This window comes from Tropicimonas sediminicola, from assembly GCF_900188335.1.
GTDB classification, from domain to species: domain Bacteria; phylum Pseudomonadota; class Alphaproteobacteria; order Rhodobacterales; family Rhodobacteraceae; genus Tropicimonas; species Tropicimonas sediminicola.
Genome location: NZ_FZOY01000013.1, coordinates 1 through 56,954, shown reverse-complemented (window position 1 = coordinate 56,954; position 56,954 = coordinate 1). Strand labels below are relative to the sequence as shown.

At 65.9% G+C, this 56,954-nt stretch carries 51 protein-coding genes, 1 tRNA gene and 1 pseudogene (1 of these 53 running past the window's edge); 18 read left to right on the top strand and 35 right to left on the bottom strand.

Features of this window, described 5'->3' with window-relative positions; translation table 11 throughout:
• The 3 genes from CHB86_RS22615 to CHB86_RS22605 all read left to right on the top strand — a co-directional run.
• On the top strand, positions 1-155 hold the 3' portion of the coding sequence (locus CHB86_RS22615) for a YqaA family protein (RefSeq protein ID WP_089235392.1). It extends 424 nt beyond the left edge of the window; only the last 155 of its 579 coding nucleotides appear in the window; the start codon falls outside the window, past its left edge; it ends in the stop codon at positions 153-155.
• Positions 152-613 carry a disulfide bond formation protein B gene (locus tag CHB86_RS22610; RefSeq protein ID WP_089235391.1) on the top strand — a complete coding sequence of 154 codons (462 nt, stop codon included), beginning with the start codon at positions 152-154 and terminating at the stop codon, positions 611-613. The genes CHB86_RS22615 and CHB86_RS22610 overlap by 4 nt, the downstream gene beginning before the upstream one ends.
• A gap of 108 nt (positions 614-721) precedes the next feature.
• Entirely contained in the window at positions 722-2,020 is a 1,299-nt protein-coding gene (locus tag CHB86_RS22605) for a hypothetical protein (RefSeq protein WP_089235390.1), read from the top strand.
• A gap of 13 nt (positions 2,021-2,033) precedes the next feature.
• Here CHB86_RS22605 and CHB86_RS22600 read toward each other — a convergent pair whose 3' ends face one another.
• On the bottom strand, positions 2,034-2,297 hold the full coding sequence (locus CHB86_RS22600; RefSeq protein ID WP_089235389.1) for an usg protein: 264 nt from the start codon (positions 2,295-2,297) through the stop codon (positions 2,034-2,036).
• A 194-nt stretch (positions 2,298-2,491) separates the two neighbouring features.
• Here CHB86_RS22600 and gyrA point away from each other — a divergent pair, with 194 nt between their 5' ends.
• The 6 genes from gyrA to gluQRS all read left to right on the top strand — a co-directional run bounded on the left by gyrA (position 2,492) and on the right by gluQRS (position 9,340).
• Entirely contained in the window at positions 2,492-5,251 is a 2,760-nt protein-coding gene (gene gyrA / locus CHB86_RS22595) for a DNA gyrase subunit A (RefSeq protein WP_089235388.1), read from the top strand.
• A gap of 274 nt (positions 5,252-5,525) precedes the next feature.
• Complete coding sequence (locus CHB86_RS22590; RefSeq protein ID WP_089235387.1) at positions 5,526-6,107, top strand: hypothetical protein; 582 nt, start codon at positions 5,526-5,528, stop codon at positions 6,105-6,107.
• Positions 6,108-6,212: 105 nt separating this feature from the next.
• Positions 6,213-7,586, top strand: a complete 1,374-nt coding sequence (gene trmFO, locus CHB86_RS22585) for a methylenetetrahydrofolate--tRNA-(uracil(54)-C(5))-methyltransferase (FADH(2)-oxidizing) TrmFO (RefSeq protein WP_089235386.1) — start codon at positions 6,213-6,215, stop codon at positions 7,584-7,586.
• Positions 7,583-7,771, top strand: a complete 189-nt coding sequence (locus CHB86_RS22580) for a hypothetical protein (RefSeq protein ID WP_089235385.1) — start codon at positions 7,583-7,585, stop codon at positions 7,769-7,771. Before trmFO ends, CHB86_RS22580 begins: the two co-directional genes overlap by 4 nt.
• A 73-nt stretch (positions 7,772-7,844) precedes the next feature.
• Positions 7,845-8,492 (top strand): Crp/Fnr family transcriptional regulator, encoded by a 648-nt coding sequence (locus tag CHB86_RS22575; RefSeq protein WP_089235384.1) that lies wholly within the window; start codon positions 7,845-7,847, stop codon positions 8,490-8,492.
• Complete coding sequence (gluQRS, locus tag CHB86_RS22570) at positions 8,489-9,340, top strand: tRNA glutamyl-Q(34) synthetase GluQRS (RefSeq protein ID WP_089235383.1); 852 nt, start codon at positions 8,489-8,491, stop codon at positions 9,338-9,340. Before CHB86_RS22575 ends, gluQRS begins: the two co-directional genes overlap by 4 nt.
• A gap of 33 nt (positions 9,341-9,373) precedes the next feature.
• Here the strand turns inward: gluQRS and hisI are convergent, their stop codons facing one another.
• On the bottom strand, positions 9,374-9,733 hold the full coding sequence (hisI, locus tag CHB86_RS22565) for a phosphoribosyl-AMP cyclohydrolase (RefSeq protein WP_089235382.1): 360 nt from the start codon (positions 9,731-9,733) through the stop codon (positions 9,374-9,376).
• 67 nt (positions 9,734-9,800) lie between these two features.
• On the opposite strand from hisI, the gene CHB86_RS22560 reads away from it, so the two are divergent.
• From CHB86_RS22560 to ubiV, 4 genes are all read left to right on the top strand, one after another.
• Positions 9,801-10,247, top strand: a complete 447-nt coding sequence (locus CHB86_RS22560; protein WP_089235381.1) for an iron-sulfur cluster assembly scaffold protein — start codon at positions 9,801-9,803, stop codon at positions 10,245-10,247.
• A 234-nt stretch (positions 10,248-10,481) separates the two neighbouring features.
• Positions 10,482-11,000 (top strand): ubiquinone anaerobic biosynthesis accessory factor UbiT, encoded by a 519-nt coding sequence (gene ubiT / locus CHB86_RS22555; protein WP_089235380.1) that lies wholly within the window; start codon positions 10,482-10,484, stop codon positions 10,998-11,000.
• A 4-nt stretch (positions 11,001-11,004) separates the two neighbouring features.
• Positions 11,005-12,003 carry a ubiquinone anaerobic biosynthesis protein UbiU gene (gene ubiU, locus CHB86_RS22550; RefSeq protein WP_089235379.1) on the top strand — a complete coding sequence of 333 codons (999 nt, stop codon included), beginning with the start codon at positions 11,005-11,007 and terminating at the stop codon, positions 12,001-12,003.
• A 4-nt stretch (positions 12,004-12,007) separates the two neighbouring features.
• The gene (gene ubiV, locus CHB86_RS22545) at positions 12,008-12,931 is read left to right on the top strand and encodes a ubiquinone anaerobic biosynthesis protein UbiV (protein WP_089235378.1); all 924 of its coding nucleotides are present in this window, start codon (positions 12,008-12,010) and stop codon (positions 12,929-12,931) included.
• A 302-nt stretch (positions 12,932-13,233) separates the two neighbouring features.
• Here the strand turns inward: ubiV and CHB86_RS22540 are convergent, their stop codons facing one another.
• Positions 13,234-14,061: an aminoglycoside phosphotransferase family protein gene (locus tag CHB86_RS22540; protein WP_176442991.1), complete on the bottom strand. Its 828-nt coding sequence runs from the start codon at positions 14,059-14,061 to the stop codon at positions 13,234-13,236.
• A 168-nt stretch (positions 14,062-14,229) separates the two neighbouring features.
• Positions 14,230-15,684: an IMP dehydrogenase gene (guaB, locus tag CHB86_RS22535; RefSeq protein WP_089235376.1), complete on the bottom strand. Its 1,455-nt coding sequence runs from the start codon at positions 15,682-15,684 to the stop codon at positions 14,230-14,232.
• 409 nt (positions 15,685-16,093) lie between these two features.
• Between guaB and CHB86_RS22530 the strand changes: the two genes are divergently transcribed.
• Together CHB86_RS22530 and CHB86_RS22525 are read left to right on the top strand one after the other, a co-directional pair.
• Entirely contained in the window at positions 16,094-16,936 is an 843-nt protein-coding gene (locus CHB86_RS22530; RefSeq protein WP_089235375.1) for a fumarylacetoacetate hydrolase family protein, read from the top strand.
• Positions 16,933-18,111 carry a pyridoxal phosphate-dependent aminotransferase gene (locus tag CHB86_RS22525; RefSeq protein ID WP_089235374.1) on the top strand — a complete coding sequence of 393 codons (1,179 nt, stop codon included), beginning with the start codon at positions 16,933-16,935 and terminating at the stop codon, positions 18,109-18,111. Before CHB86_RS22530 ends, CHB86_RS22525 begins: the two co-directional genes overlap by 4 nt.
• Before the next feature lie 69 nt (positions 18,112-18,180).
• Here CHB86_RS22525 and CHB86_RS22520 read toward each other — a convergent pair whose 3' ends face one another.
• Both CHB86_RS22520 and CHB86_RS22515 read right to left on the bottom strand, forming a co-directional pair.
• Positions 18,181-19,851, bottom strand: coding sequence for a putative transporter (locus tag CHB86_RS22520; protein WP_089235373.1), 1,671 nt, complete (start codon positions 19,849-19,851; stop codon positions 18,181-18,183).
• Between the two features lie 331 nt (positions 19,852-20,182).
• Positions 20,183-21,505, bottom strand: coding sequence for an ATP-binding protein (locus tag CHB86_RS22515; protein WP_089235372.1), 1,323 nt, complete (start codon positions 21,503-21,505; stop codon positions 20,183-20,185).
• Between the two features lie 42 nt (positions 21,506-21,547).
• Here CHB86_RS22515 and CHB86_RS22510 point away from each other — a divergent pair, with 42 nt between their 5' ends.
• Both CHB86_RS22510 and CHB86_RS22505 read left to right on the top strand, forming a co-directional pair.
• Positions 21,548-22,444: an MBL fold metallo-hydrolase gene (locus CHB86_RS22510; RefSeq protein ID WP_089235371.1), complete on the top strand. Its 897-nt coding sequence runs from the start codon at positions 21,548-21,550 to the stop codon at positions 22,442-22,444.
• Between the two features lie 80 nt (positions 22,445-22,524).
• Positions 22,525-22,599, top strand: a tRNA-Asn gene (locus tag CHB86_RS22505).
• 180 nt (positions 22,600-22,779) lie between these two features.
• Here the strand turns inward: CHB86_RS22505 and CHB86_RS22500 are convergent.
• The 24 genes from CHB86_RS22500 to CHB86_RS22390 form a co-directional block, all read right to left on the bottom strand.
• On the bottom strand, positions 22,780-23,010 hold the full coding sequence (locus tag CHB86_RS22500) for a hypothetical protein (RefSeq protein ID WP_089235370.1): 231 nt from the start codon (positions 23,008-23,010) through the stop codon (positions 22,780-22,782).
• Between the two features lie 431 nt (positions 23,011-23,441).
• A complete protein-coding gene (locus CHB86_RS22495; RefSeq protein ID WP_089235369.1) occupies positions 23,442-24,491 on the bottom strand; it encodes a phage portal protein in 1,050 nt (349 codons plus the stop codon).
• Positions 24,491-25,033, bottom strand: coding sequence for a hypothetical protein (locus tag CHB86_RS22490; protein ID WP_089235368.1), 543 nt, complete (start codon positions 25,031-25,033; stop codon positions 24,491-24,493). The genes CHB86_RS22495 and CHB86_RS22490 overlap by 1 nt, the downstream gene beginning before the upstream one ends.
• Complete coding sequence (locus CHB86_RS22485) at positions 25,033-25,605, bottom strand: HK97 family phage prohead protease (RefSeq protein ID WP_089235367.1); 573 nt, start codon at positions 25,603-25,605, stop codon at positions 25,033-25,035. Before CHB86_RS22485 ends, CHB86_RS22490 begins: the two co-directional genes overlap by 1 nt.
• 1 nt (position 25,606) lies before the next feature.
• Complete coding sequence (locus CHB86_RS22480; RefSeq protein WP_089235366.1) at positions 25,607-26,905, bottom strand: phage major capsid protein; 1,299 nt, start codon at positions 26,903-26,905, stop codon at positions 25,607-25,609.
• Positions 26,898-27,236: an HNH endonuclease gene (locus tag CHB86_RS22475; protein ID WP_089235365.1), complete on the bottom strand. Its 339-nt coding sequence runs from the start codon at positions 27,234-27,236 to the stop codon at positions 26,898-26,900. The genes CHB86_RS22480 and CHB86_RS22475 overlap by 8 nt, the downstream gene beginning before the upstream one ends.
• Positions 27,227-28,993, bottom strand: a complete 1,767-nt coding sequence (locus CHB86_RS22470; protein WP_245838295.1) for a terminase large subunit domain-containing protein — start codon at positions 28,991-28,993, stop codon at positions 27,227-27,229. The genes CHB86_RS22475 and CHB86_RS22470 overlap by 10 nt, the downstream gene beginning before the upstream one ends.
• 1 nt (position 28,994) lies before the next feature.
• A complete protein-coding gene (locus CHB86_RS22465) occupies positions 28,995-30,407 on the bottom strand; it encodes an AAA family ATPase (protein WP_176442990.1) in 1,413 nt (470 codons plus the stop codon).
• A complete protein-coding gene (locus CHB86_RS24790) occupies positions 30,407-30,625 on the bottom strand; it encodes a hypothetical protein (protein ID WP_176442989.1) in 219 nt (72 codons plus the stop codon). Before CHB86_RS24790 ends, CHB86_RS22465 begins: the two co-directional genes overlap by 1 nt.
• Positions 30,626-30,744: 119 nt before the next feature.
• A complete protein-coding gene (locus tag CHB86_RS22460) occupies positions 30,745-30,933 on the bottom strand; it encodes a helix-turn-helix transcriptional regulator (RefSeq protein WP_089235362.1) in 189 nt (62 codons plus the stop codon).
• 86 nt (positions 30,934-31,019) lie between these two features.
• A complete protein-coding gene (locus tag CHB86_RS22455) occupies positions 31,020-31,682 on the bottom strand; it encodes a hypothetical protein (RefSeq protein ID WP_089235361.1) in 663 nt (220 codons plus the stop codon).
• Complete coding sequence (locus CHB86_RS22450; protein WP_089235360.1) at positions 31,679-32,935, bottom strand: tyrosine-type recombinase/integrase; 1,257 nt, start codon at positions 32,933-32,935, stop codon at positions 31,679-31,681. Before CHB86_RS22450 ends, CHB86_RS22455 begins: the two co-directional genes overlap by 4 nt.
• 813 nt (positions 32,936-33,748) lie before the next feature.
• On the bottom strand, positions 33,749-35,467 hold the full coding sequence (locus CHB86_RS22440) for a dihydroxy-acid dehydratase (protein ID WP_089235359.1): 1,719 nt from the start codon (positions 35,465-35,467) through the stop codon (positions 33,749-33,751).
• Positions 35,468-35,476: 9 nt separating this feature from the next.
• Positions 35,477-36,925, bottom strand: coding sequence for an NAD-dependent succinate-semialdehyde dehydrogenase (locus CHB86_RS22435; RefSeq protein ID WP_089235358.1), 1,449 nt, complete (start codon positions 36,923-36,925; stop codon positions 35,477-35,479).
• An 11-nt stretch (positions 36,926-36,936) separates the two neighbouring features.
• Positions 36,937-38,832 (bottom strand): thiamine pyrophosphate-dependent enzyme, encoded by a 1,896-nt coding sequence (locus tag CHB86_RS22430; protein WP_217898363.1) that lies wholly within the window; start codon positions 38,830-38,832, stop codon positions 36,937-36,939.
• The gene (locus CHB86_RS22425) at positions 38,807-40,339 is read right to left on the bottom strand and encodes a tripartite tricarboxylate transporter permease (protein ID WP_089235357.1); all 1,533 of its coding nucleotides are present in this window, start codon (positions 40,337-40,339) and stop codon (positions 38,807-38,809) included. The genes CHB86_RS22430 and CHB86_RS22425 overlap by 26 nt, the downstream gene beginning before the upstream one ends.
• A gap of 56 nt (positions 40,340-40,395) precedes the next feature.
• The gene (locus tag CHB86_RS22420; protein WP_089235356.1) at positions 40,396-40,911 is read right to left on the bottom strand and encodes a tripartite tricarboxylate transporter TctB family protein; all 516 of its coding nucleotides are present in this window, start codon (positions 40,909-40,911) and stop codon (positions 40,396-40,398) included.
• A gap of 3 nt (positions 40,912-40,914) precedes the next feature.
• A complete protein-coding gene (locus CHB86_RS22415) occupies positions 40,915-41,886 on the bottom strand; it encodes a Bug family tripartite tricarboxylate transporter substrate binding protein (protein ID WP_089235355.1) in 972 nt (323 codons plus the stop codon).
• 118 nt (positions 41,887-42,004) lie between these two features.
• The gene (locus CHB86_RS22410) at positions 42,005-42,937 is read right to left on the bottom strand and encodes a sugar phosphate isomerase/epimerase family protein (protein ID WP_089235354.1); all 933 of its coding nucleotides are present in this window, start codon (positions 42,935-42,937) and stop codon (positions 42,005-42,007) included.
• Positions 42,938-43,023: 86 nt separating this feature from the next.
• Entirely contained in the window at positions 43,024-44,043 is a 1,020-nt protein-coding gene (locus CHB86_RS25260; RefSeq protein WP_217898362.1) for a xanthine dehydrogenase family protein molybdopterin-binding subunit, read from the bottom strand.
• Entirely contained in the window at positions 44,040-45,917 is a 1,878-nt protein-coding gene (locus CHB86_RS25255; RefSeq protein WP_176442988.1) for a molybdopterin-dependent oxidoreductase, read from the bottom strand. Before CHB86_RS25255 ends, CHB86_RS25260 begins: the two co-directional genes overlap by 4 nt.
• The gene (locus CHB86_RS22400; RefSeq protein ID WP_089235353.1) at positions 45,910-46,827 is read right to left on the bottom strand and encodes an FAD binding domain-containing protein; all 918 of its coding nucleotides are present in this window, start codon (positions 46,825-46,827) and stop codon (positions 45,910-45,912) included. The genes CHB86_RS25255 and CHB86_RS22400 overlap by 8 nt, the downstream gene beginning before the upstream one ends.
• Positions 46,828-46,859: 32 nt before the next feature.
• Positions 46,860-48,023 carry a zinc-dependent alcohol dehydrogenase gene (locus CHB86_RS22395; RefSeq protein WP_089235352.1) on the bottom strand — a complete coding sequence of 388 codons (1,164 nt, stop codon included), beginning with the start codon at positions 48,021-48,023 and terminating at the stop codon, positions 46,860-46,862.
• A gap of 72 nt (positions 48,024-48,095) precedes the next feature.
• The gene (locus CHB86_RS22390; RefSeq protein ID WP_176442987.1) at positions 48,096-48,959 is read right to left on the bottom strand and encodes an IclR family transcriptional regulator; all 864 of its coding nucleotides are present in this window, start codon (positions 48,957-48,959) and stop codon (positions 48,096-48,098) included.
• Positions 48,960-49,121: 162 nt separating this feature from the next.
• Here CHB86_RS22390 and CHB86_RS22385 point away from each other — a divergent pair, with 162 nt between their 5' ends.
• Entirely contained in the window at positions 49,122-49,565 is a 444-nt protein-coding gene (locus CHB86_RS22385) for a BLUF domain-containing protein (protein WP_176442986.1), read from the top strand.
• A 37-nt stretch (positions 49,566-49,602) separates the two neighbouring features.
• On the opposite strand, the gene CHB86_RS22380 is transcribed toward CHB86_RS22385, so the two are convergent.
• From CHB86_RS22380 to CHB86_RS24775, 5 genes and pseudogenes are all read right to left on the bottom strand, one after another.
• Positions 49,603-50,907, bottom strand: a complete 1,305-nt coding sequence (locus tag CHB86_RS22380; protein ID WP_089235349.1) for a carbohydrate porin — start codon at positions 50,905-50,907, stop codon at positions 49,603-49,605.
• Positions 50,904-51,593 (bottom strand): hypothetical protein, encoded by a 690-nt coding sequence (locus CHB86_RS22375; protein WP_089235348.1) that lies wholly within the window; start codon positions 51,591-51,593, stop codon positions 50,904-50,906. The genes CHB86_RS22380 and CHB86_RS22375 overlap by 4 nt, the downstream gene beginning before the upstream one ends.
• 38 nt (positions 51,594-51,631) lie before the next feature.
• On the bottom strand, positions 51,632-53,164 hold the full coding sequence (locus tag CHB86_RS22370; RefSeq protein WP_089235347.1) for a hypothetical protein: 1,533 nt from the start codon (positions 53,162-53,164) through the stop codon (positions 51,632-51,634).
• Between the two features lie 92 nt (positions 53,165-53,256).
• Positions 53,257-54,267 carry a helix-turn-helix transcriptional regulator gene (locus CHB86_RS22365; RefSeq protein WP_176442985.1) on the bottom strand — a complete coding sequence of 337 codons (1,011 nt, stop codon included), beginning with the start codon at positions 54,265-54,267 and terminating at the stop codon, positions 53,257-53,259.
• Between the two features lie 429 nt (positions 54,268-54,696).
• Positions 54,697-56,954 (bottom strand): annotated as a pseudogene (locus CHB86_RS24775) (hypothetical protein); the annotation flags it as partial.

Below are 56,954 nucleotides of genomic sequence, written 5' to 3'. Positions count from 1 at the left end.
TCCTCGCCCGTGGCGGACGCTTCTTCCTGGTGGCCGGGCTGCTGTGGAAATACGGACCGCCGATCCGCGAGTTCATCGAAAAGCGCCTCGGGCTGATGCTCACGCTCTTCGTCGCGATGCTCCTCGGCGGCGTTTACCTGGTAAAATACCTGTGACCCGAAACACGCTCCTCCTCCTGGCGCTGCTCGGCTCCCTCGGCAGCCTCGCCGGCGCCTTCTTCTTCCAGCATGTCATGGCGATCCTGCCCTGCCATCTGTGCATCCTGCAACGCTGGCCGCATGTGGTCATGGCGGCGCTGGCGGCTTTGGCGCTGGTCTTGCCGCACCGGCTGCTGGCGTATCTCGGGGCGCTGGTCGCTACCGTGAGCCTTGGGCTTGCGGTGTATCACAGCGGCGTGGAACGCAAGCTCTGGGCCGGGCCGTCCGACTGCACCGGCGGGCAGGATCTGTCCGACCTCGCGGGGTCGGACCTGCTGAGCACCGATTTCACCGTCGGCATCGTGCGCTGCGACGAGATCTCCTATTCGATCCTCGGGCTCTCTTTCGCCAACATGAACGTGCTGCTTTCGCTGGGGCTGATTGTCGTGTGGCTGCTCGCCGCGCGCCGCAGCTGAGCCCCGTCCCTGACATCGAGTTGACCCTCCCCCACGCGGGGCGATAGAACCCGCCCGGCTTCGGGGCATCGCAGAATGCCGTCCGTCGGGAGGGCAAGGCAGGCAGAGATGGAAGAACGTCTACGCAAGAAGGGCAAACGCGGCGAAGCGAAGCGCAACGGGATGAATCGGCAGGCGCTCGAGGAAGCCCTCAAGCTGCCGTCCGACACCCCTGCCCGGATCGACCGGATCCACCGCCGGCTGGAGCGCAAGCTCAAGGCCTATCCGCGCCACAGGCCCCGTCTGCGTCCGAAACTGATGCTGGAGATCATGGAGGCGGAGGAGCTGTCGCCCGGGCTGCGCGACGTTCTCGACCGGTTTCTCGTCTCGCTGGTGTTCCGCAACGCGCCCGAGATCTTCGACGAGCCCGACCTCAATTCCATGCGCCTGCGCGCGCTCGATCCCGACGGCGACCGCGCCCGCGCGAAAGATCCCGTCGGCGCCTACCTGAACAGCCGTCCGGAGGAAATCCGCACGCTCTATCTCGGCTCCTTGCACTACGCGATGCGTAACGTGCCCGAAGCCTACGATGCCTTCGACCGGAGCCGCCGCGCCCAACTCGCGATCGGCCGCTTCCCGCATATGCACACCGGGCTCGCGATGGCCCGAACGCTGGACGAACTGGTAACGCTCGGCACCGCGGCCGATGCGCCGCTGCGGTCTCCGGTCACCTTCGACAGCGACCGCAGCTTTGCCGAGGACAAGCCGCTGTTCCTTGTCGGTGTCGACCAGAAGTATTTCGACCTCTTTTCCGAGGGTCTGATCGCCTCGGCCAACGGCCGGGTGAACCTGCACTTCCACATCGCCAACCCGACCGACAGCCCGCGCCCCACTGCCGGGAACATTCGCTACTCCTTTGAGACCGCGCCGCATGACACGGCCTATTACGCCTCCATGCGCTTCCTCAGGATGTCCGAGATCCTGCGCCACCACGGCGCCCCGCGGATCACGGCGATCGATGCGGACAAGGTGTTCACCACCGACCCGGCGGATTACAGCGCCTATCTCGAGGGAAAGGACATGGGCCTCACCGTGTTCTACGAATACCCCTCGCAGCTGTTCTGGAACCATTGCAACGCGCAGGTCGTCACCATGTGCGACACGCCGGCGGCGGAGAACTTCATGGCGGTCTTCTCCCGCCTGTTCGACGCGCTCTTCGATCCGCAGGGCCAGAACTGGTGGATCGACCAGGCGCTGCTGGCCCATGCGGTCCACGTAACCAAGGCCACCGGCCATGGCGCGCATATCGTCAACAACCGGTCCGCCTCCGACGTCGGGGCGATTGCCGGTCTGGAGCAGGTCAAGGGCGTGGCCGAGCACAAGAGCAAGGGCCAGGACGCACAGGTAGCGCTGGACGAAGCCGGCTAGGCCCGCCGCCGGATCACTGAAGGTAGAATTCGCCCTTCACATTGCGCCATTCGCCGGGGGCGATCTCCTTGCGGTGCACGAAGCGCACCGAGTGGAGCGGCCCTTCGATCTCCTCCTGCCAGAACTCGATGAAGCGGAACAGACGTGGGTGGTCCGGCGCCAGGTCGTAATCCTGCCAGATGAAGGAATTCAGCACGTTCTGGTAGTCGGGCATACGATAGAACATCTCGGCGGTGGTCAGCCCGTAGCCCGCCAACATGAGTTCGGTCTCGCGCATTCTCGGCGTCTCCATTGCATTGCCTGTGCAGGCAATGATGCACCCTTCGATATCTTCTCCAAAGAAAACAATCTGTTGGCACTCTGGCGGCCCGGCTGACAGGGGTTTTTCGCCACCGGCATTGCACCTGATCTCGCGGATCGGCTAAGATGCGCCAACTAGATATAGCGGTGCGCACAAATCGCAGGCAGAGAATGACCGACACTCCGGAACCCCCTGAAAACGAAGAAGAAGATCGCCCCGAGCGTCCCGCGTACGAAGGGCCGACGATTTCGATCGCCGACGAGATGAAGACGTCCTACCTCGATTACGCGATGAGCGTGATCGTGAGCCGGGCGATTCCGGATCTGCGCGACGGCCTGAAGCCGGTGCACCGGCGCATCCTCTACGCGATGCACGAGACCGGCAACACGCATGACAAGCCCTACCGCAAGTCGGCGCGCCCGGTCGGCGACACGATGGGTAAGTACCACCCCCACGGCGACAGCGCGATCTATGACGCGCTGGTGCGGATGGCGCAGGACTTCTCGATGTCCCTGCCCCTGCTCGACGGCCAGGGCAACTTCGGCTCGATGGACGGCGATAACGCGGCGGCCATGCGCTATACCGAGGTGCGGATGGACAAGCCGGCGGCCTTCCTGCTGGCCGACATCGAGAAGGACACCGTCGACTTCCAGGACAACTACGACGGCAAGGACAAGGAACCGGTGGTCCTGCCGGCGCGGTTCCCGAACATGCTGGTCAACGGCGCCGGCGGTATCGCCGTGGGCATGGCGACCAACATCCCGCCGCACAACCTCGGCGAGGTGATCGATGCGACCCTGGCGCTGATCGAAAGCCCGGACCTCTCGACCGAAGAGCTGATCGAGTACATCCCGGGTCCGGACTTCCCCACCGGCGGCATCATGCTGGGCCGCTCCGGGGCGCGGAAGGCCTATCTCGAAGGCCGCGGCTCGGTGATCCTGCGGGCCAAGACCCGGGTGGAGGAGATCCGCAAGGACCGTTACGCCATCGTGCTCGACGAGATCCCCTACCAGGTCAACAAATCCTCCATGATCGAGAAGATCGCCGAGATGGTCCGCGACAAGAAGATCGAGGGCATCGCCCATGTCGCAGACGAATCCGACCGCGTCGGCGTTCGGGTGGTGATCGAGCTGAAGCGCGACGCGACCCCCGACGTGGTGCTCAACCAGCTGTTCCGCTTCACGCCCATGCAGACGACCTTCGGCTGCAACATGCTGGCGCTCAACGGCGGCCGGCCGGAGCAGCTGACCCTGCGCCAGTTCCTGACCGCCTTCCTCGACTTCCGCGAGGAGGTCGTCGCGCGGCGGACGGCCTACGAGCTGCGCAAGGCGCGGGAGCGGAGCCACATTCTCTGCGGTCTCGCGGTCGCGGTCTCCAACGTTGACGAGGTGGTCGCCACGATCCGTTCCTCCGCCGATCCGGCCGAGGCCCGCGAGAAGCTGATGACCCGCCGCTGGCCGGCCGAAGACATCGCCGACTACATCCGGCTGATCGACGACCCGACGCATACGATGAACGACGACGGGACCTACAACCTCAGCGAGATCCAGGCCCGCGCGATCCTCGAACTGCGGCTGCAGCGCCTGACCGCGATGGGTGTGAAGGAAGTCACCGACGAACTCGAGGATCTGGCAAAGAAGATCGTCGACTACCTCGCTATCCTCCGCTCGCGCGAGCGGATCATGGGCATCATCGCCGACGAGCTGCGCGAAGTGCGCGAGCAGTTTGCCGTGCCGCGTCGCACCGAGATCGTCGACTGGGCCGGTGACATGGAGGACGAGGACCTCATCGAGCGCGAGGACATGGTGGTGACAGTCACCCAGTCCGGCTATATCAAGCGCACCCCGCTCAGCGAGTTCCGCGCCCAGCGTCGCGGTGGCAAGGGGCTGTCTGGTGGCGGGCTCAAGGATGACGACGTGGTGACGACGCTCTTCGTCGCAAACACCCACACGCAGCTCCTGTTCTTTACCACCGACGGCATCGCCTACAAGATCAAGACCTGGCGCCTGCCCGCCGGCGGGCGCAACGCCCGCGGCAAGGCGATCGTCAACATCCTTCCGATCCCGACGGGCGTCTCCGTGGCCGCGATCATGCCGGTCGACCGCGACGAGAGCGACTGGGACGATCTGCAGATCGTGTTCGCCACCTCGGCCGGCACGGTGCGCCGCAACAAGCTCTCGGACTTCACCAACGTCATGCGCAACGGCAAGATCGCGATGAAGTTCGAGGACGAGCACGCCGACACCCGGCTGATCAACGCGCGCATCTGTTCCGAGGATGACGACGTGATGCTGGTCACCCGGCTCGGCCGCGCGATCCGCTTCCCGACCACCGACGTGCGGGTGTTCAATTCGCGCAGCTCGGTCGGCGTTCGCGGCATCCGGCTCGCCAAGGACGACGAGGTCGTCTCGATGTCGGTCATCCGCCATTTCGAGGCCAATCCGGAAGAGCGTGCGGCCTACCTCAAGCAACGCCGGCTGGTGGCCGGTGCTCCGGACGACGCGGAGCCGGACGAGGAGGAAAGCGCCGTCGAGGGCGGCCAGCTCTCGCCCGAGCGCTATGCCGAGATGTCGGCGGCGGAGGACCTGATCCTGACCATCACCGCCAATGGTGCCGGTAAGACCAGCTCCAGCCACGACTACCCGGTGCGCGGCCGTGGCGGCCAGGGCGTGGCGGCGATGGACCGCGCCATGCGCGGCGGCCCGCTGGTGGCGTGCTTCCCCGTGGAAGCCGACGACCAGATCATGCTCGCGACCTCCACCGGCCAGTCGATCCGCTGCCCGGTGGACGGCATTTCCTTCCGATCCCGCGGCGCCGGCGGCGTTCGCGTGTTCCACACGGCGGCCGATGAAAAGGTCGTTTCCGTGGCTCGCATCGCCGAACAGGGCGAGGACGACGAGTTGCCCGAAGCGGGCGACACGGCCGAGTGAATCAGGCGCTTCGGGGGCGCAATTGTGCCCCCGAAGCTGCCGCTTGGTTGATTTTTTCTTAAAATCAGGGCGTTCCGGCGCCACACTCCGACCATCGGGAAGCAATCCCTCCCGATGATCGACCACATTCATTCACGCGAATTACCCATTTTTGTCCCTCACCGCGCCGCAGTTCGGAACAATTCTGCGACCAGACAAGAATTGTCGCCAGGGGATGCAGGTTAGTAGGCAAGCGCGTGGTTTGCCCCGGGCGGCGAAAAGCAGGAAACCAATTATGCGCGATGTGACGAGGGAACGCCTGGTGCTGAGTTCCGCAGGCCAGAACCTCCTGCGAATCCTGATCGCCTCCTACTTTCTCGCCGGCGCAGTCGGAATGATTCCGGGCACCGATCTTGCCCCCATGTTCATCCGGGTGGTGCCGCAGCCCTTCGCCGGGGCCGCGAGCGGCTTCCTCGTCTTCATGCTCGCCTATATGGTGATGATCGGTGTCTGGCTGCGCGGTGCCGCGCTCACCTTGGGAATCCTCACCTTCTGGTCGAGTTACCTGCGGATGCTGGACCTCGGCGTGGCCGATGAGCTTGGCACCTTCTGGCGCGATCTCGCCCTGATCGCCGCGCTGATGCTGACCTATGTCGAAACGGACGCCCGCGCCCTGGCGAAACGCACACCTGTCCGCAAGAAGATCGTTCCCCGCAAGATCGTGCCCCGGAAGGCGGACGCCCTCGATGCCACGGTACGGCCTCTCTCGGGCAAGCGCCGGCCGTCCTCCAAGCGGGCCTCGTCGCGCGAACCGGTATCGGTGGAAGAGATGGAGACCATCTTCCGAGAGGAATTCGAACTCGCGCGCTCCAACTGATCGCACATCGTCCGATACCACCGTCGCTCCTTTCCCGAGGATGCGGCGGTCATGTTATGCGTGAGGCGCCTTTCCAAACCCGGCGGAAGCCCTTAAATCGCGCCCATGACACGCGCAATTCATATCGTCGGGGGCGGCATGGCCGGCTCCGAAGCCGCCTGGCAGGCCGCCAACATGGGCGTTCCCGTGGTGCTGCACGAGATGCGGCCCAAGGTCGGCACCTTCGCCCACCGCACCGGCAATCTTGCCGAGATGGTCTGCTCCAATTCCTTCCGCTCGGATGACGACGAGAACAACGCCGTCGGCCTGCTCCACTGGGAAATGCGGGCCGCAGGCGGACTGATCATGACCACCGCCGATGCCCACGCCCTGCCCGCCGGCGGCGCGCTTGCCGTCGACCGCGATCCGTTCTCCGAGGCCGTGACGGAAAAGCTCCGGGCACATCCGCTGGTCACGGTGGTCGAGGGCGAGATCACCGCCCTGCCCGGTCCCGAGGATGGCCCCTGGATCATCGCCACCGGCCCGCTGACCTCCGGAGCGCTGGCCGAGGCGATCGCCGCCGAGACCGGCCAGGACAGCCTCGCCTTCTTCGACGCCATCGCTCCCATCGTCTATTTTGACTCCGTCGACATGGACGTGGCCTGGATGCAGTCGCGCTACGACAAGGGCGACACCGAGGAAGAACGCACCGCCTATCTCAACTGCCCGATGAACCGCGAGCAGTACGAGGCCTTCATCGACGCGCTGCTGGCCGCCGAGAAGACCGAGTTCAAGCCGGGCGAGACGGCAGGCTATTTCGACGGCTGCCTGCCGATCGAAGTGATGGCGGAGCGCGGTCGCGAAACCCTGCGCCACGGGCCGATGAAGCCAGTCGGGCTGACCAACCGCCACAAGCCGGAGGAAAAGGCCTACGCCGTCGTCCAGCTGCGCCGCGACAACGCGCTCGGAACGCTCTACAACATCGTCGGCTTCCAGACCAAGATGAAGTACGGCTCGCAAACCTCTGTGTTCCGGATGATTCCGGGGCTGGAGAACGCCCGTTTCGCGCGTCTTGGCGGGATCCACCGCAATACGTTCATCAACTCTCCCACGCTGCTCGACGACCAGATGCGGCTGCGTGCAAAGCCGCACATCCGCTTCGCCGGCCAGATCACCGGCGTCGAGGGCTACGTGGAGAGCGCCGCGATGGGCCTTCTGGCCGGCCGGATGGCCGCCGCCGAGGTGCTGGGCCGGCCTCTGCCGCCGGTGCCCGTCGACACTGCGATGGGTGCCCTGCTTACCCACATCACCGGCGGTGCGGAGGCCAAGACCTTCCAGCCGATGAACGTCAACTTCGGGCTCTTCCGCCCGGTGGATGCAAAGGGCGGCCGAAAGGGGCGCAAGGTGCGCTACAAACTCTACACCGACCGGGCCAAGGCGGCCTGGGCCGGTTGGCTGGGCATCCCGGCGCCCGAACTGGCCGTTGCGGAGGCACCATGAACTACGTCCTCGCAATACTGCTGCCGCCACTGTCGATCATGATCGCGGGCCGGCCGATCCTCGGCATCGTCATCTTTTTCATCTGGGTGCCGGCGCTCCTTTTCTCGGGCGGTCTCACCCACCCGATGTTCATCATTCTGGCATGGCTGCTGATTCACCAGGGCAACATCCGCCGCGGTAACTGACGGACCGGCCCTGCAAACCTGTTTGCTGCGCTGCGATTGATCGCTACCGTCCCCCAGGCGACGGGAGGAACCCATGGAAATCGCGGAAATCTTTGGCTGGGCCGGTTCGGCGGCCACGCTGGCAGCCTATTCGATGAAGACGATGCTCCCGCTCCGGCTGGCGGCGATTGCATCGAACGTCCTTTTCATCTGCTACTCGACCATGCTCGGCCTCTGGCCGATGCTGTTTCTCGACCTGATCCTGCTGCCGTTCAATCTCTGGCGGACCTTCCAGATCCTGTCGATGCGCAAGCGGGTCGAATCCGTGCGCAGCGACGATCCGCCCGATTTCTCCGTCCTGACGTCGCACAGCCGCCCCCGGCCGTTCGACGCGGATGAGACGATCTTCTCCATCGGCGACAAGCCCGATGCGCTTTACTACATCGAGTCCGGCGAGGTTTTGCTCGAAGAGCTCGGGATAACTCTTTCATCCGGAGATGTTTTCGGCGAGATCGCCTTTTTCACCGATGCCAAGGCCCGAACGGCGACGGCACGCTGCGTGGTGCCGGGGCGGATCCACGTCGTCGATGAATCCACCTTCCTGCGGCTCCACTTTCAGGATCCGGCGTTCGGCATGGCGATCATGAAAATCATCACCCGGCGGCTGATCCAGACCGTCGAGCGAAACCCGGAAGTCTTTCGCCACCAGTTCGGGAGTGATCCTGTCGGGGCGCAGGTGTGAGAACCCGGTTCGCGCCGTCTCCCACGGGGCCGTTGCACCTCGGTCACGCCTATTCCGCCATGCTGGCGTCGGACCTGGCCGCGTCGGCGGGCGGCACTTTCCTGTTGCGCATCGAGGATATCGACCAGGGTCGGGCCCGGCCGCAATGGGAGGCGCAGATCTACGAGGATCTGCATTGGCTCGGGCTCGAGTGGCCGGAGCCGGTGATGCGGCAATCCGAGCGTCTGGCGGAGTATCGCGCGGCCCTGGAACTGCTTTGGCGGCGTGGCCTGCTTTATCCCTGCACCTGCCGCCGGCGTGACATTCTCGAGGCCGCCAGTGCGCCGCAGGAAGGCGGCGAGCCGGTCTATGGTCCGGACGGGATCGTTTATCCGGGCACCTGCCGTGGCGTCCCTCGCACCGGCGCTCTGCCTGCGGATGCCTTGCGGCTGGATATGCGAAGAGCGCTGCAAGGCATTGATACGATTGAGTTCACGGAGATCGGCGCGGGGCCGGACGGTGAATCCGGACGGATCAGCCTGTCGCCCGAGGCCCTGGTGACCGGTGTCGGCGATATCGTCGTCGCCCGGCGCGACATGGGCACGTCGTACCACCTTTCCGTGGTGGTCGACGATGCGGCGCAGTCCATCACGCACGTCGTGCGCGGTCGGGACCTGTTCGAGGCGACGTCGATTCATGTGGTATTGCAGAGGCTTCTCGGGCTTCCGACGCCGCTCTACCATCACCACAAGTTGATCCGGGACGCGGATGGCAAACGGCTCGCCAAACGCGACGACGCCCGCGCCATCGCAACCTATCGCGCCGAGGGCCTCACGCCGGACGACATCCGTGCGATGGTGGGGCTGTAGGCGCGCTCGCCTCCCGTCAAATTCCTCGTAAAATCAGACCATTGGAGAGAGGATTTCGACCTCGTCCCCATTGCGGACCGCCGTGTAGAAGCAACTCCGCCGCATCGTGTGGCAGGCCGGCCCGCTCTGGCGCACGATCACCAACAGGCAATCCCGGTCGCAATCGACACGCAGTTCGACCAGTTCCTGCACATGGCCGGAGGTCTCGCCCTTGACCCAGAAGGATTTCCGGGATCGAGACCAATAGGTTACGCGTCCGGTTTCGAGCGTCTTCGCAACCGCCTCGGCATTCATCCAGGCCATCATCAGCACCTCGCCGGTACCTTCCTGCTGGGCAATGGCGGGGATCAGCCCCTGTGCGTCAAAGCGCAGGCTCTGCGTATCGAAGGCCATGGGATGCTCCTTTGCAATTTGCCCCATGCGGAGTATGTACTCAAAGAGGCGCCACGGAGGACAGGGAATGGCCAGCGACAAAGACCTCGTCAAGCTCTATTCCGGGCGCATTCTGGCGCTTGCAGCGGACATCCCGCATGTCGGGCGTCTGGACGCACCCTCTGCGACCGCACGGCGGCGCTCCCCGCTCTGTGGGTCGACCGTCACCGTGGACCTCCGCATCGAGAACGGGCGCATCGTCGACTTCGCCCAGGACGTGAAGGCCTGCGCGCTTGGCCAGGCCGCGGCGTCGGTGCTTGGCGCCCACGTCATCGGGCGCAGCCGCGAGGAGATCGACCGCGGCCGGGACCAGCTCGCCGCCATGCTCCGGGAGAATGGCCCGGTCCCCGACGCGCCGTTCGACGATCTCGAAGTGCTTCTGCCGGCACGCGAGTTCACCAACCGGCATGCCTCCATCCTGCTGGCCTTCGAGGCAACGGCAGAGGCGTTGGCCGCGGCGGTCGAGGCCGCCTGACACCGTGCCGTACGCGCGACGATTTGCCTTCGTTCATCCCTGATCCTGCGCCCATCTTCGGGTTGTCCCGGTCCCCCGGCCGGGTCTAGACCTCTGGTCATCGGCCGCCGCCCGGCCCGATCACTCACGCTGCGCCGCTGCCCGCGGTGTCCCCATTCGCCCTGAATGCCGACACTTCGCCACGGTGTGCCAGACCGGGCGACCGCCCCAGGAAACCGGGTGGAAAGACGCGTCATGAGCGATCCAAGAGAAACCTTCGCGGCCTTGTGGGGCCGGTTTGCCGACCTGCCGGTCCCGCTGCTGCCCCTGCAACCTGTGCTTTACCGGATCGTCCGACGGATCGCCGCGCGGCATCCGGAACTGTTCGACCGCCTCGGCCCGCACCAGCGCACAAATTTCATCATCGATCTCACGGACCTGCCGCTCGCGCTGCACCTGCGGCCGAACCCGCGGGCGCTGGTTTTCCGGGCTGTGCGCAAGGATCGGCTGCCGAGGCATGACGCCCATATCGCGGGCGACGTGCTGACGCTTCTGCGGATGCTGGATGCCGAGGTCGACGGCGACGCGATCTTCTTTTCCCGCGAGCTGGAGATCACCGGCGACACCGAGGCCATCGTGACCCTGCGCAACGCGCTCGACGACGTCGAGGGCTCGATCGCCGAGGACGTCGCCGCGATGTTCGGCGCCGCCGGCCGCATGGCGCTTCGCCGGATGCGAGACATGGCCCACGGGCCACAACTTGAGAGTGTATGACGACATGACAGCAGGTGAACTCGTCTGCCCCGCCGGGACCCCCGCCGCGTTGCGGACGGCGGTCGATGCGGGAGCGGATTCGATCTATTGCGGATTTCAGAACGCGACCAATGCGCGGAACTTTCCCGGCCTGAATTTCACGCCGCAAGAGCTTGGCAAGTCGGTTGAATATGCGCATTCCAAGGGCGCGCGCATTCTGCTCGCGCTCAACACCTATCCGCCGGCGGGCAAGTTCGGCCTGTGGCGCGAGGCGGCCGACCTGGGCGCCGACCTCGGGGTGGATGCCTTTATCGTGGCCGACATGGGCGTTGCCGCCTACATCGCCAAGACCCATCCCGACATCCGCCTCCACCTCTCGGTCCAGGCGGCCGCCGCCAGCCCCGACGCGATCTGCTACTACGTGCGGGAATTCGGCGTGAAACGCGTGGTTCTGCCGCGCATTCTGACGATCCCCGAGATCCGCGAGATCAAGGCCGAGATTCCCTGCGAGATCGAGACCTTCATCTTCGGCAACCATGGGCTGATGGTCGAAGGACGCTGCTCGCTGACAAACTACGCGACCGGGCTTTCCACCAACATGGACGGTGTCTGCTCGCCCGCCCATCTTGTCGAGTACCGGCGGGACGCCGACGATGGCATGTCGACCCGCCTTGGCCCCTTCACCATCGACCGCTTCGGACCGCAGGAGAGCGCCGGCTATCCGACGATCTGCAAGGGCCGTTATGTCAACTCGGAGCATCCGGATGGCTACTACGCCTTCGAGGAACCGATCAGCCTGAACCTGTCGCGCCTGTTGCCGGCCCTGATGGACGCCGGAGTCGATGCATTCAAGATCGAAGGCCGGCAGCGCAGCCGCGCCTATGTGAAGAAGGTCGTGGCGGCCTTCCGGGCCGCGGTCGACGATGTCCGGGCCGGGCGTGAGCCCGCCCTTGCCGATCTGGCTGCCCTGACCGAGGGCCAGAAACAGACCGAAGGCGCCTTCCAGACCAAGAAATGGCGGTGAAACCATGACCCCGAGACTGACGATCGGACCGATCCAGTATTTCTGGAGCGAGGAACGCAAGCTCGATTTCTATGCCCGGATCGCCGACGAGGCGCCGGTGGACACGGTCTACCTCGGCGAGGTGATCTGCTCCAAGCGGCAACCCTTTTTCGACCAGCACATCGACGTGGTCGCCGAGCGGCTGACCCGGGCCGGCAAACGTGTCGTGCTCTGCGGGCTGGCAGAGGTGATGCTGAAGCGCGAACGCAAGGCCTGCGCCGATCTGGTGCAACAGGGCGAGTTCGAGATCGAGATCAACAATGCCGCGGGCCTCTTCCACCTCGAGCCGGGCCGGCATCACCGCATCGGGCCGTTCATGAACGTCTACAACGCCGAGACGATGGCCCACATGGCGGCCCGCGGCGCGACCCATGTGACCGTACCGGTGGAGCTGCCGGCTGCATCGGTGGAACTGATGGCCGCGGAGGCCGGCAAGCTTGGCGTCGGGCTCGAAGTGCAGGTCTTCGGCCGGGCGGGGCTTGCCACTTCGGCGCGGTGCTACCATGCGCGGGCCTTCGGACGGACCAAGGACAATTGCCAGTTCGTCTGTGGCGACCATGCGGACGGGCTGCCGCTCGACACCCGCAACGGGGAGTCCTTCCTGCGCGTGAACGGAATCCAGACCCTGTCGCATTCCTATGTCAACCTCGCCGGGGAGGTGCCGGCGATGGCGGAGATGGGCGTAAGCGATCTGCGCCTGATGCCGCAGGATACGGACATGGTCGCGGTGGCGAACGTGTTCGATGCGCTCAGACATGGCGCCATCGAGGCGGCCGAGGCTGATGCGAGGTTCGGGGCGATCGTCATGGAAGCCCCCTTCTCAAACGGCTTCTGGCACGGCGAGGCCGGCCATCGCCGGATCGAGGCCGGGGCCCGCGCGCTCGCCTGAACCGGTCACCCTCCGACGAGCGGTGCGACGCCGATTTTTCGTACGAAAGATCGTTGGCCCGGTGGAGCGACGGATCGTCAAGAGAAGGGGCGGCCAAAACTGGCCGCCCTTCTTCGTGCTGAACTGGGATGCTTCGTGAAGGTGTCTGGTCACCCCAGGCGATAGTTCGGGCTCTCGCGCGTCATCTGGACATCGTGGACATGGCTCCTGTTGAGCCTCATGCACCTTTTTTTCCTGAACGAAATGGCATTCTTGCTTCAGTTGCCACGGTCCCCCGCACTCCACCGGGCCGCTGTCTATCCTCAACCGGGAACCGGAAGTTGCAAGCTGTCAAAGGCCTGAAAGATGGCCATGTCGGTTTCGGAAATGGACCCTCGGGTGAAATGATACGCCAGTGACATTGCGACATGCACAAAGCCGAATTGAAGGATCCGTGTCCTGTCCAGGTTTGCGCCCCTTGCCAGAAGCTCGGCCAGTTCCAGAATTCTCTCGGGTTTGGCTGCCCGCGCTTCTTCGCCAACCGGGCCGCGAAAGACGACGCTGAACTCGTAGCAAGGGTCCGCGACGACGCCCTTGGGATCAATGACGACCCAGCCACGGTCTGACCAGAGGATGTTGTCATGGTTCAGATCGCCGTGCATCAGGCACATTTCTTCCGTGGTTCGCAGCAAGGCCTGCCACATGGTCTGCGCCCGCCCGAAAGCATCGCGGTAGGGTTCCGGAAAACCGGAAATCTCCGCTTTGGGGAGTGCGCCGCCAAAGTGATCCTTCAGCTCAATGAAACCATCAGCTTTCGAAAGCCGCAGCTTCAACGACAGCTCGGAAATGACCTTCGCCGCCATTTGGTCCTGCCCACACGGCGCTTTCTCCCGCAACGACGGCCCCGGCAGCCACTCCAACAACATGGCGTTGCCGGTCCGATCGATGAGTTTCACAGCGCCGTTGCCATCCCAGAGGCTCAGGATTTCGGCGCCGATCATGTCCCCGACCTTTGCGCCCCTGTCCGTCAGCACTTTCAGCACCGCCGGTCCTCCGGCCGTGTTCACGCGCCAAAGATGTGCCCGTGGCGTCTCGGCCAATGGCACAGGGTCCTTCGCCCCGAAAACTGACAGGTATCGGTCCGGGATCATGCTCATCCTCTAAGTGGCATTCGTCGAAAGGGCGGCGATCCGAGCCGATGTCTGCTCCGTCCGGTCTCTGACCTGACGGACACACGTACACCAGTCCAAGAACACCCCTCGTGTCATACAAAGGATATGCACGTTGCGGGGTCTAAATGGCCCCGACCCACAATCCACTCACCCCAAACGATAATTCGGGCTCTCGCGCGTGATCTGGACATCGTGGACGTGGCTTTCCTTCAGCCCTGCCCCGGTGATCCGGACGAACTCGCACTTCCCGCGCATCTCATCGATCGTGGCCTTGCCGGTATAGCCCATGGCCGCCCGCAGACCGCCAACAAGCTGGTGGATCACGGCGCCGGCAGCGCCCTTGTAGGCGACCTGCCCTTCGATTCCCTCGGGCACCAGCTTGTCCGAGGCCGCGTCCTTCTGGAAATACCGGTCGGCCGATCCCCGCGCCATGGCGCCGAGCGAGCCCATGCCGCGGTAGGCCTTGAACGACCGTCCCTGGTAGAGGATCACCTCGCCCGGGCTTTCATCCGTGCCGGCCAGCATCGAGCCGACCATGGCGCAGGAGGCGCCGGCGGCGATGGCCTTGGCGAAATCGCCGGAGAACTTGATGCCGCCATCGGCGATCACGGGTACGTCCTGCGCGGCCGCTGCGGCGGCGCAATCGACGATCGCGGTGAGCTGCGGCACGCCGACCCCGGCGACCATCCGCGTGGTACAGATCGAGCCCGGCCCGATGCCGACCTTGATCGCGTCGGCCCCGGCGTCGATCAGCGCCCGGGTGGCTTCGCCCGTTGCCACGTTGCCGGCGACAATCTGGACCTCGTTGGAAAGCTTCTTGGCCCGCTCCACGGCGCGCGCCACGCCCTCGGAATGGCCGTGCGCGGTGTCGATGACGATCATGTCGACGCCGGCGTCGACCAGCGCCTCGCTGCGCTCGAACCCGGCGTCGCCCACGGTCGAGGCCGCGGCGACCCGGAGGCGGCCGAGCGCGTCCTTGCAGGCCTGCGGGTTGAGCACTGCCTGTTCAATGTCCTTGAGCGTCAGCAGGCCGGTGAGCTTGCCGTTCTTGTCGGTCACGAGGAGTTTCTCGATCCGCCGCTCGCGCATCATCGCCCGCGCCTCGGCCAGGTCGGCGGGCTCGGTGAGGATCGCCAGCTTCTCCTTCGTCATCATCGCCTTGACCGGCGTCGCGTCGTCGTTGGCGAAACGCATGTCGCGGTTGGTGACGATGCCGACGACGAGGCCCCTTTCGTCGACCACCGGGAAGCCGGTGATGTTGTAGCGATCCTGCAGCGCCTTGGCGTCGGCCAGCGTCTGGTCCGGGGTGAGGGTCACCGGGTTGTAGACCACGCCGCTCTCGAAGCGCTTGACCCGTCGCACCTGCCGCGCCTGTTCCTCGACGCCGAGGTTCCGGTGCAGCACCCCGATCCCGCCGGCCTGCGCCATGGCGATCGCCATGCGGGCCTCGGTCACGGTGTCCATCGCCGAGCTCAGCAGCGGGATGTTCATCCGGATCGACCGCGTTGCGCGGGTCGAGGTGTCTGCCTGGGCCGGCAGCACCCGGCTTTCGGCGGGAACAAGCAGCACGTCGTCGAAGGTCAGCGCCTCACGAATTTCCATCACGATCTCCTGGCGGGGGGTCTGTGCGCGTACCCTCCCGACGGCACCGATTGGGCACTGTCGGCGGCGAAGGTCAGCGCGCTGGACCGATATTGTCTTGCGGCATGGGGGTGGATCTGAGCGCACGCGTTCCTGCCGGTCAGGCCGGCGGACCGGCCCGGGGCGACGGTAAGACCGTCTGGTCGAGGGCTGACCATGAGTGTCGCCATCGTGGAACGCTTTGCCTTTTCACCAGCGGGATATGGTCGCTTCGCATAAGGGATCGGCGCGGGTGATACAAGCCATACGTCGTACCACGGCCCTGCCCCTGTGATCCGGCTTGCGACCGGGCGGCGAATGCGGTTCCCTGCCCGCAAAGGGCACCCGCCGGACCTGGCCATTCGGGTGCGTTGGCAACAGGGAGAAGACCATGAAACTCTGCCGCATACGGACCGCGGATGGCATCGTGCCGGCCGCCGTCGACGCCGAAGGCCGCCTGCGCAGCCTCGAGGGCCATATCGGCGATTTCACCTGCGACAGCATTGCCTATGGCGGGCTCGCGCCGCTCGAGGCTCTGGAACTGGCCGATCTCCCGCTGCTCGACGAAACCGACTACGCCCCGATTCTCGCGGATATCCGGAGGATCTTCGGCATCGGGCTGAATTATTCCGACCACGCGAAGGAATCCGGCCTGCCCATCCCCGAGCAGCCGATCCTGTTCATGAAGATGTGCCCGGCCTCCGGCGCGAACGATGCTGTCGTCATCCCGAAGGGTTCCGAGAAGACCGACTGGGAGGTCGAACTCGGCGTGGTGATCGGCCGGCGTGCGCAGCATGTCAGCGTGGAGAAGGCGCTGGACTGCGTGGCGGGGTATTGCGTGGTCAACGACGTCTCCGAACGCGCCTTCCAGATCGAGATGGGCGGCCAGTGGGTCAAGGGAAAGTCCTGCGACAGCTTCGCTCCGGTCGGCCCCTGGCTGGTGACCCCGGAAGAAGTGCCGGACCCGCAGGCGCTGGACCTGTTTCTCGATCTCAACGGCGAGCGGGTCCAGACCGGGAGCACTTCCAAGATGATCTTCTCGGTGGCCGAGATCATCTCCCATCTCAGCCGCTTCCTGACGCTCGAGCCGGGTGATCTGATCTCCACCGGCACACCGCCGGGCGTCGGCATGGGGATGAAACCGCCGCGCTACCTGCAACCGGGCGACGAGATGCGCCTTGGCGTGCAGGGGCTGGGCGAGCAGCGCCAGCTGGCGCGGGCGTGGGAAGCATGAGCGCCGTCCTTCAGACCATCGCCGGGTTCGACCGTATCGGCGAGGAGAACGCCTTTGCCGTCCTGGCCCGGGCTGGTGCGCTCGCGGCCGGCGGGATGGACGTGATCAACCTCGGCATCGGCCAGCCGGATTTCCCGACCCCGCCGAACATCGTCGAGGCCGCGATCAAGGCGCTGCGTGACGGCCATCACGGCTACACCCCCGCCACCGGCCTGCCGGCCCTGCGCGAGGCGGTGGCGGCAGATCTCGACCGGCGGCTCGGCGCGCAGGTCGACCCGGACCGCGTGCTGGTGGTGCCGGGCGGCAAGGTGACGATGTTCGCGGCGATCCTGATGTTCGGCGAACCCGGTGCGGAGATCCTCTACCCGGACCCTGGCTTTCCGATCTACCGCTCGATGATCGAGTTCACCGGCGCCACGCCGGTGCCGGTGCCGATCCGCGAGGAGAACGGCTTTGCGGTTTCGGCCGAGGAGACGCTCTCGCTGATCACGTCCCGCACGCGGCTCCTGATCCTCAATTCCCCAGCCAACCCCTGCGGTGGCGTGACCCCGCGCGGCGAGATCGAGACGCTCGTCGCCGGGCTGGCCGAGCATCCCCATGTCGCCGTGATGTCGGACGAGATCTACGACCAGCTGCTCTACGATGGCGAGGAACACGTCAGCCTGCTGACCTTCCCCGAGATCCGCGACCGGCTGATCCTGCTGAACGGCTGGTCCAAGACCTATGCCATGACCGGCTGGCGGCTCGGGTATTCGGTCTGGCCCGACGGGCTTTACGACAAGGCGCGCAAGCTGGCGGTCAATGCCTGGTCCTGCGTGAACGCCCCGGCGCAATACGCCGCGATCGAGGCGCTGACCGGCCCGCAGGACGCGGTGGCCGCCATGGTCGCGGAGTTCGATGCGCGGAGGAGGCTCGTCGTCGAGGGGCTGAACGCCCTGCCCGGCGTCACCTGCGCCACGCCCAAGGGGGCATTCTACGCCTTTCCGAATATCCGCGAGACCGGCTGGAAGGCAAAGCCGCTGGCCTCGGAATTGCTGGAAAAGGCGGGCGTGGCGACGATCGGCGGCCCGGACTTCGGGATCCTGGGCGAAGGTTATATCCGCCTGAGCTACGCCAACAGCCGGGAGAATATCTCCCGTGCGCTCGACCGCATGGAAGAGTTCCTGGCGGGTTAGGCGCCGACGCCGGGGACAGGATTTTTCGTACGAAAAATCGCGGGCGCGTATCGCGCGCCCGTCCCCGGCCTAGAGCAACAACAGGACGATGAGCTGGGGCGCAAAGATCCTCAGGCCCATGACCAGCGGATAAACCGTCGCATAGGCGATGGACGACGCAGGCGAGGAACTCTGCGCGTTGGCGAAAGCGAGGGCCGGCGGGTCGGTCATCGAGCCCGACAGCACGCCGCACAGCGTCAGGTAGTTGAAGTTGAAGACCAGCCGCGCCACGAATCCGACCACGACCAGCGGGATCAGCGTGATCAGCACCCCGTAGCCGACCCAGGCCACGCCGTCGCCGTTCAGCAGCGTATCGAGAAACTGGTCCCCCGCCTTCAGGCCGACCACCGCGAGGAACAGGATGATCCCGAACTCGCGCATCGCGTGGTTTGCGACCGGCGGCATGAACCACATGAACGGGCCCCAATGGCCCAGCCGGCCGAGCAGGATCGCGACGACCAGCGGCCCGCCGGCCAGCCCGAGTTTCAGAGGCGCCGGCAGGCCGGGCACCGCAAGCGGGATACTTCCCAGCAGCACGCCGAGCGCGAGACCCACGAAGAGCCCCGGGAAGTCCACCTCGTCGAGGCGCTTCGACTGGTCCCCCAGCACGCCCCGCACGTCCTGTACCGTCTCCTTGCTGCCTACCACGGTGACGATATCGCCGAACTCCAGCGTGGTGTCGGCCTGCACGGGCAGCTCCAGCCCGGCTCGCAGGATGCGCGAGACGGTCACCCCGTGGGCTTCCTCCAGCCCGAGCGAGCGCAGCCGGTGCCCGACGACCTTGCGATCCGTCACCACGACGCGCGCCCATGCCATCTGGGTGCCCTTGGTGGTCAGTTCCGCGTCGGTCTCCTCGCCGAGGATCAGCCGCATCGCCTCGAGGCGCTCCGGCGTGCCCACGAGGTGCAGCATGTCGCCGACCCGGACCCGCGTCTCGCGGCGCGGCAGGATCAGCTCGCCCCCCGACTTCATCCGGGAGGCAACGACACCTTGATCGTAGAGCCCGGGCACTGCGCGAAGCTCCAGCCCGTCGAGGTTCGGGTTGCGGATCACAACGTTGATCGAGGGCAGCGCGCTCGCTCCCTTGCGCCGCTCGGCGTCATAGGCAGCGGCCTCCGCATCGACGTCCACCCGGGTAACGAAGCGTACCAGCAGCATGGTCAGCAGGATGCCGAGGATACCGAAGGGATAGGCCACGGCATAGCCGAGCGAAGGCTGGGCAACGGCGCCCGGGCCGGCCCCCATGTCGGTCAGCGCCTGCGTCGCGGCGCCGAGCCCCGGCGTGTTCGTCACCGCCCCGGACATGAGCCCCACCAGCGCCGGAACCGGCACCCCGAAGGCGTAGTGGATCGCCACCGTCACCAGGACGCCAAGGCAGACGATGGACGCCGCCGCGATGTTGAGCTGCATGCCGGACTTCCGCAGCGATGCAAAGAAGCCCGGCCCGACCTGGATGCCGATTGTGAAGACGAACAGGATCAGTCCGAACTCGCGGACGAACTCCATCATCTCGGCGCTGTAATGCAGCCCAAGGCGCGAGGAGATATCCCCGAGCGCAATACCTGCGAAAAGCACACCGCCGATCCCGAGCCCCACGCCGCGCACGTGGATCCGGCCGAACAAAAGCCCGAGCGCCCCGCTGATCGAGATCGCGATCACCGTCAGGGCGACTTCGTTGAGGGACGACAGCATTGCGGTCATGCAAATGGTCCTGATGCGAATGGGACTTGGCGCCCGACAGCGCCCTCTCGTTCCGTGAATGATCCGCCGGGCTGCACCCGTCAACCTCCCAGACGGCATGCCCGGCTTGCAGCTGCGAAGACGCGGGCTCGAACCGCCACGCGTTCGAAGCGCCGGAATGTTAACGCAAACAGGTCATTCGTGCCTCTGGCACCGCCGTTTCCCGGAATAACTTGGCAGCACTGCGCTTCCGGAGGCTGAGGACGGAACCGCTGACTGGAAGGCGGCGGACGATCTGTCGCGCTCGGTCCGCACATCTGAGCGGCAATATCATGAGCGTAAACCTTTTCGGCTAGCGCGCCAGAACCAGTTCCGCGCGGAGACCGCCGAGGCGCTCGCTGTCGTGGAGGTTGAGCGTTCCGCCGTGGCGCCGCGCGATGTCGCGGGCGATGGAGAGCCCGAGGCCGACGCCCGTGCCCCTGTCCTGGTTGCGGGCCGCGTCGAGCCGGGTGAAGGGCCGCGTCGCGCGCTCCCTGTCCGCCTCCGGAATGCCCGGCCCGTCGTCCTCGACCGTGAAGACCACCGACCGTGGCAGCATACGCACCGAGACCTCGGCCCGGCTGCCATAACGCAGCGCATTGCCGACAAGGTTGCTCAGCGCCCGCTCCACCGACGGGCCCCGCAGGTGCACGGCTTCCTCGGCCTCTTCCGGCACGGTCAGATCGACCTCGCCTCCGGTGCGCTGCGCCCATTCCACGACCTTACGCGCGATGTCGCCGGGTGCGATGAGTTGCGGGTCCTCCTGCTGATCTGAGCGCGCGAAGTCGAGGAAGGCATCGATCAACCCTTCCATGTCCTGCACGTCGCGCTGCATCTCCCGCACGTCCTCGCTGTCCTCCATCATGGAGAGCGCCAGCTTCATCCGGGTCAGCGGCGTCCTGAGGTCGTGGCTCACCCCGGACAGCATCAGGGTCCGCTGTTCGATCTGCCGCTCGATCCGCGCCCGCATGTCGAGAAAGGCCCGGCCGGCGGCCCTGACCTCGAGCGCCCCCGAGGGTTTGTAGGGCACGAGCCGCCCCTTGCCGAAAGCCTCGGCCGCATCCGCCAGCCGGGTGATCGGCCGGAGCTGGTTGCGCAGGTAGAGAAAGGCGATCCCGGTCATCAGGACGCCGATCGTCGCCATCAGCACCAGAAACTGGTGCGGATTGGAGGCCGAGGCCCGCCGCCGGTCGATGCTGGCCTCGACCGGCCCGTTGGCGGTGTCGAGCTGCACGATCACCCGGCGGCTCGATTCCACCAGATTGATCGCCTGCACCCCCGGTAGCCCGTCGCGCAGCGTGTCGATAACCGTCCGCCCGGAAACGTCGTAGAACACCCGCCGGTCGCCCAGTTGCGGCTCCGTCACCGGCCTGACAGAGAACCCGAGGGTCGTCGCCAGTGGCTGCACGGCGAAGAGCCCGGCATCGAGATCCGGCTCGGCCTCGATCAGCTCGACCGCCTCGCGCAGCTCCAGAACGATCCCCCGGGTCAACTGCTGCGTCACATCCTCGAAATGCCGCTGGATGAACACGAGCGACACCACGACCACGAGGACCGCGACCGGGATCACGAGGATAAGCGCCGCCCGGCCATACAGGCCCATCGGCATCGAACGTTTGAGCCAGCTGAAATTCATGGCACAACGCTAGCGCCCCGCCATGCCGAGAGAAATGCCGAAATGTCCGATCCCGCCTCCAACGCTCTCTCCCGCCTCGAGCCCGGGCTGCGCCGCGTGCTGGCGCCCAATCCCTCTCCGATGACCTATCAGGGCACCAACAGCTACATCGTCGGCGAGGGAGAGGTGGCGGTGATCGACCCCGGCCCGGACCTCGAGGCACACCACGCGGCGATACTGGCTGCGCTGCGGCCAGGCGAGCGCATCTCGCATATTCTGGTCACCCACTCCCACCTGGACCACTCCTCCCTCGCCCGCCGGCTGGCGGAAACCACGGGCGCGGAGGTGCTGGGGTTCGGGCGCCACGAGGCCGGACGCTCCCCGATGATGGCGCAACTGGCGGCGGACGGCCTCTCTGGCGGCGGCGAAGGCGCCGACCTCGACTTCGAGCCCGGCCGCCTGCTGGCCGACGGCGACGAGATCCAGGGCGCCGGCTGGACCCTGCGCGCCCTTCACACGCCCGGCCATGCGTCAAACCACCTTGCCTTTGCCTTGGGAGATGCGCTTTTCACCGGCGATCACGTGATGGGCTGGGCCTCTTCGATGGTCTCCCCGCCCGACGGCGACCTGACGGCCTTCATGGCCACCTGCGCCCGCCTGGCTCGGCGAAATGACCGAATCTATTATCCGGGCCACGGTGCCCCGGTGGAAGATCCGGCCGCCCGCCTCGCCTGGCTGGTCGCCCATCGCCGCAGCCGGGAGGCCCGCCTGCTCGAGGAACTCGGGACTGACCCGCTGGCAATCGACACCCTCACCCGCCGAATCTACACCGACACACCGCCCGCTCTCCTGCCCGCCGCCGCCCGCAACGTCTTCGCCCACCTGCTGGATCTCATGTCCCGCGGCGAAGTCATCTGCGACGGTAACCCCTCCGAAACCGCACGTTTTCGCATCGCGTGAACCGCGTCGGCGAAGCACGAAGGAAATGTGAAATTTCCTCTGGACGCCCCCAGACCCCGTTGCTATATCGCCACCCGTGTTCCGGCGTAGCTCAGCGGTAGAGCAGTTGACTGTTAATCAATTGGTCGTAGGTTCGATCCCTACCGCCGGAGCCAAAAAATCTCACAATAACAGAGATTTGAAAGCTACCCACCAGATATCACTTAGCGCAGATCCGCGCAGGGGTAACGTTTGGGGTAACGCATTCGAGGCAAAAAAGGCCGAAAGCAATTGCCTTCGGCCCTGAGTTGTTCGGCACCTTCGCTTTCCGCTCGATGCGCTGCGCCGCCACGGTATCAGCGCTTGAGCCGCCGGAAGAACACTTCGAACACTTCGCTCCCTTTCTGCGTGATCTTATAGCCGTGGCGCCCGTAGTAAGCGTCGTGAGCTTCCTCGATCCAACCTTTCTGGATCATCGGCGCAATGGTGCCCATGCCGATATGTGGCATCGCTGCCAGTTCCTCCACGTTGCCGAGGCACAGATAATCCAGCACCTTGAGTTCACGATTGTTTGGCTTGTCGGTCATTTTCGGTATCTCTCGCTAAGGTCTATTGATGTGCGCGCCGCGCCCCCTCACAGAAAAGGGCCGCGCGCTGTCGGGGTTCTGACGTGACTGCCCGACTATACCGGATCGCTTGGCGTCATGATTCCGCGCGCGATCAGCGCAACCGGCCTACTTGTCCCGCGACACGAGCAACTCCGGGCCAAATCGATTGATTGTCGCCCAAGTCGAACACGACACTGAGCCTTTGGTCATGGTGCATCGGGCAGTGATCTCCTTCATCCTGTCGGAGTGAGTTGTAGGCATGGGGGTCTGTATGTTTGGTTTTATTGGTATCGAGTTGGTCGTGTTTCTCTCTGTAATCGCGCTGTTTTTGCTGCTGCCGAAACCGGAGTGACGCTTGCCACCTTCGGCCCCTTCTGAGGCGAGCGGCCGGCCCTAGGACAACACCAGCCCTAGTCCCAATCGACCAGCTTCATCGCTGGCCCCAGATCGACCTCGGCTTCCTTGGCTTGCGCCAGGGCGTTCACAATCGATGTCAGTGCCCGCGCCCTGCCCCCCGCGTCGAACGCCTGCAGCGGCCGCATCACGTCGATTGCCACCGAGGCGCCGAGCTTGTCGGAGATCTCGTCGGCCATCGCCGCCGCGATTGGCTGCAGCATCCATTGAGCGAGGTGTCGCTGGCCCTCGCGGATCAGCGGCCCCGTGGCAGACGGGTTGACCATTGCCGGCAGCACACCGAACACCATGCACACGGAGTCGCGGGCGGCATCGAGGCTTTGCGCCGTCATGGCTCGGCTGAGATCCGGGGTTAGGTCGGAAGGCTTCCAGTCCTGTGTCGGCGCCGGTCCACCGGCCGCAGTGACGTTGACCGACTCGCGGATCTGCACCCGCCCCCGGTAGCCACGGAACCCACGGGCAAGGCTGGTCATGTCCGTATCGGGCGCCTCGGGAAACGGGATCACCTGAGATCCAAGCGGGGCATACTCGTAAACCTCCGCCAGTGCCGCCTCGACTGCCTGCAGCATCCCGGCCGTAAGCTGCGCCCGCCGCAGCGGCGCCTGCCCCGCCCAGGGCGCCACCGGATCAACTCCGGTTCGGAAGTGCAGCACCTCGCCCGCAAGCGCGGTCTGCGTCCTGCCGCCGCCAGCCTCGGAAACCGAGAGCCGATAGGCTGTCGGCTTGCCGTTGCGGGTGCGCAAATCCCAATCGGAACACGGCACCAACATATCGTCCCGGATCAGGAACACCGCTTCCCCACGAAGCGCCAGAGAGCGCCCACAGAGCGCCAGCGTGCGCCGGTCTAGTATGTCGGTGCCCGCCACATCGGCCAGCCCGAGACCGCCTTCCCAGAGGCTTACACAGGCTTGCACGGTGCCCGTCAGTTCGCCCACGCCCTGGCGGCCGGAGATATACGCCTCCCGCGCCGCCATGATCTCGGCAGTGAACCCGGAGCCGGCCGAACGGGTTTCGGCCTCCGGTCGTTTCTTGAATGGCCACCACATCACGGCGCCCTCCTGTAAGGCCGCAGAAGGTCAGCAGCACCGCTCAGTTGCAGCGCCTTGCCCGCCCAGCCGGTGATTGTTTCGCTGTCGCCTCGCGAGCGAAGCGCCTGTGAGCCGAGGTAGGCGTCAGCCACGCCCCGGCTGTATTCGTGAAGCCGCCGCCATGCTTCCTCGACGGCCTTGGGAACGGTGCCCCCGCCCACGGTCGCCGTGATCCGATACGGCCCATCACCGGCAAAGACGTAGCCGCCAACCGCGGAAGGTGTCAGTTCCACCGGCGCCCATGCATCGGCAAACCAAACCTCAGTTGCCGTCACAGTCGCCGGGGTTAGATCCGGCTTCCACTGGCCGGAGCCTTCGATGATCCAGGTGACTTCGCGCTCGCTCCACCGGAATGCGGTGTAAGCCTCGATGCGCTGCCAAATCTCATCCGGGTCGAGCGTCGGGAACATGTCGCCGGTGTATTGCTCAAGGTGCGCATAGGTCGTCACGGCCGGATAGCTGGCCGGGATCGCCTCGGTTCGTTCCAGAACGTCAATCATCATGCCCTCCACCGCAGCATTGCCGCTTGGCGGTTCACGGCCCCTTCCGGCGCCGCTCTGCCCCAGTTTCGCGCCTCAACCTGAGCGTCGGGGTAGGCAGGCTTGGTGACGGCAGAGACCTCGATCAGATCGGCCGTTTTCACCACGCGCATAAGGCCCTGCCCGTCCCGCTTCACACGGTCGCCGCCTTCCGGCACCCGGAAGCCCGGAGAGATGCCGCCGACCAGCCCGGCCGCGAGGGTGCCGAGGAAGTCAGCAACGTAGGACACCTCACGCATTTCCGGCGCGATCACCGCCTCGAAGGTCAAGGCGTCGTCGCCGTCCCGGATCTCAAGGCTTCCCGCCGACCGCGATGCGAGCGGCCGGTCGAAGTCGTGGTGCACCAGGAGGTGAATATCGCCCCCGTCAGCCACCGACGCGCCGAACGCCCGCGCCTCGAATACTTCCCGCCTCGGCTCCCGACCGCCGCGAAGAACGGTCGGGGTCGAATACGGGAACCGGCCCCGCAGACGGGTTGCCCCGTCCGCAGAGGTGCGGACCTCAAGCCCGCCTTTGGAACCGGCCCAAAGCATCTTAGGACGCCGAGAGTTGGATGCCGGACAGCAGCCGGAGCTGCGCCGGACGTGCAACCGTCACGTCTGCCGTGGCAAGCGCCGTGATCCGCAGCCCGCCCGACTGAGCGTCGGAGAACGGATCGCGGATCATGTCCACCGCGCCCCAGAGACCGCAGAAGATCGGAGCAACGCCGCCGGTGCTGGTGGTCAGCAGCATCGAGGTTTCCTCCGGCGATCCGCTCGGGGTTGCCAGGGCGTTCGACGTGGTGGTGATGTTGCTCGGGAAGGTTCCCGGCGCTGCCTGCCGGCCGGCCAGCAGCCACGCAAAGCGGTGATACTCGGTAATCTGCAGATCCGCGTTCACCTGCCCTTCGAGGTAGCCGAACAGCTCAGGACGCAGAAGCGCCCGGATCTGCTCCGGCGAAGTGATGGTGTTGGCAGACATGAACGCCACCACTTCGGCCAGGAAGTGGGCATAGGTCGGCACCGCCGAAAGGTCGGTGTCATTGATGCCGTAGGTCGAGGCGCCCGCCACAACGCCGAGCGGTTGCCCGTTGGCGCCCGTGCCAAGGAAGATCGCCTTGTCGAGTTCCGCCTGCATGGCAGAGTTCATGTCGCGCCGGACAGCCTGTTCCAGAGCGGCGCCGGATTGCTTGAGCGCCTTGCGGGTGATCCGCATCTGAATGCCCAGGTTCTGCTCGGGCTTGAGCGCCTTGTCGGTCGTGGCGAAGACAGACGGCCCCGCAACGTTGGCGGTCTCGCCATCGGCCCAGCCCGCCGAGACGCTGGAAGTAACCACCGGCCATTCGGTCGCGCCGCTCTCGATGGTAATCATCTGAGCGCCCATCTTGCCGGCCACGCTGTCAGGGAACAGCCGGTCAATCACGGGTCGGGTGCTGATCGGGTCGGGCGTGCCGCTGGCGACAGTCTCGCCGGCCCGTTTTTCCAGAGCCGCCCACGGCACCGGAATGCCACGGTAGCCGCCCTGTTCGCGCAGTTCGGTCACGATCTCGGCCGTTGCGCCATCAAGCGCCCTGCCCTCATCGAGAGCAAGCGCAACCTGCCGCATCTCGAAACGGCCCATCATCTCGGCCCATTCCTTGCCGGAGCGGGTTTCAAGTTCGGCACCCGCCTCGCGGCGTTCGGTGTCTTCGGCCGTCAGAGCCGCGCGGAAGCGCACCTCGGCAGTCCGATATTCCTTGTCGAGGTTTTCCATGCTGCGCACTTCGTCCTCGGTCGGCTCCGGCTTGGCTGCCAGCACGGCCAGCTCCTGCCGGATCTCGGAGCGGCGAAGCTCCAGTTTCTTCGATTCAAGCATTTTTGTCTCCGTAGCTCGAAGGGTTTCGCTGCATTTCCCGCAGCAGGTTGTTCCACGCCTCGCGGGCGGGATTGGGCTGGCCCAGGCCAACCTCAATTCTGGTCTTCCGGGCATGGCAGCGGCCGCAAAGCACCTGCAGGTTGCCCAGGTCGAAAGCGAGATCCGGGCGCGTGCGCACCGGTTCGATATGATCCACTTCGAGGCGCCGCCGCTCGCCGCAGCGAACACAGCGCCAGTCGTCGCGCTCTAGCGCCTGCATCCGCAGCGCCTTCCACCGCTGGGTGCGCGTGACAGCCCGTGACGGCCGGTCCCATTTCTCTCTCAGCCCCATGCGATGCGCCCCCCGTTGCCCTTGGGTGCGCTCGTCATCCGAATGCCCTGCGCCACCGCCAGGACAGTCGCCGCCGCCGCGTCTATGCGGCCGGTCGAGCGGCCCTTGGCGAGTTTGTGGTTGCCAGCCGGATCAACGATGGTGATTGCGTCAGCGAAGGCAGACCGCAGCAGCAGCGACGGAAGGGTCTGCACCTTCTGCTCGAACAACGCCCGCCGGAACCGCTCCACGTCCTCGGAGCCGTCCTTCCAGCCCATGCCGCGCCAGACAGCCGGCACCTTGTCGAGACCGGCACCGCGAAGCGCCTCAAGGAATTCCGCGTGCCGGAACCGGTCGCCACAGATCGCCGCCGGTGTCTGCCCATCGAGCCTTGCCGCCACGTCTGCGAGGAACCGATCAACAGGCACGGTCGTCTCGCCCATCGTCACCAGCTCGCCGCGCTCGGCCATTTCGATGTAGCGCCCGGAAACGCCGTCAGCGGCCCCACGGTCGCCAAGTCCCGGTTGCGTCGGGAATGCCCCCATCACCTCTAGACGGCCCGTTTCCGGCCAGTAGAGCGCCGCTGCAGACATGGAGCGGGAACCGCCGAGATCCACGCCGAGGATCACCGGCCCGCCACGCTCTGGCAGCTCGTCGGGCGATGCCTCAGCCGCCAACCACTCGTCCACCGTGACCAGCACCGACCGATCATCCGAGGCAACACGCTCGTTGCGGTTGAGGTTGCGGAAGGAAGACAGCGCCGAGCCACCACGGGCGATTGCCCGCCGCGCCTGCGCCACCAGCCATTCGGGCGTCGAACCGATACCCTCACGGGCGCCGGGATTGGCGATCAGGAGGCTTTCCAGGTCGTCGGGCGGCAAGCCCGGTTCCGGCCGGTGTTCCTGCACATATGTTCCGGGCGGGGGTTCATCGAGCCACCGGCTGAAGGTGTTCGCGTCGTCCGGCGCCGAGGTCGAGATGATAAGCGCGCGGCCGTCTCGCTTGCCCAGGCCGGAGAGGATCGCGTTTTCCAGGCTGTCGCCCTTCTCACGTTCCCACGCTGCCCGCTCGTCAAGGATTGCCAGCGTCGGAGCGCCGCCGAGGATCGACTTGCCATCGGCCGCGATCACCCGCGCCAGCCCGCCGCCATTCTCGGCTGTCTCGACTTCCAACTTGGAGCCGCGCCGGATGGTGAATTGCTCCCGGTCTTCCTCCGGCAAGCCCTCGATGAACCCGACCAGGAAGCCGAAGGCAATTTTGGCTTGATCCCGGTTCCGAGCCGCGAAGATGATCTCGCGTTTCGGCTGAGGGGCAATCTCGCCCATCAGATGCCCGAGCGCGATGCCCGCCGAGAGCGCCGTCTTGGCGTTGCCCCGGCCAATGCTGAGAACGCCCGCCGCAATGTCCTTGGCGAAGGCGCCCCGAACAAAGTCCTTCTGGTAGCCGGCCAGCTTCAACGGCTTCCCGGCCGTCCGGCCCTCGGGAACGATCAGCTTGGGAAGGAACCGGAGCGCCGCCGCCGCCTCTTTGGATGCCCGAGCCATCAGATCACCCCCCAGAATTTTTTCGGGAGAGAGAACGCAACAGTTGGGTGGGCGGTTTCCCCCCTTCTTGGCAAAGGAGGCATTGGGACCAGATTGGCACGGACAGTTCTGTCCGCTTCCCTGCCAGGACTGCAGGCCCGGACAGCGGACACCCTTATAAGGGGGTGTCCGTGTCCGTCCGCGTGCGGATAGTCCGGACGTGTCCGCGATTGTCCGTTGTCCGTCCGCAGCCAAGTCATTGATCCACCTTCCAAACGAATCCGTCGAAGATCTTGATCAAGCCCTTGTCGCGGAGCGCATCCCGGTTCCGCCGGAAGACACGTCCGACTGTCTGCTTGTCCGTGCTGTCGGTCAGGCCGTGGCGCTCGCACATGGTCTGCCACTGGTCGATGGTGACAATCGGGCAGGACGGCAAGCTCGGCGCGGTGACGCGCGTGCCGTGCTCGATCAGCGCTTCGGAGAGCGCTTGCATGGCTGTGTGCTGTTGCCCTTTCAGGCGATTGCCCTTGGTCGTCTTCACGTCGCTGGACAGGCGCGGAACCAGCGTTGTTCGGCCGCTTGGCGTGGCAACCTTCTCAAGCTGGAAGCCCCATTCGCCCGTGCTGTCCTCGTCCTTGTGGCGGTCGATGCGCAACACAGTGGTTAGGCTAGCCTTGTCGCCTTCGGCCTTCATGCGGCTGTCGAAGCTGCCCCAGAAGTGCGTGTGCATCCGGGCGCGGCTGTCATCGGCCCATCCGGTGTGCGCTACTGTCAGGACCGCACAACCAACCTCGCGCATGATGCGGTTGATATTGCGCACCCAGGCGCGGGCGGTTTCGTCCGAAGTCTCCGGCCCCATCATGGACGCGCCGAAGATATCCACCACCACCAGCGCGAAGGCGCCCTTCGGATCTTTGAGGTTCCCAACGCGACCGCCCCTAGCCAGAACTCGGCTTGCATTTACGTGCGCGCATGTCTGCAGGAGGTCCGACACGGCCTTGTCGTCATCCAGTGCGATCTCCTGCGGATAGAGGAACATGTTTTTGCGGAGGTCGGCCGGGATCTGGTGCGCTTCCATCCAGCCGGGAATGCGTTGCTTGCCCACGCCCCGCGAACCTTCGGTGGCAACGTAGAGAACCGGAGCCGGCCCGCTTACTGCCTGCTCATGCCACGGTGTCCCGGTTGCCACCGAACAGCCGAGGTCAATGCCCAGGAAGGACTTGAAGGCATTCGACTTGCCAAACAGAAGCGCCGAGGTTGCCTCTTGGATCACGCCCTGAACCAGCCATGCCGGGTCCGGCATCGCCAACATGTCGTCATAGCTCAGAATTGTGAGCGGCGGCGGGTCGAGGTTATCGGCGTCTTCGGTGAAGCCAACGAGGCAGGCACCCGGCACCAAGCCTTCGGAGCCATCCAACCATCGCACGCGGGCGCGCGCGAAGTATTCCATTCGCTCCATCGACGTAGGAACCGAGATCTCCCTGTCGAAGTCCCAACGCTCCGGGCTACTGCCCCCGAGCAAGATACAGGGGCGAAACTCCCGCCTGTCGAGGTAGTCAGTGCCAGCAGTCAGCCAGAAGGTGCCATCTTCATCCATGAACGGGATCGAGACAGGCTTGATGTACTCGTCATCCGGCGCCGCCGGGGTGAATGCTCCGCCGTCAGCCATCACGCGGCGCCCTCCAAGAAATGCCGGATCACGCCGGCGAATTCCTGGTCGCTCAGGCTGTCGAGAATTGCCGTAACCAGCACCATCCGGTCGGCCGCGTCGAGCCGGTGACGAAACACCAAAGCAGCAGCCGCGTTGCCGTAATCGCTGCGGAGGGTCAGCGCATATCCGACCATCCGAGCCGCCGCCTTGTGGGCCGGTTCGGCGTACAAGGACATTGCGTTTCGGCGCCGTTTCGGGGTACATTGGCGGCGAAGTCGAGAAGCTTCTTCACAGTTTTCAGCCCCGGTCGCGGTTGCCGCCGCACCGGGGTTTTCTTGTCCCGCTAGATGATCTCTCACGCCGCCACCTCGCGAGCGTCGAGCCACGCGATCACATCGGCCTCACGCCAGTAGCGGCGACGGGCGATATAGATTGGCTTCGGGAAATTCAGCGTCGGGTCATTCAACCAGCGCCAGAGCGACATGTCGGACACGCCGCCGCACATGGCGCGCACATCTTTCGCCGGGATTCGCTTGTGTTCCATTGGGTTGCACCTTCGTTAGAACGTGAGGTGCTTCCCAATATTCACATTTCCCGTCGCATGTCGCAGGGGGAAAAATCGGGCTTAATTTATTCCCGAAGCTTCAATTTCTTCCGGTACAGCTTCGCTAGGTCATTGGCCCAATCAGCCCGAATGAACGCCTCTTGCGCGGCCACCTGTCTTGCCGCCTGCGCCACAGAAGAACCGCCGGCCACCGCAAGTCTTATGGCGTCCAGATGCAGATTCACATTCCGCCAAGGCGGAGAAACCTTGGAACGCCCACGCCTCCTCTTGGCAGGCTCCAGGGCTGCGATCTTCGGCATCGCCTTCGCAAGCGTCTCGGATGCTATGCCAGTCGCATCGTAATGTGCTTGAAAACGCGCCTGTTGGTCGCGGTCGGGGCTATCCATACCAGCAAACAAGTTCGCAAGCGCGCCTATCGAACTTCGGCTCGGCACCCCCTCGGAGCGTAGGATCAAGCTTGGGTTCGCCTTGCGAAATTCCTCGGCAGCCGCTGCATCATCTTCGTCTAGCGCCTTCTTGAGGCGCGACCTTTCATCGTTGTATCGACCTGTGGTTTTTAACAGGTCGATAGACCGGAGCGCCTCTCGCGCCGACGCCAGCTCCCGACGTTCCAGCTCGCTATTTGGTTCGGCGGATTCCCAGAGAAATTGCTCGATATCGATCTCTTCGCTCGTAGCGATCCGCCATTCGGCCATAGTCAGATGAACGCTGTATTTGTGACCGGTCATTGCCTTAGGTTCCCGATTTGCACCACGTTGTCCGCACTGCCCTCCACCAGATCCATCACGGACCGCGCCCAGGCGTCCAGTGCGGCCCGCTTTTCGTCGGCATAGTCGTGGCGTTGATAAACAGCCACGATGCCGCCACCGGTGCCGCTGACGTGGTTTAGAACTGCCTCCGTCACGCGCACGGGAATGCCGAGCCGGGCCATACCGGTTGCGGCTGTGCGGCGCAGATCATGGAAGGTCCAATGCGGAACTTCGACAGGCTGGCCGGCTTCCTGACTGGCAATCTCAGCCATCCGTTCGGCAAGGTGCCCCCTGCCCTTGTGGAAGCCGCTCAGTGGCGTTGTGCCGTTCGTCGTGTGGTAGAGGCCCGCTGGCCCGTCGATGCGTTCAATGCCCGCCAGAACGTCGCACACGGCGGCTGACAGTGGCACGTCGTGCGCTCTGCCATTCTTCACCCTTGCCGCAGGAAGGTGCCACAGGTCTCCGTCAATCTCGCTGTCGGTCATGCCGACAACCTCGCCCAAACGCTGGCCGGTCAGCAACAACACTTTGCCGAGCGGCCCCCAAGGTTGCCCCACTGCTTCGCAGGCTAGCCAGAGCCAGCGAATTTCATCGTCGCTCAGCACGCGATCCCGGCTGGCCTCCTTCGCAATCGGCTTTACGCCCGTCGCCGGGGATGCGTCCAGAATATCCCTTTCCACGCACCAGCTAAGGAACTTCGAGAGGTAGGCCCGAACGCGATTTGCGGTCACGACGCGCCCACTATCCGCGATCCCGTCAAGCAGGTCGATTATGTCTCGCTTTGCAAGATCGTGAATGTCCCGGTCGCCCCATTGGCTGACTACATGGCGTTCAAGTTCGCGCTTCACGGTTGCGCCGGTCTTGAGGGTCGAAAGATGCCGCTTGGCGTATTGCTCCACCAGCGTCTTTAGCTTGTCCCGTTCCGATAGCTGCGCTTCCAGTCGTGCGGCCCTTGTCCTCTTCTTGGCTGCGCTCGGGTCTTTGCCGTGCTCCAGCGTGTCGATTGCATCCGTCGCAGCAGCACGCGCATCGGCAACGCCCATGACAGGCCATTTCCCAAGCGTCAGCTTCTTGGGCTTCCCGCCATAGCGATAGCGTAGTGCCCAGGACTTCGCGCCGCTCGGCTGCACCACCAGATAAAGGCCCGACAAGGCCGGATCTGGCATTTCGAAGCGCCGCTCGGGGTCGGGCTTCAGGGCTTCAACTGCCTTGGTCGTGAGCGCTCTTGCCATAGTCAATTTGTCCATCGGGGTAACACAGGGGTAACAGATTGCCCGGTTAAGGACCGTTACCCCACGTTAGGAACCATGGCCACTTTCACACAAAAATGCAATAGATACATTGAACTTACGCCGAGCGACAGTTTTACATCGTGAGGTCTCGTTGTGCCGAAAATCTTGACTGTTAATCAATTGGTCGTAGGTTCGATCCCTACCGCCGGAGCCAAAATTCGAGTGCATTCAAACGCTTAGTCGAACGCGATTGGTGTTGCCGTTCTGTGGCGTTTGACGGTTGGCCGCGCTTCTCTGCACTCGGCGCAACAGATCTGTTGCTGGCAGCGTTCAAACGGGGGCGTTGTAGCACCCTATCTCCTTCCTGCCCGATGATGTGCAGGCCGACTCCAACGACAGTCGTAGGGCGCCAGGAACGGCGCATGCAGGGTGTTGGATAGCCGTGTAGGATTGGCATCTGCGATCGTAAGGGTTCGTCTGCGCGACGGGTATCTGTTTCGGCATGCCGTGACGCGGGCGGTTCTGAGCGAACTTTAGCCCAACCGTTTGACAGACAACCAACTGGCGTTCCGGCAGGAAGGGCTCTTCGATGACTTGAACGGTCGTCCGGTGCGGGTGTCGTTCGGCTTGCTCGGGCGGTGCCGTGCCAATGTGCGGATATCTTGTGCCCGTCTCGGAGTCGAGATGCGGAAGATGCCGCGCCGGGACCACATCATGAAATGCGCACAGACACCGGTGACTCTCGCCGGGTCGCGCTTTCCGTGATAGGCGAGGTTCGGGCGAAACTGCCGGGTCTGCGGCGGCGGCTCTGCGTCAGCCTTCTGGCCTTGGCTTGAGAAAGCCGAAATCGCAGCCCTCGTCGGCCTGCAGAACCTCGGAGGCGTAGAGCCAGTCGTAGCCGCGGCGCTGGTCGAGCGGCACGGTTTCTGGCTGCCGCTCCGCCTTTCGCCGTTCCAGTTCCGCGTCGTCGACGAGCAGTTCGATCCGTTTCTCGCTGACAGAGAGCCGGATGCGATCCCCGGTCCGAACGAGCGCCAGAGTGCCGCCCACCGCCGCTTCGGGGGTGACGTGGAGCACGATGGTGCCGAATGCGGTGCCGGACATGCGGGCGTCGGAGACCCGGATCATGTCCTTCACGCCCTTGGACGAGAGCTTCCTTGGGATCGGCAGGTAGCCGGCCTCCGGCATGCCGGAGGCGCTCTTCGGGCCCGCGTTCTGCAGCACCATGATGTCGTCGGCGGTGATATCGAGATCCGGGTCGTCGACACGGGCGGCGAGATCGGCCAGCGAGGAGAACACGATCGCCCTGCCCTCGTGTTCGAACAGCGTCTTGTCGGCGGCGGAGCGTTTGAGGATCGCACCACGCGGCGCGAGGTTGCCGAAGAGCGCGACCAGCCCGCCCTGCGGCTCCAGGGGCGCGTCGGCGGAAGCGATCACACGGCGGTCCACATATCCGGGATCCTGCTCCAACCTGTCACCGAGGGTCTCGCCCGTCACCGAGATCGTGTCGAGATGAAGGAGCGGTTTCAGCTCGCGCAACACGGCGCCGACGCCGCCGGCGAAGAAGAAATCTTCCATGTAGTACTCGCCCACCGGTTTCAGGTTCACCAGCACCGGCGTCTCGTCGGAGAGCGCATTCAGACGTTCAAGCCCGATATCGATCCCGAGCCGCCCCGCAACGGCCGTCAGGTGGATGATCGCATTGGTGGAACCGCCGAGGGCCAGCAGCACGCGGATGGCGTTCTCCACCGACTTCGCGGTTATCACCTCGCTCGGCCGGATCGGGTGATCGATCATCCGGGCGGCGGCCAGGCCCGAGGCCTCGGCGGCGCGCAGGCGGTCGGCATGGACCGCCGGGATCGCCGCCGTGCCGGGCAACGACATGCCCAGCGTCTCGGCGATGCAGGCCATGGTCGAAGCGGTGCCCATCACTGCGCAGGTGCCGGCCGTCGTCGCCAGCCGGCCCTCGATGTCGTTGATCTGCTCGGTGCTGATCTCGCCGGCACGGTACTTGCCCCAGAAGCGGCGGCAATCGGTGCAGGCGCCGAGCCGCTCGGTGCCGTAGCGCGAGGTCATCATCGGGCCGGCCACCAGCTGCACCGCCGGCAGGTCGGCCGAGGCGGCGCCCATGAGCTGGGCCGGCACGGTCTTGTCGCAGCCGCCCACCAGAACGACGGCATCCATCGGCTGGGCGCGGACCATCTCCTCGGTATCCATCGCCATCAGGTTTCGGAACTTGAGGCTCGTCGGGTTCAGGAACACCTCGCCCAGCGAGATCGTCGGGAACTCGATCGGCAGGCCGCCCCCGAGCAGCACCCCGCGCTTCACCGCATCGATCAGTTCGGGAAAATGCCGGTGGCAGTTGTTGAAGCCCGAAGCGCTGTTGGCGATGCCGACGATGGGCTTCTGCAGGACCTCCCGGGAATAGCCCATCGAGGCGGCGAAGGAGTTGCGCAGGTAGACGGAGAAATCCGGATCGCCGTAGTTCGTGAGGCCGCGGGCGAGGCCCCGGCCGGCTTTGGTGTCACTCATGCTCGTCCCTTACTTATCGGCGTTCAGCTTGATCTTGACGTATTTCGGGTCGAGGTAGTCAAGAATCCCGATCGATCCCCCCTCGCGCCCCATGCCGCTCTCCTTGACGCCGCCAAACGGGGCCTCGGCGGTGGCGAGCAGCATTTCGTTGACGCCGACCATGCCGCATTCCAGGTCCTCGTAGGCGCGGGTCGCGACGCCGAGGTTGTTGGAGAAGACGTAGCCCGCAAGCCCGAAGGGCAGCGCATTGGCGCGCTCGATCACCTCGTCATAATCGCGGAACGGCGTGATCGGCGCGACGGGACCAAAGGGCTCCTCCTGCATGATGCGCGCCTCGTCCGGCACGTTGCCCAGGACCGTCGGCGAGAAGAAGAACCCGCGGTTGATGCCGTCGGGCCGTCCGCCACCGGCCAGCAGGTCGGCACCGCGCTCGGTCGCGTCGGCGACAAGCTCCTGTACCGTGGCAAGCCCGCGCGCGTTCGCCATCGGCCCCATCTGCACGCCATCGTCGAGCCCGCGGCCGAGTTTCAGGCTGCGCGCGACCTCGGCGAAGCGGTTGGCGAAGCGGTCGTACTGGCTTTCGTGGACGAAGAAGCGCGAAGGCGAGATGCAAACCTGCCCGCAATTGCGGAACTTCGTCGCCGCACAGGTCTCGGCAGCGGCCTCGGCATCGACATCGTCGAAGATCAGCACCGGGCCATGCCCGCCGAGCTCCATAGACACCTTCTTCACGCCGTCGGCCGCGAGGCGCAGGATCTCCTTGCCCACCGGAACGGAGCCGGTCAAGGAAACCTTGCGGACGATGGGCGAAGCGATCAGGCGCCGGGCGATCATGCCGGAATTGCCGGTCAGGAAGTTGACCGCCCCCGCCGGAACCCCGGCGTCGTGACAGGCGCGCACCAGCGCCGCGCAGCAGGCCGGGGCCTCGCCCGCCGGCTTGATGATGATCGAGCAGCCGGCCGCCAACGCGGCGGCAAGCTTGCGCGCCGGCAGCAGCGCCGGGAAGTTCCACGCCGAGAAGGCCGCGACGACGCCCACCGGCTGATAGATCACCGCCATGCGGCTGTCGGCGGTGCGGGCCTCGATGATCTGGCCGTAGATGCGCTTGGTTTCCTCCGAATACCACTCGAACTGGTCCGCTGCGGCGCCGGTCTCGCCCCGCGCCTCGGCAATCGGCTTGCCGGTCTCCAGCGACATCAGCGTCGCGATCTCTTCCTGCCGCTCTCGGATCAGGTCCGCCGCCTTGCGCAGGATCGCGGCACGCTCCCAGGTGCCCCGACGCCGCCAGTCGGCGAAGCCCGCCTTGGCCGCATCGAGGGCCGCGTCGATATCGGCTTCGGTCGCGGTCGCGATGGTGCCGAGATGTTCCTCGGTGGCAGGGTCCTGGACGGCCTTGGTCGCCCCGTCGCTCGCCGCCCGCCAATCGCCTGCGATGAACAGGTCGAGATCGTGATACATGAAAAGCCTCTTCAGATTGTCTGCTGCAGGTAGCGGGACTGGACGTCGTCGACCCAGTTGCCGACGTTCCAGCTGCCATAGGCGCCCATCTCCGAGATCGGATCGCGGCCGTTGTAGACGGGGATGTGGACCAGCGAGAGCCCGTCATGGGCATGCGCTGTCTCCAGCGCCGCCCGAAGCTCCCCCGCGCTGTGCCCGCCGTAGACCGCCTTCACCCCCGAGACCGAGCTCGCCATCTGGACGTAATCCACCGCGACGCTGTCGTTGGTGCGGAACTCGACGCCGTATTGCGCGTATTGCAGCCCGGTGATCGCCGCCATCCGGCGGTTGTCGAACAGCGCGATCATGCCCCTGACCGAATGCTCGACCGCGTCGATCAGGATCTGCGGATTCATCATGAACGAGCCGTCGCCGGTGAAGGCGACCCCGTATTTCGGCGCCCGCGCCCCGGCCGCGCCGAGCAGCGCCGACACGGCATAGCCCATGTAGGAGGCGCCGGTCTCGGTGAAGGTCTCGAAGGGCGCCTCGTCCTCGACGATCTGGAAGCCATTGGCCTGCACGTCCCCGGCATCGAAGAACTTGATCGCGCCCTGCGCCTTGGCGAAGGCCGAGACGACCCCGATCGCCGCCGGCTGGGTCAGCACCTCGCGCCCCCAGGCCGCGTCCATCATCGGCGGGGCCGACAGGCGTTGCTTCCGGAACGCGCCCCACTCGACCTTCTTCCCGGCACAGGCGGAGAGCCAGGCGCTGCGCTCCGTCGCTGGCGTGGCGGCGATCAGGCGCTCGGCGACCGCCGCGATGTCTCCCGGCAGGGTCACCGTGTTGGCGTAATGGCTGACGTCGTCGAAATCGCCGTTGATGTTGATGACCGCGCGGGCCTTGGGATAACCGACGCCGGAGCAATCCGCCTGGCAGACCCCGCGCGAGCCCGCGAAGATCACCAGGTCCGCTTCCTCCATCGCGAAATTGCCGCTGATCGAGCCCTTGGAGCCGCCGACATGCATGTTCTGCGGGTGTGCGTCCGGCAGCACGCCGGTCGAGCCAGGCGAAAGCACGACCGCTGCGCCGATGTGTTCGGCCAGCCGGCAGATCTGCGCGGCTGCGCCGCGGGTGCCGCCACCGGCCTTGATCACCGGGCGCTCGGCGCTCCCCAGCAGCGAGGCCGCCTGTTCGAAGCTGCCGGCGTCGGCGGGCGCGAGCCGCGGGATCTCCATCCTGCCGGGCAGCGTGGCGAGGTTGACCTCGGCCTGCTGCGGCTGGGTGTTGATCGGCAGCAGGATGTAGAACGGCCCCGCCCTGTAGGGGTGATGCACCGTCGCCGTGCCGCGCCGCAGGCATTCGCGCAGCGCCTCCGGCGTGTGCAGCGTGTAGGCATGGCCCATCAGCGCGGCGATCCGGCCGAACAGGCCCTGCTCGGGCTTGGGCACCTGCTGCATGTTGTAGCCTTCGCCCCAGGTCGTCTCGTCGCCGTAGATGTGGTAGACGCCGACCCCGTTCGAGGCCGCGGCCAGCGATCCCGCCATCGCCTGCAGCCCGCCCGGCCCGATGGAGGTCACAACCGCCGGCGTCTCGCCGTAGACCCAGGCATGGGCGGTGGCAGCATGGGCCATCTCCACCTCGTTGCGGCAGTTGACCACCGAGAGCGCCGCCTCCTCCTCGTAGATCCGCAGCACGTTGCCGAGGTCGGTCGAGCCATGCCCGAAGATCGCGAACCAGGTCCGGACCCCCTGCCGCAGCAGGCCGAGCACCAGCCCCTCGGATAGCGTCAGCCGCTCCTGCGCCGGCAAGGCGCCGGCGGCGATCGCCTCGGCCGGCCCGCCGGCCGCCACCAGCGCCCGCGCACGCTCCCGCATCGCGGCCAGCTCGGGCGTGTCGTTGGTCTCATTCTGACGAGGTGACTGAAGCATGGCTGTTCTCCTCCGTTCTGCGGGCGTTGAGGGATGCGCGCGTGGCGCGGAGTATCTGGGCCCCGACGATCAGGGCGGTCAGCCCGATGAAGATGACGCCGGGGATCGAGGCGACGAATATGGACGGATCGCCGTCCGACAGGATCAGCGCGGTGCGGAACTCCCGCTCGATGGAGGGGCCGAGCACCAGCCCGAGAATGATCGGCGTCAACGGGATCGACACCCGCTGCAGCCCGTAGGCCAGCGCGCCGAGCAGCGCGACCATCACCACGTCGAAGACCGAGTTGCGGATCGCGAAGGCCCCGTAGGCGCACATGATGATGATGCCCACCGCCAGCAGATGTGCCGGCACGCGCAGGAGCTGCACGAAGAACCGGATGCCGAGCAGCTGGATCGCAACCACGGCCGCATATGCGATGATGATCGCCAGGTAGATCTGGTAGATCTCGCCCGGGTGTTCGATGAACAGCATCGGTCCGGGGATCAGCCCGTGGATCAGCAGGCCCGAGAGCAGGATGGCCGTAGCCGGATCGCCGGGAATGCCGAGCGAGAGCAGCGGGATCATCGCCCCGCCGGTGACCGCGTTGTTGGCGGTCTCGGGGGCCACGACGCCGCCCATGTCGCCGCGGCCGAAACGCTCGGGCGTCTTCGAGGACTTGCGCGCATGGGCATAGGCGAGGAAGGCCGCGATCGGGCCGCCGGTGCCGGGGATCGAGCCGATTCCGGTGCCGAGCAGCGCACAGCGCAGCATCAGCCAGAAATGCTTGGCGAGGTCCCGCAGCGTCGGCAGTTCCGCCCGCACGTCGGCTATCGCCTCAGGGCGCCGGTCTTCCGTGTAGTGGGTCACGAAGGCGTCGATCACATGCGGCACCGCGAAGAGCGCGATCATCGCGACCAGCAGGCTGATCCCCTGCTGCAGCACGATGGTACCGAAGGTCAGGCGCTGCACGCCTTCCATCTCGTCGATGCCCACCGTCATGACCAGCAGGCCCAGAACGCCGGCGATCAGCCCTTTCAGCAGCGATTTCTGCGCCAGGCCGCAGATCGTCGACAGGCCGAAGAGCAGCAGGCCGAAGGTCTCGGCCGGTCCGAACCGCAGCGCGAGCTTCGCGACGGTGTCGACCGAGGCCACCATGACCAGCAGGCTGACGATGCCGCCGAAGGCCGAGGCCACGACCGCCGTGCCGAGCGCGAGCGAGGCCTTGCCCCGCCGGGTAAGCTGGTAGCCATCGAGCACCGTCGCCGCCGCCGAGGGCGTGCCGGGAATGCCCAGCAGGATCGCCGAGACCGAACCGCCGGTCATGCCGCCGATGTAGGTCCCGAGCAGCAGCGCAATCGCGGGCGCGGCCGCCAGCGAGAACGACATCGGCACCACCAGCGCCATCGCCACGGTGAAGGTCAGCCCCGGGATCGCCCCGAAGACCACCCCCAAAAGGGACCCTGCGAGAACCGCCAGAAGGGCATCCGGCGCCAGGATGACCTGGGCTGCCGACAGCAATAAGTCCATTTTCCAGTCCCGTCGTCATCCGGCCGGCCCCGGGCCTCGGGGCCGTACCGGGAGGTTCAGAAAATCGAGATCCAGGATCCCGAAGGCATGTAGGCACCGAGGATCTGGCCAAAGGCGAGCCAGGCCCCGACCGCGATGCCGAGCGCCATGCCGAGCACCAGCAGCCACCGCCGTTCGCCCAGGGGGCCCACCAGCGTTACCGCGACGGTGAGCGCGGTGGCGGGCACGAAGCCGATCTTTGGCATCAGCCAGCCGAAGGCCGCGATGATCACGGTCACCGTCGCCACCACGCCAAGCCGCATCCGCAGCCGGATCCGGTCGGGCGCATCCTCGTCCGGCTGTTTCTCGCCCAGGGGCGGCTCGTAGACCCCGATCATGCCCTTGAGCAGAAGCAGCGCCGACAGCACGGCCAGCGCCACGCCCAGCCACAGCGGGAAGGCGCGCGGCCCCACGCCGTAGCCGTCCGGCACAGTCAGCCAGACAGTGACCGTCCAGGCGAGCGCGAAGAGCAACAGGATGCTCCCCGCGATCACGTCCTGGCGGCGCTCGGGATCATGAGCGGGTTTCGCCACGGCTTATTGAGCCTTGAGCCCGACGTCTTCGAGCAGCTTCGCGATGTCCGCATCGTCGCGGGCGATCAGCTCTCCGAACGTTGCGTGGTCGGCAAAGTCGAGTTCAAACCCAATGGTTTGCGCGGCTTCCTTGAACTCGTCGCTTTCCGCCGCCGCCTTGGCCGCGGCCTCGAGCTTGGTGATCACCTCCATCGGCGTTCCCGCCGGCGCAGCCAGGCCGCGCCACATGGTGATGTCCATGCCCTCGGCGCCGCTCTCCTCGCAGGTGGGCACATCGGGGAGCTGGCCGATGCGCTTGGCCGAGGTCACGCAGAGGATCTTGAGCGTTCCCGCCTCGTGGTGCGAGATGAACTGGCCCGGCCATTGCACCGCCGCATCCAGCCGCCCGGCGATCAGCTCCACCGGTGCCCGGCCCTGGTCATAGGGCACATGCACGGCCATGTCCGTGAGGCCCTGCGAAGCCAGGATCGCCTCGGTCGTCAGGTGGGTGAACGAGCCCTTGCCCGAGGCGCCGACCTTGAGCTTGGTGCCCTTCTCCTTGATGTCGGCCGCCATGTCGGTCAGCGAGTCCCATCCGGAATCGGCGCGCACGGCGATGGCGGGAACCTCGACGCTGATCTTGGCGATCGGCTCGAAGGCCGTGTAGTCGAAGTCGATCCGGCCGCCGTGGTAGCTGGTGCTGATCGAGTTCGAGTTCCAGACGATGTTGTAGCCGTCCGCGTCGGTGCTCTGGACATACTGGTAGCCCACGGCGCCGCCGCCGCCCGCCCGCGAGACCGGCACGACCGGCTCCGGCAGGTTCTTGGACATCAGGTCGGCCAGAAGCTGCCCGATGGTCTGGGCGGTGCTGCCGAACAGGATCGTCATCTCGACCGGCTTTTCCGGGAACTCGGCGCGCGCCTGGCTGCCGGTTCCGACGAGCCCGACCGCGATCACGGAGCTCAGCAAGGCGGATGTGAGTGTCCTTGTCTTCATAACTGGTTCCTCCCCTTCGATGTGTCCGCCTGCCGGCGGGGTTCGGCAGTTTCCCCTGCCAGGTTTGCGGGCGCGCGCCGTCGTCCTCCACGTGGCGCGCGCCCCTGCCTTTCGGCACTTACTCCGGGCGCTGCGACAGCGCCCAGGCATCGCGGATGACGCGCTTGGCATTGGCCAGGATCACGTCGGAAATCTCACCGGCCAGAACCGGCCGCACCTCGGCGCTGACCATCGGCCGCACCGGCTTGTCGAAGAAGCCGCACTTCCTGAGTTCGCGGAAGAAGGTCACGACCTCGGGCGTGTCGGTCTCGCCGCCCGGCACCCCGAAACGCGGCTGGATGTCGCCGTAGGCCGGGTGCGACTTGTCGCGGAAGACGCAGTTCCCGAGGTGAACCGCGTCCAGATACGGAGCCAGCATCGGAACTGCTTCCTCCGGCGTCTCGTTCAGCAGCGGGAAGTGGCTGAGATCGCTCAGCAGCCCGAAATGCGGATACTCGGGCCGGATCGCCTTGGCGATGTCGATGCCATCCGGCGCCGGGCCGATCAGGTTCTTCTTGTCGATGGCGCGGTCGAAGAGCTTCAGGGTGAAGGCCAGACCGTCCTTCTCCTCGGCGGCATAGTCGAGGATCTGGTGCAGCGAGTCGATCAGCAGCTTCTTGGCCTCCTCGCGCTTCTCGTCGCCGGGGTCCTTGCCGGCGATCAGCCGCACGACCTCGGCCCCGAGATGGCGCGCCTCGTCGACGGCGGACTTGATCGCCTCGACCGCCTTCATCCGCTCGCCCTTGTCGAAGTGATTGAGGTTGAACTTGTTCGAGAGCACCTTGGGCTGGGTCGCGTAGGCCACCGACAGGTGGCTCTGGTCCAGCAGGTGCCGGGCGGTGTTGCGCACCCGGTAATCCTTCATCCAGCCGACCTCGACCGCGGTCCAGAACTCGTCGGCGCAGATCTTCTCCAGCGTCTCGACCAGGGGGCCAACCCCCGTCTCGAGCCCCGGAAAGGCCTTGAAGTGAACGACGCCCACCCGCATCGCGCTGTACATAGATGTTTCCATCCGGTCTCTCTCCCCTCCGTTCCAACCGCAAGGCACGGCTGACCTGCGCCTCGCGGACCTCCCTCTTCCTTCGTCAGGCCGCGCCGCTACTCGGCGGCGACGGCCCCGTCCTGCCGGGCCTCCTCCTCGGCCAGCGCCGCCAGCACCTTCTCCGGGGACGCCGGCAGCGACTTGATGCGGACGCCGATGGCGTCGTGGATCGCGTTCATGATCGCGGGCGCGGTCGGCACCAGCGCCGGCTCGCCGATCCCCTTGGCCCCGAGCGGGCTGAGCGGGTCGGGATCCTCGACGAGGACCGAGGTGATTTCGGGCACGTCGAGCGAGGTCGGCAGGATGTACTTGGCGAAGCCATGGGTCGTGGTGTGGCCGTTGACGGTCTGGTAATCCTCCATCAGCGCCTGGCCGAGGCCCTGCACCACGCCGCCCTCGATCTGGCCCTCGACCCCGCGGGGGTTGATGACGCGGCCGATGTCGTGCGCCGCCCAGATACCCAGCACCTGGACTTCACCGGTGACCGTGTCGACCTCCACCTCCGCCACCTGGGTGCCGAAGACATAGGCCTGCCAGGGCCGGCCGGAGCCGTCGACCGGATCGAGCCCGGTGCCGTGGGAGGTGAAATGGCCGGAGCCGACCGGCACCACGCCGCGCTTCTTGCAGATGTCCACCGCCTCCGCCATCGACATGGCGAGGTTGGTGCCCTCGGCCCGCAGGACGCCATCGAAGGCCACCAGCGTCGCGGCCTCGACATCCCAGTGCGCGGCGATCTCGGTAAAGAGCTTCTCGCGCGCCTCGCGGCAGGCGAGCGCCACCGAGTTGCCGATCATATAGGTCTGGCGCGTCGCGCCGGCATGGGCGGCCTCGGGCGAGCGGGCGGTGTCGTTGTCGCCGATCGTCACGTCCTCGGGGCGCACGCCGGTTTCCTCCGCCGCGATCTGCGCCAGCACCGTCAGGATGCCCTCGCCGATCTCGGTCACGCCGGTCACCACCTTGGCGGTGCCGCCATCGTCGAGTTCGGCCCAGGCCCCTGCCCGGTCGACCGTTGCCGTGCGGGCGATGCCGTACCAGCTCGCGGCCACGCCGCGGCCTCGCATCTTGCGCTGCATCATGCCACCTTCTCCTTTCCGCCGGCCGGGCGCTCGAACCGGGCGCCGAGCGTGCAAGGCGCCCGCGTGCCGGGGCCGTTCAGGTCTCCGCGCTCGGGGCCGCGCATCCCAACGGCGCCGGCTTCCCAATTGGAGGCGCGCTCGGCGGCCTCCAGCACCCGGTCGATCGACGCGGAGTCGAGCCGCTGCTGCGTGTGGGTCAGAGAGCCCGCCCGCATCATGTTGCGCCGCCGGATCTCGAAGGGATCGAGCCCGAGCCGCTCGGCGGCAATGTCCACCATGCTCTCGGTCGCGAACTGCGCCTGCATCCCGCCAAAGGTTCGGAACGCGCCGGAGGGCGTGTTGTTGGTATAGACAGCGCGCGTGTCGACCTGGATGTTGTCGACCTCGTAGGGGCCGCAGGACAGGATCGCCGCCTTGCGCATCACCCCTTCGGACGACATGCCATAGGCACCGCCGTCGGACAGCATCTCGAACTTGATCGCGGTGATGCGACCGTCGCTCTTGAGCCCCATCCGGTAGCGGACCTTTGAGGGATGCCGCTTGGCCGAGGCGATGATCGATTCCTCGCGGGTAAAGACGAGCCGCACCGGGCGGAAGGTCTTCATCGCGGCCAGCGCCAGCATGCCCTGGTAGATCATGTCCTCCTTGCCGCCGAAGCCGCCGCCCACGGGCGACATGATGAACCGCACCTTGTTGATCGGCTTGGCGATGATCTCGGACAGCATGTGCCGGTGGTGGGTGATGTTCTGGCTGGGCGAAATCACCGTGACCACGTCATCGGCATCGACATAGGCGAGCCCGGCTTCTGGCTCGAGATAGGCGTGCTCGACCTGCTGGGTCGAGAATTCGTCCTCGATGATCAGGTCGGCTTCGGCAAAGCCCTTGTCCACGTCGCCCTTGCGGATCGGGATGTGCTTCACGAGGTTGTCGGGCGCATAGTCGTGGATCACCGGCGCGCCGTCCTTGAGCGCGTCCTCCGGAGAGAAGAGGCCCGGAAGCTCGCGGTATTCCACCTTGATCTTCCTGGCCGCCAGGCGGGCGAGCGTCTCGGTCTCGGCGGCCACAGCCGCCACCGCCTCGCCGACGTGCCGTACCTTGCCGCGCGCCATGATCGGCTGGTCATGCACGAAGACGCCGAAACCGTCGGTGCCGGGCACGTCCTCGGAGGTGATGACGCAGGCCACCCCCTCCATTGCCTCGGCCTCGGAGGTGTCGATCGACAGGATCTCGGCATGGGCATGGGGCGAGCGCAGCACCGCCATGTGGAGCATGTCCGGCATCACCATGTCGCCGGCATACTTGAGCCGCCCGGTCACCTTCGACGGGGCATCGAGCCGCCGCACGTTGGTCCCGATATAGGACTCGCCCGGCCCATCCTCTTCCAGCGCGGCAGGCGTCGCCTTGCCGCTCACCACGTCGCGGGCCAGCTCGACCGCCTCGATGATCTTGGAATAGCCGGTGCACCGGCAGATATTTCCGCCCATGCGCTCCTTGATCTCGTCCAGGCTCGCCTCCGGCGCCTCGCGCAGCACCGAGGTCGCGGCCATGACCATGCCGGGGATGCAATAGCCGCACTGGCTGGCGCCGGTCTTGTGGAAGGCGCGCTGGATCACCTCCAGGGTGCCCGGCTTCGCCAGCCCCTCGACGGTTTCGATCACCGCGCCATCGGCCTTGGCCGCGGGCATCAGGCAGGATTTCACCAGCTTGCCGTCCACGAACACCGAACAGGTGCCGCACTCGCCGGCCCCGCAGCCTTCCTTGGTTCCTGTCAGGTTCAACTCGTCGCGCAGGAAGTCCAGCAGGCGCTGGCCGGGATCGGCCCGGCGCGTCACCTTGCGGCCGTTGACCTGCAGGGAGAGATCGATCTCAGGCATTGACAGCCTCCTTGTTTGCAGCCGCCGGCCGGTCGCTGCGCGCCCGGTCCACGGCTTCTTCCAGCGCGGCGCGGACAAAGCCCGGCACCACGCGGCGGCGGTATTCGACGCGGGAGCGCGAGGCGACGCGGTCAGCAGTGACCGCCGCGACATCGGCGATCAGTCCGGCGTCGATCACCTCGCCCTTGAGCCGTTCCTCGACATCGCCGAGGCGCTGCGGCACCGGCCCGACGCCGCCGAGCGCGATCCGCACGTCCTCGAAGCGGGTGCCGGTTGGGTCGGTCTTGACCAGCGCCGCGACGCAGGCCACCGAGATCACCAGCGAACGGCGCTGCCCGACCTTCTGGAACGAGGCGCCGTAGCCCTCGGCCACATCGAGCGTCACCGCGCTGACCAGCTCGTTCGGGGCAAGCCGGGTCCGGCCCGGCCCGGTCACGAACTCCGCCACCGGCATCGTGTGACACATGACGGCGCCATTGGAGATCCGGCAGAGCTCGATCTCGCCATCGAGCGCGATCACCGGAGGCGTGCCGTCGGCGGCCGGCGAGGCGTTCACCAGGTTGCCGGCAAGCGTCGCCTGCTGGCGGATCTGGTCATCGGCGAACCAGACCGAGCAATAGGGCATCACCGGTAGCCAGGCCGCCAGCGACGGGTCCTCCAGGAAGTCCTGGAAGACCACGTTGGCGCCGAGCCGCACCCGCCCGCCGTGGCGCTCGTAGCCCGAAAGCTCCGAGACGCGGCTGAGGTCGATCATCATCGGCAGGTCGACGTCGCCGGCGCGCCCGTCTCGTGCCCAGGGCAGCACGTCGGTGGCGCCGGCGATCAGCCGCGCGCCGTCCGGCGCACTTTCCCACAGCGCCAGCGCTTCGGCCAGCGTCCGCGGGGTCTCGTATCGTTGGCAAGTCAGCATTAAGCAGCCCTCCTCCGGCTGCCCGGGGCCGCCTATTCGGCGGCCACCCGGCCTTCAGCGCTGTGCTTGTTCTTCACCACCACCTTGATCGCATCCTCGACCCGATCCTTGGCGTAGCGGATGGCTTCCAGCAGGTCGCCCATCTCGAATGTGTGGGTGTGGATCAGCGTCGCGTCGAACCGTTTCTGCCGCATGAAGGCCTCGGCCCGGTGCGTCGCGGACTTGCCCTCGCCGCGGATCCCGTAGACGTAGATGTTGTTGCGCACGAGATGCGCCACATCCACCGTCGGCGGCTCGCCGGGGAAGGCAGCGAGGCAGACCTTGCCGCCGCGGTTCACCATCTGGCAGGCCTCGTTGACCGCGTTGGGCGCGGCGGAGCATTCGACCACGTAGTCCACGCCGATCCCGCCGTTGATCCGTTTCACGGCCTCCACCGGGTCTTCCTTGCGGATGTTGACCACGTGGTCGGCGCCGAGCTTCTTGCCGATCTCGAGCCGGTTGTCGCGGGTGCCCGTCAGGATCACCGGTTGCGCCCCGAGCGCCTTGGCCACGGCCACGCCCAGCAGCCCGATCGGCCCCGGCCCGGTCACCACCACGCTTTCGCCGGCGACCAGCCCGCCAAGCTCCGTGAGGCCGTACATCGAGGTGCCCGCGGTCACCACCAGCGTCGCCTCCTCGTCGGACATGCTATCGTCGACGTGGATCAACGTGTTGATATTGTTGACCTGGTATTCGCAGAAGCCGCCGTCGGTGGTGAAGCCATTGGCCCGATGGCCCTTGTCGACATCGCCGTAGTTCTTTCCGTAATTGTGGCAGGAGGTGTACATGCCCTGCCGGCAGCGCTTGCACTGGCCGCAGCCGGCGTGGATCTCGACAGTCACCCGCTCGCCGATCTTGTATTCGTCCACGCCCGGCCCGAGCGCCACGACGGTGCCCATGTATTCATGTCCGGGGGTGAAATTCTTGTTGAAGGGCTCGCCGCCTTCGATCTGCGCCGGGGGGCCGTGATAGATGATCTCCAGATCGGTCGCGCAGATCGCCACCGCGTCGATCCTCACCAGCACCTCGGCCTTCTTCGGCACCGGCACCGGCTTGTCCGTCAGCTTCAACTCGCCAGGATCTCCCAGAACCCATGCTTTCATGGTTTCGGGGATCGGATGGCTCGGATCCGTCTTTACGCCTTGAGGCATTGCCATCTGGGTGTCCTCCCTAGATTCCAGTCAGGTCTTGTTGCCTTCAGGTCATGTCGGTTGCGTTTCGCGTCTCCCTCATGACCTCCCGAGGCGCAGACGGTCCGACAGCTTGCGCGCGCATGCCGTCACCTCCTGCACCACGTGTTCGCGATACTCCTCCTTCGCCAGTTCGACCGGGAACGAGGCCGACACCGAGGCGACCACCGTTCCCTTCTCGTCCCGCAGCGCGGCGCCGTAGCAGACCACGCCCAGCCGCAACTCCTCGTTGTCGACTGCAAATCCGTTGCGGCGCACCCACCGCAGGTCCTCCATCAGGTCGACCACGCTGGTGATCGTGTGCTCGGTGAAGCGCTCCAGCCCATTCTCCGAGATCACCTTCAGGATCTGCGATTCCGGCAGCCAGGCGAGGATCGCCTTGCCGGTCGCCGTGGCGTGCGAGGCGCGCATCTTGACCACTTCATCGGCCTCGATGACATGCAGCCCCGCGACGTTCGTCTTGAAACGGGTGACCAGCGAGGTCCCCTGCATCTCGGCCAGCTGCACCGAGAGCCCGAGCCGGCCCGACAGATCTACCAGGTCGGAGCGCGCGAAATCCGACAGGTCGGTCTTGCGCTCACTCACATCGGTCAGTTCCTGCAGCCGGGAACTCAGCATGTAGCCCCGGTTCCGACCGGCATTGAGCACGTAGCCGCGCTCGACCAGCGTCGCCACCAGGTGATGGCAGGTCGATGCGTTGAGCCCCGCACGCTCCGCGATATCCCCGAGCGCCAGCGCATCGGGGGCGGCAGCGAGGATTTCCAGGATCGTCAGCGCCCGCTCCACCGACTGGATCCGGCGCACCGATTTCTCGGCCGTCTCGGACCCGCCGCCCAACGTTTCGGGGGGGATGTCCTCCAGGCTGTGGGCCCGGGAAGCGGGATATGGTTTGCTGTCGGTCACACCGCAACGCTGCCTCAATATCGGACAGCGATCAAGCAATTTTGCAAATATTGAACGCAATTTCATATTGTCAAATTAGCGGCCAGATCCACGCTTGACTTGACCCGACCTCGGATTATACCGCCAACTAGTATTCCCGTTCCCGCAGACCGGAGCCCGCCCGTGAGCACCCATTACCTCGTCTATGTCAGCCAGGCCGCCTCCGACCTCGATGTCGCGGACCTGGAGAACATCCTGACCGAAGCGCGAACCTACAATCCGGGCAAGGGGATCACCGGGATCCTGCTCTATGTCGAGGGTGAGGGCCGCAACCGGGGCAGCTTCATGCAGCTTCTGGAGGGCGACGAGATCGAGATCGAGCGCCTGCGGAAACGCATCTTCTCCGACCCGCGCCACCACACCAAGATCGTGCTGGAACGCGGCACGAAGGCCGGGCGCGATTTTCCGGACTGGTCGATGGCCTACAAGTCGATCAAGCAAGCCGAGCTGCAGGCCCACCCTGCCTTTGCCGACCTCGGCGAGGCCCATTTCCAGGACCGCTGCGCCCGCGACGGCATGGACGGGGCGCTCGCCTATCTCTGCGACTTCTGGAGCGACGCAGCCTGACCAGCGCAACCGCGCGTGAGGCGGCGGCTTTGACGCCTCAGAACGTGATCCGCGTACGCAGCCCGAAGATCACCGCATCCTCCCTGTTGGGATTCGCTGCCGGGTTCTTCACGTATTGGATCGACGGGGTCAGAGCCACGCGATCCACGAGCTGGAACCGGTAGAACATCTCGCCGGTATATTGCTCCTGCAGCCTGTCGTTCGACGGCCGTCCCCAGGCGATCCCTATCCCGAGCGCATCGCGGGCGGCGCGGTGGCGGGTGTCGAAGGCGATCCCGAATCCCGCCGCGGCATCGGCCTCGAACAGCGTGGCCTTGCCTTCGGACATCCCGCCGAAGCCAAACACGAAGTAGCGGTCCTCGAACAGCCGGCTGGCCGAGATCGTGACGCCCTGATCGGCCGGGGTGCCGCTCTCGCTGAGCGCGTCCTGCTGCCAGAACTGCAGCCGGACCTGGTCGTACCGCCAGCGATCGGGCGTGGTCGGATAGTAGCGGAACTCGACCGAACGATAGAACTCTCCCTCGCCGATCGTGTCGAACGGGTCGTCCGGCGTCCTGGCGTTGGCATCGTGGATGCCGGCGACCATCACGAATTTCGGGCTGAACTCGTAGCCGAACCCGCCGCCGATCCCGCGCCCCGGCGCAGGCTTGGAGAGCGAGCTTTGCAGGCCCGTGTTCTGGAAACCGCGCATGGAGGAGGACAGCGCATGGACGTTGTACCAGGAGATGGCGCTGATCTTGCCGAGGATGAACTTGAACTTTCCGTCGGCCAGCGTCTGCCGCCAGGCAAGTTCCGTCAGCGCCGAGCCGAAATCGCTGAAGCCGGTGCCGGATGGGGTGACGCTGCCGAACTGGTAGCCGAACTGGCTGGGCGGGATTTCGCTGTCGATGGTGTAACGGTTCTCGATCCGGAACGTGAGCTTGCCGGGGTTGCGGCCGCCCCGGTCGAAGAGCGTCCAGGCGCCCTGCACCTGGGCGCGCCCGGCGAAGGCGTCGGAATACGGCACGCCGTCGTCATCGGTGGTCTGGTAGAGGGTCTGGTAGCTGAACTGAAGCTGCAGACCGGTGCGCTCGTTGAGCCGTTTCTTCCAGTCAAAGAACGGCTGGAAGAACGCCTCGACCTTGGGAAACTCGAGCACCCCGCCCACATCGACGTCGTCTTGCGAAAGATCCTCGGTGACGCTGTCGCCGCCTTCGAGGTTCTTCGGCTCGCCCGCATAGCCCGAATAGGTCGGCGTCGCCGGGTCCACGTATTGCGCCATCGCCGACCCGGCCCCGAGAACAGCGCAGAGCGCAGCGGCCGTCCCGGCGGCATGCCGGCGGAGCCCGCGGGCGCCGGTCATTGGGCGCCCTGCATGCGGGTGTAGTACTGGTGGAGGTCATCGCCCACCATGTCGACCGGTGTCTCCGAGGTGCCCTCGATCGTCAGGTCCTGCGCCGGGGTCTCGGTCCGGAAGCTCCACCCCTCCGCCGGCGAAAGTTGCGTGGCGAGGTTCGCCGGGTCGCCGCCCTGCACCTCTTCGCCATAGGCGTTGAGAATATAGACGCCGCCGTCCGGTCCGACGAGCTGGTAGACCGGCTTTCCGGATTCGAAGACCATCGTCTGCAGCTTGGCGCTGACATAGGGCTTGTAGGGATCGGCACCCTTGCCGGAGCCAAGCGCTGCGAGCGGCAGCGTCGCGGCATAGCGCGCCGCCATGCCGCCGAAATCCGCCGTCTCGCCAAGGCCAAGCGTCTGGCCGTCCATCGCCCAGAAATGCGGCCCGTTCAGCTGCGCCATTTTCGCGCCATGCGCCTCGGCAATCGCCGCAGTGTCCATGCTGGCCCAGAGGTCTTCCGGGCACCCGTCGGAGGCGGAAGTGTTGTAGATGTCCACGTGGTCCTCGTAGATCAGCAGGAACTCGCAGAACCGCATCCCGCGCATGTCGGAGATCGTCACCGGCTCCACCGGCTTCGGCGATTGTGCGGCAAGCGGCGCTCCAAGGCAGGCAAGCGCGGCGGCAAGAATGGCAATCTTCATGGTATCCATTGTGTTTCCTATGGTGTCGGCTGTGACCGCGGTCATGTTCATGGACGCTCGGGCAGGACCTTGAGCACGTAGAACCCCTGATCGTGCATGTAGTAGAACCGCCCGCCGTAACCGGGCGAGAGCAAGGTGTTGAAGTTCATCGGCGGCAAGGGATCGGATTCCGCAAGCACCTCGCCCGTCAGCGCATTCAGCCAGAGCGCCGTCTGCGTGTAAGTCGGCGCATTGGTCTGGTTGAGTTCCGCCAGCGTCGTCCCGGCCGCGGCGCGCGCGGTGCCGAGCACCCGCGCATCCGCCGGGCCATAGAGCGCCTGAAGCGCAGTGGTCGCGCCATCCAGAGTCCAGACGACCTCCATCTCGCCACTGTCCTGGTCCAGCCGCACCGCGCCGATCTTCATCATGTTCTGGTCGGCGGAGAAGACCAGGCCGTTCTCGGTGTCCACCGCGGACTTGGGCGGCGCCCAGCTCTGCCCGGTAGGCAGGTCCTCTCCGAAGGGATAGACGCGGGTGATCTGTGTGGCGTCGTGCTGATTGATCGCGGTGATCGAGGACGCCGCCTTGTCGGTCGGCAGGCCGTTTGTCTGGAACACCACCCAGTCGCCGAGGATCGCCGGGGCGTCGCCCGTGGTCTGTCCCGGCTCGAGGTAGGGCGTCGCCCAGTCCGCGTCCTGCGACAGGGTCCTGGTTTCCGGGTCCCAGAAGAACCTGTAGGCTTTCAGGATCGAGGGCGCGTAGATCGCGATGCGGCCGTCGAAGCTGGTGATCGTGTGCGGCACCACCGCGTTTTCCGGCACGCTTACCCGGGCCAGCACCTCGAATGTGTCCGGATCCACGGCGAGGATCGTCGAACCGGGAGAGGCCGCGACGCCGCCCGGGCACTGGAATGCCGCCAGCGTGCCCTGGATATCGCAAGGCGTCGCTCGCGTCTGGTTCTTGACGATCAGGGTGCCGTCCGGGGCGATGGTCAGATGCTTGAAATTGCTCCCCTCGAGCGGCGCGTCGGGCGTCAGGGCGGCATGTTGGAGGATGCGGCCGGTGTCGCCGTCGAGCTTCACGAGGTGATTGCCGAAGGCCACGACGATCGCACCGTCCGGCAGGATGTTGAGGTTGGCCGCGCCGACCCATTCGCCGCTGACGTTTCCGTTCTGCAGGTAGGTGCGCCAGATCTCGCGCCCGGTGGTGTCGTCGGCCCGCGCCACGTAGGGTCCGGGCGGCACCTTGCCCTGCGGCGGCGGGTTGTTGCCCCCGGTGAGATAGAGCTCGCCCGGCCGCCGGTTGTTCATGAACAGGACGCCCTGGTAGCTGTCGGCGCTCGGCGAGGCATAGACGGTGTTGCCGCCCTCGAAGTTCCCCAGGAAGCTCGCACAGGCATAAAGCTGGCTGCGCTCCGCGTCGCTCACCTCGGCGCCGTTCAGCGAGGCGAAATAGCCCGGCGTCTCGCGCGATTGGGCGCAGGCCCATTCGTCCGCGATGCGCCCCAGCTCCGGCGGAATCGGTCCCGGCCCCTCGTCCTGGGCAAAGGCCGCGCTGGCCGCGATAAACGCGCAAAGGCTGAAAAGACGACGTCCCGGCATGGCGTCCGGCTCCTGTTCTGAATGTGTTTACAGAACATTACAGGGAGCTTTGCAGGGTGGTTTTGCTTTGCGCGCCACTTTCTCGGGACGGTTCAGCCGGCCAGCCCGGCCCGCGCCCCCGACGGGCTGTTGCCGACCAGCCTGCGCACCGCCCGCGACAGCGTCGAGGTGCTGGAATAGCCCAGCCGTTCGGACAGATCCGAGAGGTCGACATCGGGCGTCCTCAGCAATGCCACCGCGAGCTGGCGCCGAACCCGGTCGAGCTCCGCCGAGAACGAGGTGCCCTCCTCCGTCAGCCGCCGTTGCAGGGTCCGGACGCTCATGCCCCCTGCCCGCGCCACCCGTTCGATCGTCGGCTCGCCGCCGTGCAGCATGGCAGCGATCACCGGCCGCACAGAGGCCGCGAGGCTCGAATCCTCGGCCAGAGGCGGAACCGTGATGCCGGCGGCATTGGCGAGCCTGTCGCGCGCGACAACGCGAAAGGGATTCAGCGCGACATGGGCGTCCATCGTGATCCGCAGGCTGTGATCCGGGCTGGGCACCACGCAATCGCCGAAATGCGTCACCAGGGCGTCCAGCCCCGTCTCGGGGTGCGGCACCACCGCGATCCGGGCGAGCAGCGGCGGCTGCAGGCCGGTGAACCGGCAGAGCTGCGCCATCATCGAGCAGAAGAGCACATGGATCGCGTGGAGCGATTCCGGCTCGATCCTGACCGACAGCGTATGGATGATCGACAGTCCGCCGCGGGTCTCCTCGACCCGGAGCATCTCGTGGCTGCAATGGAACGGCAGCGCCATGGCCACCCGCCGAAGCGCCTCCGCCGGTGTCCGCGCGCCGAGCGCCACCTGCCCGATGAAGGCGAGTTCGCCGATACTCGCCTGCGACACGATCGCGGCCCCGACATCCGTCCCAAAGGCGCGCGACATGTCGCGCAGGAGTTCGATGGCGTTCAGCATCGGCACCGGATCCTCCGGCGCGAGCGCGAACCAGTACCCGAGGTCGACCGCTTCGAGAAACGTCGCACTGCCGTTTCCGTTGGCCTCGAGGAACCGGACCAGCGGAAGGACATTGGCAGCGCGGATCAGGGGTATCGTCTTGGGCATGAAAATCGCTTTGTCGGGGACGGACTGTTGTTGAAGGAGTTTTGCCCGACAAAGGGTTGGAGTGCAAAACCCGCACGCACCCCCGCGCCTTTTTTTCGGCCCCGGCATCCCCGGGCAGTTCGATGAGGACGGGGGCAGGAAGCCCATGAGGCTCGTGAAGCCGACGGCGTTTTCCGTCCGAAAGGCATGCCACATGCAACGTCGCGATCAACGGGCGAGCGGCCGCGACCGGTTCCCTCCCCCGTGATCGTTCGGCCGCCCCTCCTGCGATCGCTCCGAGTTGCCGGCGGCACCGGGCGAAACGGGATCGCAGTTGCGTGGCGAAGATGTCAGACAGAAACGGGCCGGTCTCGGGTCGCACGACAGCCCGGCCCCACCCCGACCTGCCACCCTCTGACACCGCCACCGCGGGCGTCGAGCTCGACCGGATCAGGCAATCAGCGGCTCCTCGAACACCAGCCTGAACTCGTAGACCATGCCGTCATTTTCAGTCGGGTCCGTGTCGTTATCCACACCCCGCGCAACCAAATACAGGCTGCTCTGGGTCAGATCCTCGCTGCTCGGTCCCATCGTCAATCCGGCGGCGTTGGATACATCCACCGCTGATATGTCGAACGACCCGAGCAGTTCGCCGCTCGTCGTGATCATTGCCACCGCGTCGTCCGACGCGGTCACGAACAAGACATCGAGAACCGGATCGTAGGCAATGCCTTCCGGATCGGAGATCCCGAGGGGCTGCCCATCAAAGCTGAACACGAAATCATCGCCACCCTCTGATGCTATGCCGTCGAAGATGTCGTTCGGCCCGGGATCGACGGTAAAGATCGTCGAAGTTACCCCGTCCACGATGTAAAGGACATCACGCGTGGTGTCGTAGGCGATGCCTTCCGGATCGGTGCTGCCGAACGCGCCCGAAGACCAGTAGGTCACGATGTCGTCGGCTGTGTCGTAGGCTCCATCAGCCCCGGGATCGAGCTCGTAGACACCTCTGGGCCCGGAATCGTCCGAGAAAAAGAGGTGACGGTTGGCCGGGTTGTACGTCACCCCCGCTGGTTCATCCGAGAATCCGATGGTCGTGAGCGTACTGCGCAGAGTGCCGTCGAGATCCATCTGGAACAGGTTGTCGCCGGTAAACAGGCTCTGGATTTCATTGACCTCGGAATCCGAGACGAGCAGCGTTCCCAGATGGTCGATAAAGACGATGCCGGAGGTGTCCGGGGCCGGTGGCGACCATTGCGACGCATCGACGGAATTGACCCATGCCAACCCTGTCGGCAGGAGCTGGCTCACGACGCTGAGGCTGAAGGCTTCTGTGGCGCTGCTGCCATCCGACGAGCTCGCCGTCACGCTGACCGTGATCGTGGGCTCCGACAGGGCGTCGAGACTCCCGGTATTGGAACGGGTGATGACGCCGCTAACCGGATCAATCGAGAAGCGGGAATCGTCGATACTGTAGGTGACCGTGTCGCCAAGGTCGGGATCGGACGCGGAGGCGGTGATCCCCACCGAGGTCCCGGCGGCCGCGTCCGCGAGAATGCGATCGGCGGCGGGGTTGGCGTCCGGCGGCGAGTCAAAGGCCACAGGCTCCGGGGCGTCCAGTACGGTCAGGTCGAAGGTCTCGACGGCGGTGCTGAAGTCCGACGAGTTCGCCGTCACCTGGAGCGTGATCGAGGGCTCCGACAAGGCATCCAGTTCCCCTGAGCCGGATCGAGAAATGACACCGGTGACGGGATCGATCGTGAACCGGGGATCGTCGACACTGAAGGTGACCGAGTCGTCGGGATCGGGATCCGCGGCGGAGGCTGTGATCCCGACCAACGCCCCTGTGGAGGCCGTTTCGCTGATCTGGTTTGCGTCAGGATCCCCGTCGGCCGGAGTATTGAAGACCACCGGATCGGTGATCGGCCCGGCCGGCATCCATTCGATATGCAGCAATGGGGCGCCATCGGCGTCGCCCTCGTAGGCCTCTGCCGTGCGGGTTCCGCTCCCGCTTATCACGAAGACCAGGTCGTTCAGCGCCGCCCAGCCGGCCCGGTCGACGATCTCCTGCACTATTGCCGCAAGATCCGGTGTTTGCTGGTCGAGACCCGCGGCCCCAACCGTCGTCCACGCCACCGGAGCCCAGGCCTCCGAGGCGTCCGTGGTCGCGCGCGTGGAGATATCGTTGTCAGCGGCGCCGAACACCGCCGCGCTGTCGCTGTCCTCTCCCCGGATCGTCAGGGAAACGAGGCCGGTATCCACCTCGTCGGACTGGAACTGGATGTAAGCATTGGTGATCGTTGCGCCCTGGGGAATATTGATGCCGGTGAACCGAATTCCGACGGTCTGCTCAGACGTGCCGTCCGTGGCCAGTTCGAGATCCGTGCTGTCGAGATACATCCGGCCCGAACTGCCGCGCTCCTCGGCGTCGTCGGTTCCGGATGCCACCCGGGTCTCGAAGACCATTGGTGTCCTCTCGACGACCGTGACGGTGATGTCCTGCACATCGGTCAGGCCGCCGGAATCGCTCACCGTGACCTGGACCTGGTAGGCATTGTCGCCGTCGGCATCGGCCGGGCTCTCGTAGTCCGGGGCCGCGAGGAAGCTCAGCGTGCCGGTCGCGGGGTCGATGGCGAAGAGCGCCGCATCCGCGCCGCCGGTGATGGCATAGGCCAGGCCCGCGCCCTCGCTGTCGCTGTCGTCGCTCG

Bases quoted from the DNA above. Each gene is read 5' to 3' on its own strand.
- ubiT (WP_089235380.1), top strand. From the start codon at position 10,482: ATGAGCGATCCAAGAGAAACCTTCGCGGCCTTGTGGGGCCGGTTTGCC.
- gyrA (WP_089235388.1), top strand. From the start codon at position 2,492: ATGACCGACACTCCGGAACCCCCTGAAAACGAAGAAGAAGATCGCCCC.
- CHB86_RS22375 (WP_089235348.1), bottom strand. From the start codon at position 51,593: ATGGATACCATGAAGATTGCCATTCTTGCCGCCGCGCTTGCCTGCCTT.
- CHB86_RS22530 (WP_089235375.1), top strand. From the start codon at position 16,094: ATGAAACTCTGCCGCATACGGACCGCGGATGGCATCGTGCCGGCCGCC.
- CHB86_RS22440 (WP_089235359.1), bottom strand. From the start codon at position 35,467: ATGAGTGACACCAAAGCCGGCCGGGGCCTCGCCCGCGGCCTCACGAAC.
- ubiV (WP_089235378.1), top strand. From the start codon at position 12,008: ATGACCCCGAGACTGACGATCGGACCGATCCAGTATTTCTGGAGCGAG.
- CHB86_RS22520 (WP_089235373.1), bottom strand. From the start codon at position 19,851: ATGACCGCAATGCTGTCGTCCCTCAACGAAGTCGCCCTGACGGTGATC.
- CHB86_RS22515 (WP_089235372.1), bottom strand. From the start codon at position 21,505: ATGAATTTCAGCTGGCTCAAACGTTCGATGCCGATGGGCCTGTATGGC.
- CHB86_RS22575 (WP_089235384.1), top strand. From the start codon at position 7,845: ATGGAAATCGCGGAAATCTTTGGCTGGGCCGGTTCGGCGGCCACGCTG.
- CHB86_RS22605 (WP_089235390.1), top strand. From the start codon at position 722: ATGGAAGAACGTCTACGCAAGAAGGGCAAACGCGGCGAAGCGAAGCGC.
- CHB86_RS22475 (WP_089235365.1), bottom strand. From the start codon at position 27,236: ATGGGGCTGAGAGAGAAATGGGACCGGCCGTCACGGGCTGTCACGCGC.
- CHB86_RS22490 (WP_089235368.1), bottom strand. From the start codon at position 25,033: ATGATTGACGTTCTGGAACGAACCGAGGCGATCCCGGCCAGCTATCCG.
- CHB86_RS22380 (WP_089235349.1), bottom strand. From the start codon at position 50,907: ATGACCGGCGCCCGCGGGCTCCGCCGGCATGCCGCCGGGACGGCCGCT.
- CHB86_RS22540 (WP_176442991.1), bottom strand. From the start codon at position 14,061: ATGATCCCGGACCGATACCTGTCAGTTTTCGGGGCGAAGGACCCTGTG.
- CHB86_RS22600 (WP_089235389.1), bottom strand. From the start codon at position 2,297: ATGCGCGAGACCGAACTCATGTTGGCGGGCTACGGGCTGACCACCGCC.
- trmFO (WP_089235386.1), top strand. From the start codon at position 6,213: ATGACACGCGCAATTCATATCGTCGGGGGCGGCATGGCCGGCTCCGAA.
- CHB86_RS25255 (WP_176442988.1), bottom strand. From the start codon at position 45,917: ATGCCTGAGATCGATCTCTCCCTGCAGGTCAACGGCCGCAAGGTGACG.
- CHB86_RS24790 (WP_176442989.1), bottom strand. From the start codon at position 30,625: ATGTCCTTGTACGCCGAACCGGCCCACAAGGCGGCGGCTCGGATGGTC.
- CHB86_RS22425 (WP_089235357.1), bottom strand. From the start codon at position 40,339: ATGGACTTATTGCTGTCGGCAGCCCAGGTCATCCTGGCGCCGGATGCC.
- hisI (WP_089235382.1), bottom strand. From the start codon at position 9,733: ATGGCCTTCGATACGCAGAGCCTGCGCTTTGACGCACAGGGGCTGATC.
- guaB (WP_089235376.1), bottom strand. From the start codon at position 15,684: ATGGAAATTCGTGAGGCGCTGACCTTCGACGACGTGCTGCTTGTTCCC.
- CHB86_RS22460 (WP_089235362.1), bottom strand. From the start codon at position 30,933: ATGGAACACAAGCGAATCCCGGCGAAAGATGTGCGCGCCATGTGCGGC.
- CHB86_RS22580 (WP_089235385.1), top strand. From the start codon at position 7,583: ATGAACTACGTCCTCGCAATACTGCTGCCGCCACTGTCGATCATGATC.
- CHB86_RS22415 (WP_089235355.1), bottom strand. From the start codon at position 41,886: ATGAAGACAAGGACACTCACATCCGCCTTGCTGAGCTCCGTGATCGCG.
- CHB86_RS22365 (WP_176442985.1), bottom strand. From the start codon at position 54,267: ATGCCCAAGACGATACCCCTGATCCGCGCTGCCAATGTCCTTCCGCTG.
- CHB86_RS22450 (WP_089235360.1), bottom strand. From the start codon at position 32,935: ATGGCAAGAGCGCTCACGACCAAGGCAGTTGAAGCCCTGAAGCCCGAC.
- CHB86_RS22510 (WP_089235371.1), top strand. From the start codon at position 21,548: ATGTCCGATCCCGCCTCCAACGCTCTCTCCCGCCTCGAGCCCGGGCTG.
- CHB86_RS22465 (WP_176442990.1), bottom strand. From the start codon at position 30,407: ATGGCTGACGGCGGAGCATTCACCCCGGCGGCGCCGGATGACGAGTAC.
- CHB86_RS22430 (WP_217898363.1), bottom strand. From the start codon at position 38,832: ATGCTTCAGTCACCTCGTCAGAATGAGACCAACGACACGCCCGAGCTG.
- CHB86_RS22410 (WP_089235354.1), bottom strand. From the start codon at position 42,937: ATGGAAACATCTATGTACAGCGCGATGCGGGTGGGCGTCGTTCACTTC.
- CHB86_RS22435 (WP_089235358.1), bottom strand. From the start codon at position 36,925: ATGTATCACGATCTCGACCTGTTCATCGCAGGCGATTGGCGGGCGGCG.
- CHB86_RS22525 (WP_089235374.1), top strand. From the start codon at position 16,933: ATGAGCGCCGTCCTTCAGACCATCGCCGGGTTCGACCGTATCGGCGAG.
- CHB86_RS22500 (WP_089235370.1), bottom strand. From the start codon at position 23,010: ATGACCGACAAGCCAAACAATCGTGAACTCAAGGTGCTGGATTATCTG.
- CHB86_RS22485 (WP_089235367.1), bottom strand. From the start codon at position 25,605: ATGCTTTGGGCCGGTTCCAAAGGCGGGCTTGAGGTCCGCACCTCTGCG.
- CHB86_RS22560 (WP_089235381.1), top strand. From the start codon at position 9,801: ATGGCCAGCGACAAAGACCTCGTCAAGCTCTATTCCGGGCGCATTCTG.
- CHB86_RS22370 (WP_089235347.1), bottom strand. From the start codon at position 53,164: ATGCCGGGACGTCGTCTTTTCAGCCTTTGCGCGTTTATCGCGGCCAGC.
- CHB86_RS25260 (WP_217898362.1), bottom strand. From the start codon at position 44,043: ATGATGCAGCGCAAGATGCGAGGCCGCGGCGTGGCCGCGAGCTGGTAC.
- CHB86_RS22455 (WP_089235361.1), bottom strand. From the start codon at position 31,682: ATGACCGGTCACAAATACAGCGTTCATCTGACTATGGCCGAATGGCGG.
- ubiU (WP_089235379.1), top strand. From the start codon at position 11,005: ATGACAGCAGGTGAACTCGTCTGCCCCGCCGGGACCCCCGCCGCGTTG.
- CHB86_RS22590 (WP_089235387.1), top strand. From the start codon at position 5,526: ATGCGCGATGTGACGAGGGAACGCCTGGTGCTGAGTTCCGCAGGCCAG.
- CHB86_RS22400 (WP_089235353.1), bottom strand. From the start codon at position 46,827: ATGCTGACTTGCCAACGATACGAGACCCCGCGGACGCTGGCCGAAGCG.
- CHB86_RS22480 (WP_089235366.1), bottom strand. From the start codon at position 26,905: ATGCTTGAATCGAAGAAACTGGAGCTTCGCCGCTCCGAGATCCGGCAG.
- CHB86_RS22495 (WP_089235369.1), bottom strand. From the start codon at position 24,491: ATGTGGTGGCCATTCAAGAAACGACCGGAGGCCGAAACCCGTTCGGCC.
- CHB86_RS22395 (WP_089235352.1), bottom strand. From the start codon at position 48,023: ATGGCAATGCCTCAAGGCGTAAAGACGGATCCGAGCCATCCGATCCCC.